Source organism: Cryptosporangium japonicum, assembly GCF_039524755.1.
GTDB lineage: Bacteria > Actinomycetota > Actinomycetes > Mycobacteriales > Cryptosporangiaceae > Cryptosporangium > Cryptosporangium japonicum.
In genome coordinates, this window is sequence record NZ_BAAAGX010000016.1 from 249,672 (window position 1) to 303,819 (window position 54,148).

60 protein-coding genes, 1 pseudogene and 2 riboswitches (2 of these 63 only partly in view) are annotated in these 54,148 nt (G+C 74.5%); of the genes and pseudogenes, 33 read left to right on the forward strand and 28 right to left on the reverse strand.

The genetic code is table 11. The annotated features are described in order from the left end of the window. Positions 1-87, forward strand: partial view of an SDR family NAD(P)-dependent oxidoreductase gene (locus ABD437_RS20780; RefSeq protein WP_344650547.1) — the 3' end only. 675 nt of this gene lie to the left of the window's left edge; only the last 87 of its 762 coding nucleotides appear in the window; its start codon lies off the left edge, out of view; it ends in the stop codon at positions 85-87. 33 nt (positions 88-120) lie between these two features. Beyond that, positions 121-1,068 (forward strand): SDR family NAD(P)-dependent oxidoreductase, encoded by a 948-nt coding sequence (locus tag ABD437_RS20785; RefSeq protein WP_344650548.1) that lies wholly within the window; start codon positions 121-123, stop codon positions 1,066-1,068. A gap of 18 nt (positions 1,069-1,086) precedes the next feature. Here the strand turns inward: ABD437_RS20785 and ABD437_RS20790 are convergent, their stop codons facing one another. Further along, a complete protein-coding gene (locus ABD437_RS20790) occupies positions 1,087-3,549 on the reverse strand; it encodes an AAA family ATPase (RefSeq protein WP_344650549.1) in 2,463 nt (820 codons plus the stop codon). Beyond that, a complete protein-coding gene (locus ABD437_RS20795) occupies positions 3,546-4,211 on the reverse strand; it encodes a hypothetical protein (RefSeq protein ID WP_344650550.1) in 666 nt (221 codons plus the stop codon). Before ABD437_RS20795 ends, ABD437_RS20790 begins: the two co-directional genes overlap by 4 nt. A gap of 152 nt (positions 4,212-4,363) precedes the next feature. On the opposite strand from ABD437_RS20795, the gene ABD437_RS20800 reads away from it, so the two are divergent. Together ABD437_RS20800 and ABD437_RS20805 are read left to right on the forward strand one after the other, a co-directional pair. Continuing rightward, positions 4,364-5,680 (forward strand): serine hydrolase domain-containing protein, encoded by a 1,317-nt coding sequence (locus tag ABD437_RS20800; protein WP_344650551.1) that lies wholly within the window; start codon positions 4,364-4,366, stop codon positions 5,678-5,680. 12 nt (positions 5,681-5,692) lie between these two features. Continuing rightward, positions 5,693-6,406 carry a MerR family transcriptional regulator gene (locus tag ABD437_RS20805; RefSeq protein ID WP_344650552.1) on the forward strand — a complete coding sequence of 238 codons (714 nt, stop codon included), beginning with the start codon at positions 5,693-5,695 and terminating at the stop codon, positions 6,404-6,406. 37 nt (positions 6,407-6,443) lie between these two features. Here the strand turns inward: ABD437_RS20805 and ABD437_RS20810 are convergent, their stop codons facing one another. Genes ABD437_RS20810 through ABD437_RS20820 form a run of 3 tightly spaced genes read right to left on the reverse strand, consistent with a single transcriptional unit; the run spans position 6,444 to position 8,568 of the window. Next, on the reverse strand, positions 6,444-7,007 hold the full coding sequence (locus ABD437_RS20810) for a TetR/AcrR family transcriptional regulator (protein WP_344650553.1): 564 nt from the start codon (positions 7,005-7,007) through the stop codon (positions 6,444-6,446). Then, positions 7,004-7,573 (reverse strand): sugar O-acetyltransferase, encoded by a 570-nt coding sequence (locus ABD437_RS20815; RefSeq protein ID WP_344650554.1) that lies wholly within the window; start codon positions 7,571-7,573, stop codon positions 7,004-7,006. Before ABD437_RS20815 ends, ABD437_RS20810 begins: the two co-directional genes overlap by 4 nt. A 20-nt stretch (positions 7,574-7,593) precedes the next feature. Continuing rightward, positions 7,594-8,568 (reverse strand): hypothetical protein, encoded by a 975-nt coding sequence (locus ABD437_RS20820; RefSeq protein ID WP_344650555.1) that lies wholly within the window; start codon positions 8,566-8,568, stop codon positions 7,594-7,596. Positions 8,569-8,619: 51 nt separating this feature from the next. Here ABD437_RS20820 and ABD437_RS20825 point away from each other — a divergent pair, with 51 nt between their 5' ends. From ABD437_RS20825 to ABD437_RS20850, 6 genes are all read left to right on the forward strand, one after another. Next, complete coding sequence (locus tag ABD437_RS20825; protein ID WP_344650556.1) at positions 8,620-9,186, forward strand: hypothetical protein; 567 nt, start codon at positions 8,620-8,622, stop codon at positions 9,184-9,186. A 98-nt stretch (positions 9,187-9,284) separates the two neighbouring features. Then, positions 9,285-9,839, forward strand: a complete 555-nt coding sequence (locus ABD437_RS20830) for a copper chaperone PCu(A)C (RefSeq protein WP_344650557.1) — start codon at positions 9,285-9,287, stop codon at positions 9,837-9,839. Continuing rightward, on the forward strand, positions 9,836-11,002 hold the full coding sequence (locus ABD437_RS20835) for a Dyp-type peroxidase (protein ID WP_344650558.1): 1,167 nt from the start codon (positions 9,836-9,838) through the stop codon (positions 11,000-11,002). Before ABD437_RS20830 ends, ABD437_RS20835 begins: the two co-directional genes overlap by 4 nt. Then, positions 10,999-11,583, forward strand: a complete 585-nt coding sequence (locus tag ABD437_RS20840) for a copper resistance CopC family protein (RefSeq protein WP_344650559.1) — start codon at positions 10,999-11,001, stop codon at positions 11,581-11,583. The genes ABD437_RS20835 and ABD437_RS20840 overlap by 4 nt, the downstream gene beginning before the upstream one ends. 55 nt (positions 11,584-11,638) lie before the next feature. After that, positions 11,639-12,961, forward strand: coding sequence for a PP2C family protein-serine/threonine phosphatase (locus tag ABD437_RS20845; protein WP_344650560.1), 1,323 nt, complete (start codon positions 11,639-11,641; stop codon positions 12,959-12,961). Then, a complete protein-coding gene (locus ABD437_RS20850; RefSeq protein ID WP_344650561.1) occupies positions 12,951-13,352 on the forward strand; it encodes a response regulator in 402 nt (133 codons plus the stop codon). Before ABD437_RS20845 ends, ABD437_RS20850 begins: the two co-directional genes overlap by 11 nt. Here ABD437_RS20850 and ABD437_RS20855 read toward each other — a convergent pair. The 4 genes from ABD437_RS20855 to ABD437_RS20870 all read right to left on the reverse strand — a co-directional run bounded on the left by ABD437_RS20855 (position 13,321) and on the right by ABD437_RS20870 (position 17,575). Then, on the reverse strand, positions 13,321-15,561 hold the full coding sequence (locus tag ABD437_RS20855; protein WP_344650562.1) for an ATP-binding protein: 2,241 nt from the start codon (positions 15,559-15,561) through the stop codon (positions 13,321-13,323). The genes ABD437_RS20850 and ABD437_RS20855 overlap by 32 nt on opposite strands. Positions 15,562-15,586: 25 nt before the next feature. Continuing rightward, a complete protein-coding gene (locus tag ABD437_RS20860; protein ID WP_344650563.1) occupies positions 15,587-15,715 on the reverse strand; it encodes a hypothetical protein in 129 nt (42 codons plus the stop codon). Beyond that, on the reverse strand, positions 15,715-16,620 hold the full coding sequence (gene kdgD / locus ABD437_RS20865) for a 5-dehydro-4-deoxyglucarate dehydratase (protein ID WP_344650767.1): 906 nt from the start codon (positions 16,618-16,620) through the stop codon (positions 15,715-15,717). The genes ABD437_RS20860 and kdgD overlap by 1 nt, the downstream gene beginning before the upstream one ends. Positions 16,621-16,690: 70 nt before the next feature. Next, a complete protein-coding gene (locus ABD437_RS20870; RefSeq protein ID WP_344650564.1) occupies positions 16,691-17,575 on the reverse strand; it encodes a LysR substrate-binding domain-containing protein in 885 nt (294 codons plus the stop codon). A gap of 224 nt (positions 17,576-17,799) precedes the next feature. Between ABD437_RS20870 and ABD437_RS20875 the strand changes: the two genes are divergently transcribed. From ABD437_RS20875 to ABD437_RS20890, 4 genes and pseudogenes are all read left to right on the forward strand, one after another. Continuing rightward, the gene (locus ABD437_RS20875; protein ID WP_344650768.1) at positions 17,800-18,960 is read left to right on the forward strand and encodes an MFS transporter; all 1,161 of its coding nucleotides are present in this window, start codon (positions 17,800-17,802) and stop codon (positions 18,958-18,960) included. Next, the gene (locus tag ABD437_RS20880) at positions 18,953-19,255 is read left to right on the forward strand and encodes a hypothetical protein (RefSeq protein WP_344650565.1); all 303 of its coding nucleotides are present in this window, start codon (positions 18,953-18,955) and stop codon (positions 19,253-19,255) included. Before ABD437_RS20875 ends, ABD437_RS20880 begins: the two co-directional genes overlap by 8 nt. Before the next feature lie 768 nt (positions 19,256-20,023). Then, positions 20,024-20,185: pseudogene (locus tag ABD437_RS43055) on the forward strand (cytochrome c oxidase assembly protein); the annotation flags it as partial. A gap of 48 nt (positions 20,186-20,233) precedes the next feature. After that, positions 20,234-20,383, forward strand: a complete 150-nt coding sequence (locus ABD437_RS20890; protein ID WP_344650769.1) for a cytochrome c oxidase assembly protein — start codon at positions 20,234-20,236, stop codon at positions 20,381-20,383. Positions 20,384-20,482: 99 nt separating this feature from the next. On the opposite strand, the gene ABD437_RS20895 is transcribed toward ABD437_RS20890, so the two are convergent. Further along, complete coding sequence (locus tag ABD437_RS20895) at positions 20,483-20,743, reverse strand: superoxide dismutase (protein ID WP_344650567.1); 261 nt, start codon at positions 20,741-20,743, stop codon at positions 20,483-20,485. Then, complete coding sequence (locus ABD437_RS20900; protein WP_344650568.1) at positions 20,740-21,354, reverse strand: superoxide dismutase; 615 nt, start codon at positions 21,352-21,354, stop codon at positions 20,740-20,742. Before ABD437_RS20900 ends, ABD437_RS20895 begins: the two co-directional genes overlap by 4 nt. A gap of 63 nt (positions 21,355-21,417) precedes the next feature. Between ABD437_RS20900 and ABD437_RS20905 the strand changes: the two genes are divergently transcribed. The 5 genes from ABD437_RS20905 to ABD437_RS20925 are packed head-to-tail and all read left to right on the forward strand — an operon-like array spanning position 21,418 to position 25,670. After that, complete coding sequence (locus ABD437_RS20905; RefSeq protein WP_425558193.1) at positions 21,418-22,524, forward strand: FecCD family ABC transporter permease; 1,107 nt, start codon at positions 21,418-21,420, stop codon at positions 22,522-22,524. A gap of 8 nt (positions 22,525-22,532) precedes the next feature. Next, positions 22,533-23,483, forward strand: a complete 951-nt coding sequence (locus tag ABD437_RS20910) for an ABC transporter substrate-binding protein (protein ID WP_344650570.1) — start codon at positions 22,533-22,535, stop codon at positions 23,481-23,483. After that, on the forward strand, positions 23,480-24,247 hold the full coding sequence (locus ABD437_RS20915; RefSeq protein ID WP_344650571.1) for an ABC transporter ATP-binding protein: 768 nt from the start codon (positions 23,480-23,482) through the stop codon (positions 24,245-24,247). The genes ABD437_RS20910 and ABD437_RS20915 overlap by 4 nt, the downstream gene beginning before the upstream one ends. Continuing rightward, complete coding sequence (locus ABD437_RS20920; RefSeq protein ID WP_344650572.1) at positions 24,244-24,930, forward strand: class I SAM-dependent methyltransferase; 687 nt, start codon at positions 24,244-24,246, stop codon at positions 24,928-24,930. Before ABD437_RS20915 ends, ABD437_RS20920 begins: the two co-directional genes overlap by 4 nt. Next, entirely contained in the window at positions 24,927-25,670 is a 744-nt protein-coding gene (locus ABD437_RS20925; RefSeq protein ID WP_344650573.1) for a class I SAM-dependent methyltransferase, read from the forward strand. Before ABD437_RS20920 ends, ABD437_RS20925 begins: the two co-directional genes overlap by 4 nt. Here the strand turns inward: ABD437_RS20925 and ABD437_RS20930 are convergent. The 5 genes from ABD437_RS20930 to ABD437_RS20950 form a co-directional block, all read right to left on the reverse strand. Further along, entirely contained in the window at positions 25,659-26,360 is a 702-nt protein-coding gene (locus ABD437_RS20930) for a (2Fe-2S)-binding protein (protein WP_344650574.1), read from the reverse strand. The genes ABD437_RS20925 and ABD437_RS20930 overlap by 12 nt on opposite strands. Positions 26,361-26,362: 2 nt before the next feature. After that, positions 26,363-27,175 carry a CbtA family protein gene (locus tag ABD437_RS20935; protein ID WP_344650575.1) on the reverse strand — a complete coding sequence of 271 codons (813 nt, stop codon included), beginning with the start codon at positions 27,173-27,175 and terminating at the stop codon, positions 26,363-26,365. After that, on the reverse strand, positions 27,175-27,381 hold the full coding sequence (locus ABD437_RS20940; protein ID WP_344650576.1) for a CbtB domain-containing protein: 207 nt from the start codon (positions 27,379-27,381) through the stop codon (positions 27,175-27,177). The genes ABD437_RS20935 and ABD437_RS20940 overlap by 1 nt, the downstream gene beginning before the upstream one ends. 46 nt (positions 27,382-27,427) lie before the next feature. Further along, positions 27,428-27,522, reverse strand: a riboswitch (adenosylcobalamin (AdoCbl) riboswitch). Between the two features lie 45 nt (positions 27,523-27,567). After that, complete coding sequence (cobF, locus tag ABD437_RS20945) at positions 27,568-28,329, reverse strand: precorrin-6A synthase (deacetylating) (protein WP_344650577.1); 762 nt, start codon at positions 28,327-28,329, stop codon at positions 27,568-27,570. Positions 28,330-28,339: 10 nt separating this feature from the next. Continuing rightward, entirely contained in the window at positions 28,340-28,651 is a 312-nt protein-coding gene (locus ABD437_RS20950; RefSeq protein ID WP_344650578.1) for a DUF6223 family protein, read from the reverse strand. 155 nt (positions 28,652-28,806) lie between these two features. Between ABD437_RS20950 and ABD437_RS20955 the strand changes: the two genes are divergently transcribed. The 3 genes from ABD437_RS20955 to ABD437_RS20965 are packed head-to-tail and all read left to right on the forward strand — an operon-like array spanning position 28,807 to position 33,760. Beyond that, positions 28,807-29,877: a sensor histidine kinase gene (locus tag ABD437_RS20955; protein WP_344650579.1), complete on the forward strand. Its 1,071-nt coding sequence runs from the start codon at positions 28,807-28,809 to the stop codon at positions 29,875-29,877. Beyond that, a complete protein-coding gene (locus tag ABD437_RS20960) occupies positions 29,874-30,524 on the forward strand; it encodes a response regulator (protein ID WP_344650580.1) in 651 nt (216 codons plus the stop codon). The genes ABD437_RS20955 and ABD437_RS20960 overlap by 4 nt, the downstream gene beginning before the upstream one ends. A gap of 44 nt (positions 30,525-30,568) precedes the next feature. Continuing rightward, on the forward strand, positions 30,569-33,760 hold the full coding sequence (locus tag ABD437_RS20965) for a chemotaxis protein CheB (RefSeq protein WP_344650581.1): 3,192 nt from the start codon (positions 30,569-30,571) through the stop codon (positions 33,758-33,760). Here ABD437_RS20965 and ABD437_RS20970 read toward each other — a convergent pair. Further along, positions 33,746-34,459, reverse strand: a complete 714-nt coding sequence (locus tag ABD437_RS20970; protein WP_344650582.1) for a GAF and ANTAR domain-containing protein — start codon at positions 34,457-34,459, stop codon at positions 33,746-33,748. The two genes, ABD437_RS20965 and ABD437_RS20970, sit on opposite strands and share 15 nt — an antisense overlap. Before the next feature lie 18 nt (positions 34,460-34,477). Then, a complete protein-coding gene (locus ABD437_RS20975; RefSeq protein WP_344650583.1) occupies positions 34,478-34,846 on the reverse strand; it encodes an ATP-binding protein in 369 nt (122 codons plus the stop codon). A 145-nt stretch (positions 34,847-34,991) separates the two neighbouring features. Here ABD437_RS20975 and ABD437_RS20980 point away from each other — a divergent pair, with 145 nt between their 5' ends. Then, positions 34,992-35,351: an STAS domain-containing protein gene (locus ABD437_RS20980; RefSeq protein ID WP_344650584.1), complete on the forward strand. Its 360-nt coding sequence runs from the start codon at positions 34,992-34,994 to the stop codon at positions 35,349-35,351. Here ABD437_RS20980 and ABD437_RS20985 read toward each other — a convergent pair. Further along, positions 35,348-36,205, reverse strand: a complete 858-nt coding sequence (locus ABD437_RS20985) for a bifunctional 5,10-methylenetetrahydrofolate dehydrogenase/5,10-methenyltetrahydrofolate cyclohydrolase (protein ID WP_344650585.1) — start codon at positions 36,203-36,205, stop codon at positions 35,348-35,350. The two genes, ABD437_RS20980 and ABD437_RS20985, sit on opposite strands and share 4 nt — an antisense overlap. Positions 36,206-36,221: 16 nt before the next feature. Continuing rightward, positions 36,222-36,305: riboswitch (ZMP/ZTP riboswitch) on the reverse strand. Further along, entirely contained in the window at positions 36,305-36,844 is a 540-nt protein-coding gene (locus ABD437_RS20990; protein ID WP_344650586.1) for a hypothetical protein, read from the reverse strand. (Overlaps the previous riboswitch by 1 nt.) Positions 36,845-36,977: 133 nt before the next feature. On the opposite strand from ABD437_RS20990, the gene ABD437_RS20995 reads away from it, so the two are divergent. From ABD437_RS20995 to ABD437_RS21010, 4 genes are all read left to right on the forward strand, one after another. After that, a complete protein-coding gene (locus ABD437_RS20995; RefSeq protein WP_344650587.1) occupies positions 36,978-38,882 on the forward strand; it encodes a sensor histidine kinase in 1,905 nt (634 codons plus the stop codon). Continuing rightward, positions 38,882-39,517 carry a response regulator transcription factor gene (locus ABD437_RS21000; RefSeq protein ID WP_344650770.1) on the forward strand — a complete coding sequence of 212 codons (636 nt, stop codon included), beginning with the start codon at positions 38,882-38,884 and terminating at the stop codon, positions 39,515-39,517. Before ABD437_RS20995 ends, ABD437_RS21000 begins: the two co-directional genes overlap by 1 nt. A gap of 177 nt (positions 39,518-39,694) precedes the next feature. Beyond that, positions 39,695-40,168, forward strand: coding sequence for a hypothetical protein (locus ABD437_RS21005; RefSeq protein WP_344650588.1), 474 nt, complete (start codon positions 39,695-39,697; stop codon positions 40,166-40,168). 55 nt (positions 40,169-40,223) lie between these two features. Beyond that, on the forward strand, positions 40,224-41,087 hold the full coding sequence (locus ABD437_RS21010; RefSeq protein ID WP_344650589.1) for a DUF4352 domain-containing protein: 864 nt from the start codon (positions 40,224-40,226) through the stop codon (positions 41,085-41,087). Between the two features lie 45 nt (positions 41,088-41,132). Here the strand turns inward: ABD437_RS21010 and ABD437_RS21015 are convergent, their stop codons facing one another. Continuing rightward, positions 41,133-41,348 carry a hypothetical protein gene (locus ABD437_RS21015; RefSeq protein ID WP_344650590.1) on the reverse strand — a complete coding sequence of 72 codons (216 nt, stop codon included), beginning with the start codon at positions 41,346-41,348 and terminating at the stop codon, positions 41,133-41,135. Positions 41,349-41,362: 14 nt separating this feature from the next. Further along, positions 41,363-42,577, reverse strand: coding sequence for an alpha-amylase family protein (locus ABD437_RS21020; protein WP_344650591.1), 1,215 nt, complete (start codon positions 42,575-42,577; stop codon positions 41,363-41,365). A 46-nt stretch (positions 42,578-42,623) separates the two neighbouring features. Here ABD437_RS21020 and ABD437_RS21025 point away from each other — a divergent pair, with 46 nt between their 5' ends. Beyond that, positions 42,624-43,235 (forward strand): TetR/AcrR family transcriptional regulator, encoded by a 612-nt coding sequence (locus tag ABD437_RS21025; RefSeq protein WP_344650592.1) that lies wholly within the window; start codon positions 42,624-42,626, stop codon positions 43,233-43,235. A gap of 41 nt (positions 43,236-43,276) precedes the next feature. On the opposite strand, the gene ABD437_RS21030 is transcribed toward ABD437_RS21025, so the two are convergent. Beyond that, complete coding sequence (locus tag ABD437_RS21030) at positions 43,277-43,945, reverse strand: NADPH-dependent F420 reductase (RefSeq protein ID WP_344650593.1); 669 nt, start codon at positions 43,943-43,945, stop codon at positions 43,277-43,279. Beyond that, positions 43,942-44,973 carry an LLM class flavin-dependent oxidoreductase gene (locus ABD437_RS21035; RefSeq protein ID WP_344650594.1) on the reverse strand — a complete coding sequence of 344 codons (1,032 nt, stop codon included), beginning with the start codon at positions 44,971-44,973 and terminating at the stop codon, positions 43,942-43,944. Before ABD437_RS21035 ends, ABD437_RS21030 begins: the two co-directional genes overlap by 4 nt. A gap of 42 nt (positions 44,974-45,015) precedes the next feature. Here ABD437_RS21035 and ABD437_RS21040 point away from each other — a divergent pair, with 42 nt between their 5' ends. Together ABD437_RS21040 and ABD437_RS21045 are read left to right on the forward strand one after the other, a co-directional pair. Then, entirely contained in the window at positions 45,016-45,498 is a 483-nt protein-coding gene (locus ABD437_RS21040; RefSeq protein ID WP_344650595.1) for a MarR family winged helix-turn-helix transcriptional regulator, read from the forward strand. Between the two features lie 9 nt (positions 45,499-45,507). Then, positions 45,508-46,032 carry a PadR family transcriptional regulator gene (locus ABD437_RS21045; RefSeq protein ID WP_344650596.1) on the forward strand — a complete coding sequence of 175 codons (525 nt, stop codon included), beginning with the start codon at positions 45,508-45,510 and terminating at the stop codon, positions 46,030-46,032. On the opposite strand, the gene ABD437_RS21050 is transcribed toward ABD437_RS21045, so the two are convergent. Beyond that, a complete protein-coding gene (locus ABD437_RS21050) occupies positions 45,989-47,152 on the reverse strand; it encodes an NAD(P)/FAD-dependent oxidoreductase (protein WP_344650597.1) in 1,164 nt (387 codons plus the stop codon). The genes ABD437_RS21045 and ABD437_RS21050 overlap by 44 nt on opposite strands. Before the next feature lie 51 nt (positions 47,153-47,203). Further along, positions 47,204-47,758, reverse strand: coding sequence for an OsmC family protein (locus ABD437_RS21055; protein WP_344650598.1), 555 nt, complete (start codon positions 47,756-47,758; stop codon positions 47,204-47,206). Positions 47,759-47,847: 89 nt separating this feature from the next. On the opposite strand from ABD437_RS21055, the gene ABD437_RS21060 reads away from it, so the two are divergent. Together ABD437_RS21060 and ABD437_RS21065 are read left to right on the forward strand one after the other, a co-directional pair. Continuing rightward, the gene (locus ABD437_RS21060; protein ID WP_344650599.1) at positions 47,848-50,535 is read left to right on the forward strand and encodes an ATP-binding protein; all 2,688 of its coding nucleotides are present in this window, start codon (positions 47,848-47,850) and stop codon (positions 50,533-50,535) included. Next, positions 50,532-51,317, forward strand: coding sequence for a class I SAM-dependent methyltransferase (locus tag ABD437_RS21065; protein WP_344650600.1), 786 nt, complete (start codon positions 50,532-50,534; stop codon positions 51,315-51,317). Before ABD437_RS21060 ends, ABD437_RS21065 begins: the two co-directional genes overlap by 4 nt. 312 nt (positions 51,318-51,629) lie before the next feature. Here the strand turns inward: ABD437_RS21065 and ABD437_RS21070 are convergent, their stop codons facing one another. Next, a complete protein-coding gene (locus ABD437_RS21070) occupies positions 51,630-52,001 on the reverse strand; it encodes a VOC family protein (protein WP_344650601.1) in 372 nt (123 codons plus the stop codon). A gap of 161 nt (positions 52,002-52,162) precedes the next feature. Beyond that, the gene (locus tag ABD437_RS21075; protein WP_344650602.1) at positions 52,163-52,987 is read right to left on the reverse strand and encodes an alpha/beta fold hydrolase; all 825 of its coding nucleotides are present in this window, start codon (positions 52,985-52,987) and stop codon (positions 52,163-52,165) included. 113 nt (positions 52,988-53,100) lie between these two features. Between ABD437_RS21075 and ABD437_RS21080 the strand changes: the two genes are divergently transcribed. Further along, positions 53,101-54,148: the 5' portion of a hypothetical protein gene (locus tag ABD437_RS21080; RefSeq protein WP_344650603.1), read on the forward strand. It continues 50 nt past the right edge of the window; the window shows 1,048 of its 1,098 coding nt (coding positions 1-1,048); it begins with the start codon at positions 53,101-53,103; its stop codon lies off the right edge, out of view.

Consider the following 54,148-nt stretch of genomic DNA (forward strand, 5'->3'; position numbering starts at 1 on the left):
TACGTCAACGGCGCCGAGATCGCCGTCGACGGCGGCCTGACCGCCCACGTCTCCCACAAGGGCATCGCCGACGCCACCCGCGCTTGACTTCGAGCGCGCTCGAAGGTCGACGATCGGGGCATGACCGAACGCATCACCACACCCTTCGGCGCGGCCTCGACCGCCGCGGACGTCGTCGCCGGCCTCGACCTGGGCGGGAAGCGGGCGATCGTCACCGGCGGCGCGTCCGGGATCGGGGTCGAGACCGCCCGGGCCCTCGCGCTCGCCGGCGCGGAGGTCACGCTGGCGGTGCGCCGCCCCGGCCCGGCGGACGAGGTCGCCGGCGACCTCCGGCGGTCCACCGGCAACCCCGCGGTGCACGTCGCACCGCTCGACCTCGCCGACCCGGCGAGCATCACCGCGTTCGCCGACGCCTGGACCGGGCCGGTGCACATCCTGGTGAACAACGCCGGGGTGATGGCGATCCAGGAGCTCACCCGCACCGCGGGCGGACGCGAGACGCAGTTCGGCACCAACCACCTGGGGCACTTCGCGCTCGCCAACGCGCTGCACCGCGCGCTCGCGGCCGCGGACGGCGCGCGGATCGTGTCGGTGAGCTCGAGCGGTCACCTGCGCTCGCCGGTCGTGTTCGACGACCTGGACTACCGGTTCCGCGACTACGACCCGTTCGGCGCCTACGGCCAGGCCAAGACCGCGAACGTGCTGTTCGCGGTGGAGGCGACCCGGCGCTGGGCCGACGACGGGATCGTCGCGAACGCGCTGATGCCCGGTGGGATCCACACCGCGTTGCAGCGCCACGTCGGGGGCAGCGAGTACATCGCGCTGGCGCGGGAACGGTTCGCCGCGGCCGGCGTCCACTTCAAGACGCCCGAGCAGGGTGCGGCCACGTCCGTGCTGCTCGCGGCCTCGCCGCTGCTCGACGGGGTCGGGGGACGGTACTTCGAGGACTGCGCCGAGGCGGTGGAGATCACCGAGCGCACGCCGGTGACGGTCGCCGGTGTGGCCGCCTACGCGCTGGACCCGGCCAACGCCGAGCGGCTCTGGGAGGTGTCGTTGGCCCTCACCTGAGCCGCCCGGCCCGGTGGATCAGGTGTCCAGCCGGTCGGACCCCCCGAGGTCAGGGGTGCCGTTCGGGGTGGAGCCGTTGGGGGCGGAGCCGTTCGGAGTGGCGCCGTTGGGGCGGCGCCAGACGCTCGTGTCGCCGGGGAACGTGGCCGCCTCGACGAGGACGACCGGCTCGTTCCGCGCGTCCCGCGGCAGCGACGCGGTGAGCTTGCCGTGGCTGCGGTGGGCGTCCAGCGCGGCCCGGTGGTACTCCTCGAGCATCGAGGTGAACCCGTCGTCGGCGTAGATCGAGCCGTCGACGAGCGGGCCCGGCCGCCCCTCCAGCACCGCGACGACGTCCTCACCGGTGAGCGTCTTGTGCGTCTCCAGCGCGTGCGCCAGCGCCAGCACCTGCGCCCGGTTCTCGGCGAGGATCTCCGCGGTGCGGGCGAGCATCGTGGCGAGGCTGTCCTCGATGCGGTCGGCGAGCGCCTTGCGGGCGTTGAGCTCCTCACCCTTGCCGGGCCCACCGGGCGCGCCGGTGCCCAGCTGCATCGAGTACGCGTACGACGACACGGTGGAGCCCATGCCCCAGACGCCCTCCATGTTCGTCGCCACCGCGGTGGCCGACTCCAGGTCACCGGAGACCCCCGACGAGCTGTCGCCGTCGAAGAACATCCGCTCACCGGCCAGCGACGCGAGCGACACGTAGATGTCGGACTCGTAGTGGCTGCGCCACGTCGTGAACTGGTCCTCGGGCGGGATCGACGCGACCATGCCCAGGTACCCCGAGCCCTTCTCGATCGTCGCGATGTCGATCTCCATGTGGTGGCGCGTGCGGTACGCGACCACCGCGTGGCAGGCCTCGTGCACCGCCACCGCGTGCCGTTCGCGTTCGATGTACTCGACGTTCTCGGCCGGGCCGAGTTCCTTGAGCTGCTTGGCGCGGATGATGTCGCGCCAGGTGATCGTGTCGCGCTCGTCGCGGATCGCGGTGATCAGCGCCTCGTTGACCATGTCCTTGATCGTGGCGCCGGTGGCGTACGGCGTGATCGTGGCGAGCTTGTCGATCTGCTCGGCGTCCAGCTCGTGCTTCACCTTGTCGAGGTAACCCTGGTAGGTGCGCACCCGCCCGGCCTTGGTGGGGTAGCCGACCTTGTAGATGCGGTCGATGCGGCCCGGGCGCAGCAGCGCCTCGTCGAGCGCTTCGGGCAGGTTCGTCGCCATCATCACGAGGATGCGGTACTTCGGCGGCGGCTTCGGCCGCATGCCCAGTGCGCGGCGCACGTACCGGTTGACGAATCCGCGGGGCTTCTTGAGGCCGGACAGCTCGGTGAGCAGCGCCTCCAGCGTGCCCATGCCGGCGCCGCCCCCGCCCATGCCCCCCATGATGATCTTGTCCTTCGTCGGCGCCACGTCGTTGCGCATGGCCTGCCGGGTCAGCAGCAGCCGGGAGTCGTCGGACAGGTACGAGAAGCCGTGACACCCGTCGGCGAACGGTGCCGGTGACATCCCGCCGCGCGGGAACGCGCCGCCGCCCTGGGCCAGCGCGCCGCGGTTGCCGAGCGAGTCGGCCTCGTCCAGGAAGACGATGACCCCGCCGTAACGCAGCGCGAGTTTGCGCAGCTTGCGGAAGAGCGCCTTGACCTTGAGGATGCCGACGCCCATGAACATGTTGGTGAACGCGCCCGGGTCGACGAACACGTACGGCTTGCCGGTCTCGCCGGCCACCGCCTCGGCCATCAGCGTCTTCCCGGTGCCGGGCGGGCCCCAGAGCAGGATGCCGCCGGGCACGTACCCGCCCTTGGACTCGATCGCCTCCGGGTTCTCCAGGTAGACGATGTTCTCCTTGACGCGGTCGAGCACGTGGTCCTGGCCCCACACGTCGGTGAAGCGGGTCTTCACGTCGTCGGGGTAGTAGACCTCGACGCCGCCGCGGGAGAGGAACCAGAAGATCGCGACGAACTGCCCGACGGCGATGAACAGGATGAACACGACCTGCAGGAACATCGGCGCGGCCTGCCACAGCAACGCCGGGACCTGGAACAGCGCCAGCAGCGGCGTGGTGTCGAGCACCGCGGCGAGCACGACCGCCAGCAGCGTCAGGACCAGCAGCCACTTGAAGACACGGATCAGGCGGAAGCGCGTCCAGTCGGAGAAGAGCCGGTGCGACGTGCGCTCGAAGCCACCGAAGATGCCGTGCGTCCACAGCCGGTGGTACCCGGACGCGTGCTCACTGACCAGGTAGTGCAGCTGGCGCAGCACCTCGACGCCGGCCAGCACCAGGATCGTGATGCCGGTGCCGCTCTGCAGCTGCAGCCGGTTGGCGTCGGCGAACGGCAGCAGCGGGTTGTCGGCCATCGCCGCCCACACCAGCGCGAACCACACCAGCGTGAACAGCAGCAGGAACTTGACGCGGTCCCAGAAGGGCAGCTTCTTGCGGGTGGTGCGCACCTGCTCGCGCGGCCCGGTCTCCGGCGGCCGTAAGCCCTCCACTGTGGTCATGTGTCGCTCCTCACCGTGAAGGACGTCGCGATCGTGTCGAGCTCGTCGATCCGGTCGCGGTAACAGCTGGTCGAGCATCGGATGATCAGCAGGTAGAGCATGGTGCCGCCGTTGTCGACGAGCGCGGTCTGGTCGAACGTGTGCAGCACACCGTTGGCCAGCTCGTAGTCGAAGATCACCCGGACGCCGTGCAACCCGTCGCTGGGCGTCAGCACCTCGCTGTGCACCAGCTCGAAGCCGGTGAGCGGGAGCGAACCGGCCGCGGCCTCGCGCGCGGCCGGGGTGACCGGCAGGAACGCGTCACGCAACAGGTCGAGCGAGACCTTGCTCTGCTGTTGCTCGGTGAGCGGCGAGACGCGCGCGTAGACGATCGGGTCGTCGGTGAGCCCGACGGTGACCAGGTGGTCGGCGGCCGGGGTGTCGGCGGCGTCGTACGCGACCGACCACCACGACTGCTCACGCATCTCGGCGGCGACCGAGTCGGTGTTCGTGCCGCTCAGCGCGTCGTCGAGCGACTTCGTGGCGGTCTCGTGCCAGCCGTGCGGCACCTTGAAGTACGTCTTGTGGCCCGAGTTCTTCACGTACGTGAAGTCGGGAGCGCCGCAGCCGGCGACGAGAGCGAGGACGATGATTCCGACGATGTGGATCCTGCGTATGTGCATGGCGACTCCACCACCCGCTCGGCCCGGCGCAGCGCTGTCAGTATCTACCCAGACTGTTACACCGTCGTGACCTTCTGAAATTTTCGGTGCATGCGTAAACAAAAGAGTCGGGGGTTGACCTTGACCCAGGGGCAACCCCGGAGGCTCTGGCCATGCGCGAAACCATCTCGGCGTTCTGCGACGCCGATCAGGTCCCCGGTTACGTCCTCGGTGTCTACCAGGGAGGCACGACGACCACGCTCACCCACGGCGTCGCCAACGTGACGACCGGCGCCCCGATGACCGGCGACACCGGCTTCCTGTTCGGCTCGGTCACCAAGATCATGACCACGACGCTCGTGCTCCAGCAGGTCGAACGGGGCACCCTGCGGCTCGACGAGCCGGTCGCGGACCACCTGCCGGGACTCCCGCCCGGCATCCTGGTCCGGCACCTGCTCAACCACACCAGCGGCATCGACGCCGACCTGTTCTTCCCCGACGCCACCGGCCCGGGCGCCCTCGCGGAGTACGTCCGGAGGCTTCCCCGCGAATGCGGGACGCTCTTCGCGCCCGGCGAGCTCGTCAGCTACTCCAACGGCGGCATGATCGTCGCCGGGCGCCTGCTCGAAGTGGCGACCGGGCGCACCTACCCCGACCTGCTGGCCGACGCGATCTACCGACCGGCGGGCATGGCGACGGCGAGCACGTCGGCGGCGGAGGCGATCCTGCGCCCGACCGCGGTCGGGCACTTCCCCGGCGAGGACGGCATCCCGCGGCGTACCGGGATGTTCATGCTGCCCGACACCTGGGGGCCGGCCGGCGGCACCCCGATCGGCACCGTCGCCGACCTGCTGGCGTTCGGCCGGGCCCACCTCGACGACGGCGGGCCGCTGCTCTCGGCCGGATCCGCCGCGGCCATGCGCACGGTCTCGGCCGACCTCGGCACCCCGAACACGTCACCGATCGGCCTCGGCTGGCTGCTGGCGCGGCACGGCGACACGACCGTGCTCTCGATGACCGGCGCCTCCCCCGGCGGCGTCGCGGTGCTCGCCGTCGCCCCGTCCCTGGACCTCGTGTTCGTCGCGTACGGCAACGCCCCGCAGGCCCTCGCGCTCCACGAGGACCTGCTCCTCGGCCTGCTCCCGGAGACCGACCGGCTCACCGTGTCCGAACACCCGCACGACCTCACCCCGTACGCCGGCACCTACCGCTCGAACCAGCTGCGTGTCGACGTCCGCGTCGTCGGCGGCGCACTGGAGGAGACCGTCACCTACGAGCCCGCGGACGCGTCGCAGGAGCGCATCTTCACCGGCTTCGCCGGCGGCCGGTTCCCGTTCCCGCCGATGCGGTACGTGCCGGTGGGGCCCGGGCTGTTCGCCCCCGAAGGGCTGCCGCTGGACCGCCCGCTCGGCTACACGCGCCAACTGCTGGTGTCCTACCACGGCGAGCACCGCAACGCGGGCGGCCGGCTGAGCCGCCGGGTGCACTGAGAGGCTTCCCCCATGGACCTGCTGACGATCGGCCAGCTCGCGGACTACGCGGGGGTCACGATCAAGGCCGTGCGTCACTACCACGCGCGCGGCCTGCTGCCGGAGCCCGGACGCGACGCGTCCGGCTACCGCCGGTACGGCGCCGCCCACGCGATCGCGCTGGTCAAGATCAAGACCCTTGCCGACGCCGGCGTGCCGCTCGCCCGGGTCGAGGAACTGCTCGCGGCCGACGCCGGGCAGCTGCGTGCCGCGGTGGCCGAGATCGACCGGTCGCTCGAGGCACGCATCGCCCAGCTCCAGCGGGCCCGGACGCAGATCGCGCGGCTGGAGAGCGGCGACCGGCTGTTCGTGCCGGCCCGGTGCGACGAGTACCTGCGGCGCCTGCGCGCGCTCGGGATCAGCGAGCGGTCGGTGACCTCCGAGCGGGACGTGTGGATCCTGCTGCGCGCGGTGTCGCCGGAGACCGCCGACCGGTGGGTGGACGAGAAGACCGCGCTGCTCGACGACCCCGGGTTCAGCGCGCTCTACCGGGAGTACGACGCGGCGTTCGGCTGGGACGCCGACGACCCGCGGTTGCCGGGCCTGGCCGCGCGGACCCGGGCCTGGCTGGCGGAACGACCGGCCGAGGACCCGGGCGACGCGGACCTCTCGATCGCGGCGCTGGCCGCGAACTCGGTGGCCGAGGAGTCCCCGGCCTGGCGGCGGCTCGCGTCGTTGCTGGAGTGAGCGGGTGCGTCTGGGCTTGTTATTTTGGGCCGGGTGGTCAGCGGGCGTAGCGCTCGACGGCGTGGCGGATCTGCGCCGGGGTCATCGGGTCGGTGGAGAGCGCGCTGTGCAGCACCAGTCCCTCGATGAGGGCGTCGAGCTCGCGCGCCGTGGTGGGGTCGAAGTGCCGTTCGAGCGCGTCGCGGCTGCGCTGCATCCAGGCCTGGGTGACCGCGCGCAGGGCCGGGTTGCGTGCGGCGGCGACGTAGAGCTCGACGGTGAGCACGAGGTCCGTTGAGGAGCCGAGCAGGTCGTCGCGGACCAGCGTGATCACGGCCTCGATCGCGGAGGCCCGGTCGGTGGCGGCCGAGAGGCGCTCGTCGAACACGGCCGCGACGGTGCCGGCGTGCCGGGTGAACGCCTCGGTGAGCACCTCGTCGAGCGAGGTGAAGTGGTAGGTCATCGATCCGAGCGGCACGTCGGCGACGCGCGCGATCTCCCGGTGCGTGGTGGCGGCGACGCCTTTCTCGGCCAGCACCACCAGGGCGGCGTCGATCAGCCGGTCGCGCCGCCCCGGGTCGTGCCGGCGCACCCGCCGCGGGGTGGGGACGCGTTCGGTCATCCGAGGGTCCGCACCACGCGGGCCGGGTTGCCGACCGCGACTACGTCCGCGGGCAGGTCGCGGGTGACGACCGCGCCGGCGCCGACGACCGTGTTGGCGCCGATCGTGACGCCGGGCAGCACGATCACCCCTCCCCCGAGCCACACGTTGTCGCCGATCGTGATCGGTTTCGCGGCCTCCCACTTGTCCCGGCGCGGTCCGGGCTCGACCGGGTGGGTCGGGGTCAGCAGTTGCACGTTCGGACCGATCTGCACGTCGTCGCCGATCGTGATCGGTGCGACGTCGAGGGCGACCAGGCCGAAGTTCGCGAACGTGCGCGCGCCGACACGCAGGTGGCGACCGTAGTCGACGCGCAGCGGCGGCCGGATCTCGGTGCCCTCCCCGACCGCGCCCAGCAGCGACGTAAGCAGCCGGCGCCGCTCGTCGGGCCGGCGCGCCGAGGTGGCGTTGTAGGCGTCCATCAGCTCCAGCGCGCGCAGGCTCTCCTCGGCCAGCTCCGGGTCGTCGGCGAGGTAGAGGTCACCGGCCAGCATGCGCTCGCGCATCGAGCGACCATCGTTCTCCATGTGTACGATCGTACATACCGTCACGGGGCCACCAGGCGCAACAGCGCCGGCGAGCGCTCCGGCCCGTACTTGTCGGCGAACAGCGCGGCCGCGCGGTCACGCGTGTCCGGCCCGGCGTCGGCGAGCACGTACGGCACCGCTCCGTCGGCGACGATCGACAGCTCGTGCCCGATGCGCAGCGCCCCGGCGTCGACCCACGTCTCGCCGTCGAGCACCACGTACTCGAGCTCGAGGGGCGCGGTCGGCCCCGGCGTCCGCACCGCGAGCCGGTAGTGCTCGTCGATCCCGCGGAGCCCGGCGCCGTTCCAGCGGTTGTCGAACGCCTCCAGCGCGAGCGCGCCGAGGTCCCCGTGCACCCGCACCTCACGCTGGTAGTTCTCGCTCACCCGGCGGTTGCGGAACAGCCCGTAGGAGAGCCAGTCGTCGACCCGGTACACCGCGTGCGCCGGGCCCACCGAGCTGATCCGCACCTCGAACAGCGCGGCGTGCCGCGGCGGCAGGTCACGCCGGATCTCGTCGAGCCGCTCGATGTTCTCGCGCATCAGCGCGACCGCGTCGGTCGGCGCGACCTGGTTCGCCCGCCGGGCGGCGTCCGGGCACGACGGGTCGGTGAGCATGATCCGGAACCGCACGCCCCGGTCGAGCGCGACGCGCACCGCGTCGGCGAACGAGGCCGCGTGCGCCGGCTCGAGCAACCCGGTCCAGTACTTCCAGATCTCGACGTGGTCGCGCGCCCGGCCCACGCTGCGGACGACCTCGCGGTAGTCGAGCCGGTTGCGCCACCGCACCGCGTTGCGGTTGAGCGTGAGCACCAGCGGCTGCAGCACGAGCACGGCGAGCACCAGGTCGATGAGGTTCGAGCCGAGGTTGATCCGCAGCTCGGTCGCGAAACCGTCCACGTGTCTGACCGGGTACAGCACGGCGGACCCGGCCAGGAGCAGCGCCGCTCCGATGGCCACGTACAGAGTGGACAGCCGCCGCCCCGGTAACCGCATCGCCCCATGGTGCATCAACCCGGCCAGGCCCGGTCTGGCACAATGCGCGGCATGACGGTGCCGGGGATCCTGCGCGAAGCGCGCGCCCTGGTCTTCGTGCTCGTCTGCCTGAGCCTGTCCGCCACGCTGCACACCTGGGCCCACGGGGATCTTCCCCCGCTGATCGCCCTGGTCGCCGGGGCCGGGCTGGTCGTGCCGCTCGCGATCGTGCTCACCGGCCGGCAGCGCGGCCTGCCGCTCATCGCCGGCGCGCTCGCGGTCACGCAGGCCGCGCTGCACGCGCTGTTCACGCTGGTCCCGGCCGGTGCCGGGCACACGATGGCGATGCCGGCCCCCGGTGCGATGCTCACCGCACACGTCGTCGCCGGTGGGCTCACCGCGCTCTGGCTGCACGCCGGCGAGGTCGCGCTCTGGCGGCTGGTGCGCCGGCTCGCCCACCGTCTGCCCCGGCTGGGGCTGCTGTTCGCGCTGGCGGCCCGGCGGCTGTCGGCACCGGCTCCGCGTCGCTGCACCCGGGCGCGCCTGGCCGACCTCGCACCCGCGCTGCCCGAGCCCACGTGGCTACGCAGCGTCGTCCGGCGAGGGCCTCCCCCGGCCCTCGCCGTGACCGCCCGCTGACCTGATCCCGCCGGCCCGTGCCGGCGGTCGGGGCTCGTCCGGGTGGATCACGGCTGTGCGCCCGTGTTCCGTTCCACCCGCCCAGAGAGGGCACACCCATGTCTTTGCGCACCCGTCGTGCGTCCGTCCTGCCCGCGCTCGGCCTGACGCTGGCCCTGCTGGCCACCGGCTGCAGCGGCGATTCCACCGCCACCACGGCGTCGGCCGGGAAGCCCGCGGCCCCGGCGTCGTCGGCGGCGCCCGCGGCCGCGATCACGATCACCGACCCGTGGATCAAGGCCGCCGACCAGGGCATGACCGCCGCGTTCGGCACCCTGGTCAACACCACCGACGAGCCGCTCACGATCGTCGGCGCGTCCTCGGACGTCTCGGCGATGGAGCTGCACGAGATGACGATGAAGGACGGCGCGATGATCATGCGGCCCAAGGAGGGCGGCTTCGTGCTGCCGGCCAAGGGCACGCACGAGCTCTCGCCGGGCGGCGACCACCTGATGTTCATGGACCTGACGTCGCCGGTGCGTGCCGGTGACGAGGTCGCGTTCACGCTGACGCTCGCCGACGGCAGCACGGTGCCGTTCACCGCGGTCGCGAAGCCGTACTCGGGGGCCGAGGAGAGCTACGCCCCCGACGGCGGCATGGACATGCACGAATGAGTCCTCGCCGCCCCACGGTGAGCAGGCGGGGCCTGCTCACCGGCGGTGCGGCGGGGGNCCCCCCCTCCGCCACCGCCGTCACTGCGTCCTCCCCCGCCGACCGGCCCGCCGCGCGCCCCGAACCGGCCGACTTCGGCCGCCAGACCGTGCCGTTCCACGGCCCGCGGCAGGCCGGCATCGACACACCCCCGCAGGCGTTCGCGTCGTTCCTCGGGTTCACGCTCGCGCCCGGCACCGACCGGGACGCGCTCGGCCGGCTGCTGCGGCTGCTCACCGACGACGCGGCCCGGCTGACCCAGGGCCGGCCGGCGCTCGGCGACACCGAGGCCGACCTGGCGGCGATCCCGGCGCGGCTCACGGTCACGGTCGGGTTCGGGCCCGGTCTCTACGCGGCCGCCGGTCTCGCGCCCGCGGTCACCGCGCTGCCGGCGTTCCCGATCGACCGGCTCGAACCACGCTGGACCGGCGGTGACCTGCTCCTGCAGGTCTGCGCCGACGACCCGACGACGGTCGCCCACGCCCAGCGCATGCTCATCAAGGACACCCGGCCGTTCGCCGCCGTCCGCTGGGTGCAGCGCGGCTTCCGGCGCGGCCGCGGCGTCGAGGCCGACGGCGCGACCCACCGCAACCTGATGGGTCAGCTCGACGGCACGGTCAACCCGAAGCCCGACGACCCGGCGGTCTGGAGCGGCGACACCACGACGATGGTGCTCCGCCGGATCCGGATGGAGATCGAGACCTGGGACAAGCTGTCGCGCACCGACAAGGAGCTGGTCACCGGGCGCCGGCTCGACTCGGGTGCGCCGCTGACCGGCACCGAGGAGCACGACGAACCCGACTTCAGCGCGGTCGGGGAGTCCGGGCTGCCGGTGATGCCGGACTTCTCGCACGTCACCCGCGCGCACGTCAGCGATGAACGGATGCGCATCCTGCGACGTCCCTACAGTTACGACGGCGAGCCGGACGCCGCCGGAGTTCCGGACAGCGGGTTGATCTTCGCGTCGTTCCAAGCCGACGTCGCGACGCAGTTCCTCCCGATCCAGCAGCGCCTCGCCGAACAGGACCTGATGAACCAATGGATCACTCCGATCGGATCGGCCGTCTTCGCGATTCCGCCCGGCTGCGCGGACGGGGGGTGGATCGGCGAGCGTCTGCTCGCGTGAACCCTCGCCGCCGGCCGCCGGTGCGTGCGGCGCTGGTGCTCCTCGTGGGGGTGCTGGCGCTGCTGGTCGCGCCGCCGGCCCGGGCCCACTCGGACCTGGAGGGCAGCTCCCCGAAGGCCGGCAGCACGGTGACGAGCGCGCCGGAGGCCGTCACGCTGACGTTCGGCGAGGTGATCCGCGGGAACTTCAGCACGGTCGTGGTCACCGGGCCGGACGGCGTCGCGTACAGCGACGGGAAGCCCGACGCGGTCGACACGACGCTGACCCAACCGGTGAAACCGCTGGTCACGGGCGAGTACACGGTGGCGTGGCGGATCGTCTCGGCCGACGGGCACCCCAAGCAGGGCGTGTTCCGCTTCACCGCGGACGTGCCCGCGGCGCCGTCGCCGAGCGCGCCCCCCAGCGCGGCGCCCACCAGTGGGCCCGCCGTCGCGCAGGTGCCGTCGGCGAGCCCGGCCGCGGCCGAGCGGAGCACCGACGGGGGCGGGACGTCCTGGCTGCCGTGGGCGGTCTCCGGCGTCGTCGCGGTGCTCGCGCTGGCCGGTGCGGCCGTGCTGGCCCGGAGCCGCCGCGCGTCGTGATCCGGGCGCGCGCCCGGTCGGTGGGCGGTCGCGGACCGGGCGTTACGCTCTCCGGGTGTCCGAGGATCTGCGCGCCCGCCTGCGGCGGGCGGAGGACGAGCTCCGGTCACAGGTCGACGCCCAGGCCCGGCTGGCGTTCCTCGCCGCGATCTCGCTCGAGCTGGATTCCAGCCACGAGGTCGACGAGACGTTCCTGCGCGTCTCACGCATGATGGTGCCCGCGGTGGCCGACGCCTGCCTGGTCTACCTGCGCGACGACGGCGGACCGCGGCTGGTGGCCGCCGCCCACCTCGACGTGGCCCAGGAGCGGGCGTTGCGCGCGCACGTGCCGGGCTGCCCGACGCTCGTCGAGCGGGTCGACGAGGTGCTGCGCTCGGGCACGCCGATCGAGTCCGGCGTCGAGTGCGTGTGCGCCGACGGGCTGCCCGCGCGCTACGCGGACGGCGTGCTCGTGCCGCTGCGGGCGCGTGGCCGGGTCTTCGGCGGGCTGTGGCTGGCCCGTGACCGCCTCGGCGCCGACAGCCGCATGCTCGACGTCGGGTTCGTGGACGACCTGGGGCGCCGGGTCGCGCTCGCGGTGGACAACGCGCTGCTGCACCGCCAGCGCCGCGACAACGTCATCGCGCTGCAGCGGCGGCTGCTGCCCCCCACCCTCCCCCGCACGCCGCAGTTCGAGTTCGCCGCCGCGTACGAGGTCGCCGACGTCTCGCTCGACGTCGGCGGCGACTTCTACGACGTGGTCCGGCAGCCGGGCGGGGCGTTCGCGCTCGTCGTCGGCGACGTGTGCGGGCGGGGCGCGAGCGCGGCCGGTCTCAACGGCCTCTCCCGGCACACGCTGCGGCTGCTGCTGGAAGAGGGCTGGTCGCCCGCGGACGCGCTGGCCCGCCTCAACCGCTCGATCCGCGACGAGGGCAACCTGGCCCAGTTCTGCACCGTGCTGGTGGTCTCGCTGACCCCGGTGGACGGCGGCGCCACCGGCACCGTGACCAGCGCCGGGCATCCGCTGCCGTACCGGATCGAGGCCGGCGGCACCGTGACCGAGTGCGGCCGCAACGGCCAGCTGCTCGGCGTGTTCCCGCAGCTGCGGACCGAGGACGTGCCGATCCGGCTCGGCGTCGGCGACACGCTGTTCCTGTACACCGACGGGGTGACCGAGGCCAGGGGCCCGGCGGGGCTGTTCGAGGACCGGCTGGCCGCCGAGCTGGCCGCCGCCCCGGGGTCGAGCGCCGCCGAGACGGTGGAGCGGGTGCGTGCCGCGGTCACCGCGTACCGACGCTCGGCGGCCGACGACGTCGCCATCCTCGCGGCCCGGTTGCGGGCCCCGGACGCCGAGGGCATGCTGACGCGGGACGAGGGGGTCGGGGCTCGTGGTGAATGACGTCGTGCTCCTGGTCGAGGACTCCGACGAGGACGTCGAAGCGGTCCGCCGGGCGCTGCGGGTCACGCACCCGGCCGTGCGGGTCGAGCACGTGTCCAGCGGCGGGGAGCTGGTGCCGTGGCTGAGCGCCTCCGGGCGCCCGGCGCTGGTGCTGCTCGACCTGAACATGCCGGGCCTGGACGGGCAGGCCGCGCTGCAGGCGGCGCGCGAGCGCGCGGAGTTCGCCGAGATCCCGATCGTCGTGTTCACCTCGTCGACGCGCTCGGGTGACGTCGACCGGGCGTTCGAGGCCGGGGCCAGCGGTTATCTCGTCAAGCCGCTGAGTTTCCAGCTGCTCCAGCAGAGCCTCGCGCGGACCGTCACGTACTGGCTGACGAAGGCGGAAGCGTGAACCAGAACGTGCTGCCACGGCCCGGCCGCGAGTCGACGCGGATCTGACCGCCGTGCCGCTCGACGATGCGGCGCGCGACCGCGAGGCCCACACCGGCACCCTCGTAGGGGCCGCCGCGGGCGTGCAGGCGGCGGAAGATCTTGAAGATCTCGCCGTGGAAGAGCGGGTCGATGCCGATGCCGTTGTCGCGGACGTAGTAGGCGCCGTTCTCGGCCCCGATCTCGATCCGGTCGCCGCCGTACTTGATCGCGTTGGACAGCAGGTTCACCAGCACGTCGAGGACGAGGACGGGGTCGCCACCGGCCGGCGGCAGCGGCCGGGGGCGCACGATCCGGACCGGCGTCCCGGCCAGGCGGGCGGCGAGCGTCTCGAGCGCGTCGTCGACGACGCGCTCCATGTCGACGCGCTGGGCGGTGACCGCGGCCGAACCGAGCTGGGCGAAGTCGAGCAGGCCGTTGAGCAGGTCGTTCATCCGCCCGGCGAGGCGCTGGATGGTGGTCAGGCGTCGGCGTGACTCGTCGTCGAGGCGCTCGTCGGCGTCCTCGAGCACGAACGTCGCGTAGTTGGCGATGCCGCGCAGCGGTTCCTTGAGGTCGTGCGAGACCGCGTGGCTGAACGCGTCCAGGTCGGCGTTGCGGGCCGAGAGCTCGGCGTTGAGCTCGGCCAGGTGCGCGGCGTGACGCAGCTGGACGGCGGCGATCGAACGCCAGAGCTCGGCGGCGAGGTCACGGTCGCCGGTCGTCCAGGCCAGGCTGGTGCCGCGGACGGTCTCCCGCCAGACCGCGGACGACCCGCGCGGGCTCAGCCGCCGGCCACCGCGCCCGGTGACGACCGGGCGCTGCGGGTCGACCGCCCAGCGCCGGTCCACCGGCTGTTCCCGCCGGAACCAGGCGAGGTAGTCCCCGGCGTCGGTCAGCGGGACGACCAGCGCGCCGGCGACGGCGTCGTCCCCGGCGGCGTCCCCGGCGGCGGGCACGGCGGCGGGCACGGCCTCGCGCAGGCAGTCGGTGGACCAGACCCGCCCGGTGTCGCGGCCCGCGGCGGACAGGACCGCGTCGAGCGCGGCGGGCACCAGACCCGCGGACTCGGTCCGGTCGCCCACCCGGATCAGGCAGCCGTCGGCGTCGATCAGGTCGGCCATCGACACCGGGCCGTGCACGACCGCGCCGGGGAACGCCTCGACGTCGGTGTTGACCAGCGTGTTCAGTTCGCCCCGGCGGCCGGCCAGCGCGGTCGCCGCCTCCCGTTCGTCGACGACCGCGAGCTGCAGCGACAGCGCCGCGCCGAGCAGCTCGCAGGCCGCGCGGACCTCCGGATCGAGCCAGCGGGGCCGGCTGTCGTGACAGGCCAGCAGGCCCCACAGGCGTCCGTCGACGATCAGCGAGACCGACATCGACGCGGCGACCTCGATGTTGCGCAGGTAGTCGAGGTGGTAGCCGGACACCGTGCGCAGCACCGAGCCGGACAGGTCGAGCGGCCGGTCGGTGCCCGGGAGCAGCGGCGGGTCGAGCGTCACGCTCTCGTCGTCGACGTCGCCGATCAGCCGGATCCAGTTCCGGACGTAGAGGCGGCGGGCCTGCGGCGGGACGTCGCTCGCCGGGAACCACAGCCCGAGCCAGGGTGTCCGATCGGCGCGGACGTCCTCGGCGATCACCTGGCCGGGGCCCTCACCGGCGAACCGGTACGCGACCACCCGCTCGTAACCGGTGAGCGCGCGGACCTCACGCACCGCCGCCGCGCACAGCTCGGTGGCGGTGCGGGCGCCGCGCAGCCGGGCCAGCGCGTCGCGCACCCCCGGGTACAGCGGGCCCGGGGGTGCCGCGGGCTCGAACTCCACCACGGCGAGGCCGTCGGAGCGGTGCAGGGTGGCGTCGAAGGTCGCGCCGGTCGTCGTCCGCACCCGCACCACGGCCGACGAATCGGCGGCCAGGCGCGCCAGCGCGTCGCGCAGCGGCCCCGCGTCGGCCAGCAGCGTCCCGAGCCGGTCACCGCGCCGCGCGCCGAGCACCTCGGCGGCGTTCCGGCTGGCCAGCTCGATCGTCAGGTCCGGTTCGCGGACGGCGAGCAGCGCGCCGTAGGGCTGGATGCCGCCGAGCAGGTGGATCGGCTCGGTGAGGCACTGCGCGAGGTCGAAGGGAGTGCCCGCCGCGTACTCCGCGGCGAGTTCCCGGGCCGAGAGCCCCGCCGGCTCCGGTTGTCCTGGCACCACCGGTTGTCCTGGCACCACCGGCACACTACGCGGTCAGGTGACGACGACCCGGCCGGTGGTCCGGGCGCGGCCGGGCGGTCAGCACCTTGGCGTCGCTGATCGCGGTCGGAAGCGTCACCGCGGAGAGCGTGACCTCGGCGATCCGGTCGCCCATCACACGACCGTGGCGACGAGGGCGGCGAGCGCGGCCTGCTCGTCCGGGGTCAGGTCGGTCAGGGGCGGGCGCACCCGCCCGCCGTTGCGGCCGACGACGTTCAGGCCGGCCTTGACGATCGACACCGCGTACCCGCGGTTGCGGTCGCGGATGTCGAGGTAGGGAATGACGAAGTCGTTGAGCATCCGGTACACCGCGGGGCGGTCCTGGGCGCGCACGGCGGCGAAGAACCGCAGCGCGAACCGCGGCGCGAAGTTGTACAGCGCCGAGGAGTAGGTGGTGACGCCGAGCTGCAGCAGCGGCAGCGCGAACGTCTCCGCGGTGGGCAGCCCGCCGATGTAGAGCAGCCGGTCGCCGACCCGGGCGTAGGTCCGGGTGAGCCGTTCGATGTCGCCGACGCCGTCCTTGAGCCCGATCAGGTTCGGGTTCTTCCCGGCCAGCTCGGCCACCGTCACGTCGTCGAAGACCGCGTTGCTGCGGCTGTAGACGATGACGCCGACCTCGACCGCCGCACAAACCGCGGTGACGTGCGCGGCGAGCCCGGCCTGCGTGCCCTCGGTGAGGTACGGGGGCAGCAACAGCAGGCCGGCCGCGCCCGCGTCCTGCGCGGCCCGGGCCTGCGCGACGGCCTGCGCCGTCCCACCGGTCGCCGGCGCGACGACCGGCACGCGTGCGCCGACCTCGTCCACCGCGGCGCGCACCACCGCGTCGATCTCGGCCGTGGTGAGCGAGAAGCCCTCACCGGTGCCGCCGCCGGCGAACAGGCCCGCGACCCCGAACTCCGCCTGCCAGGCCAGGTGCTCCCGGTAGCGCGGCTCGTCGAACGCGAGCCGGTCGTCGAAGTGGGTCACCGGGAACGAGAGCAGACCGGCGCCCAGGCGGGCGGCGAGCTCGGCGGGAGGCATCGTCACCCGATCACGGTAGGAAGCCGCGACGATTCGCGTCCAAGAGCGTTTCCGTATGGCGCGATGCTCGTCAGGCATCACCGCGCAGCACCGCGACGGCCCGGCGCAGCGCCGGGTTGCGCGACTCCCGCGGCCACAGCAGGTGCAGCTCGACCGGACGCGCGACCGGCGTGCTCAGCGGCACGAACTTCACCCCGGGGACGCCGAGCAGGGTGGCCGACTCCGGCACGAACGCGACGCCCCGCCCGGCCGCGACCAGCCACAGCATGGTCAGGATCTGGCTGACGCTGTGCACGACCCGTTCGTGGGCCAGCGGCACCATGCTCACGACCAGGTCGTAGAAGTAGCGTGCCTTCTGCGGCGAGTGGAGGACGAGCGGCTCGGCGCCCAGGTCGGCGGGGGTCGCGGCCCGGCCGAGCGTGGTCAGGCGGTGCCCGGACGGCACCGCGACCAGCAGCGCCTCCCGGTGCACTTCGCGCGAGGCGAACAGCTCGGAGTCGAACGGCGGCCGCGCCAGCCCCAGGTCGATGTCCCCGGCGGCGAGCGCGGCGAGCTGCTCGCGCGTCACCATCTCGAACAGGTCGACCCGTACCTCGGGCAGCCGCCGCTCCAGGTCGTCGAGCAGCCGGCCGAGGATCCCGAACGTGGACGCGGCGGTGAACCCGAGCCGCACCACGCCCCGGCTGCCCGAGGACACCCGCTGCGCCAGGTCGGGCGCCGACTCGACGAGCGCGAGGATGCGCCGGGCCTCGGCGAGGAACACCTCGCCGGCCGGCGTGAGCAGTACCCGCCGGTTGTCCCGGTCGAGCAGGCGGGCCCCGACCGCCACCTCCAGCTTCTGGATCTGGCGGCTCAGCGGCGGCTGGGTCATCCGGAGCCGGGCCGCGGCCCGTCCGAAGTGGAGCTCCTCGGCCACCGCCACGAAGCCACGCAGCTGCTCCAGGGTGTAGGTCATGCCGGACATCTCTACCATGCCGGGAGAGCATCACTCGACGCAGCAAGAGGTTTGGACGAGCATCACTGCGATGGTCGTGTTCGTCGCGGTGACCCGACCGGCTTCCTGACCCGCCCCGTCTCCGGGACGCCGCTCACCGTGTTCGTGCTCGTCGCGCCGGCCCCGGTGGCCCGCGCCCGGCTCCGGCGGCGTGATCGAATAGCGGGGTGAGCACCCCCCGGCAGATGTGGCCGCTGTACGCCGCCGGCTTCACGACGGCGTTCGGTGCGCACGGCATCGCGGCGAACCTCGGCGGGTTCTCCGACGACGCGGTCACGTCGCTGCTGATGCTCGGCGGGTTGCTGGCGCTCTACGACGGCGCCGAGGTGGTGCTCAAACCGGTGTTCGGCACGCTCGCCGACCGGATCGGCGCGCGGCCGGTGCTGCTGGGCGGGCTGGTCGCGTTCGCGCTCGCGTCCGCGGTGTACGTGGTGGCCGACAGCCAGGCCTGGCTGTGGGCGGCGCGGCTGGGTCAGGGCGCGGCGGCCTCGGCGTTCTCCCCCGCGGCGTCGGCGCTGGTGGCGCGGCTGAACCCGGCCGCGAAGCGCGGGCGGGCGTTCGGGTCGTACGGGTTCTACAAGTCGATCGGGTACACGCTCGGGCCGCTGCTCGGCGGCGTGCTGGTCTGGGCCGGTGGGCTGCGGCTGCTGTTCACCGTGCTCGCGGTGCTCGGCGCGGCCGTGGCGGGGTGGGCGCTGCTCGCGGTGCCGGTCGTACCGCCGCTGCCCAAGGCCCGGCAGACGCTCGTCGACCTGGGCCGACGACTGGCCGACCCGGGCTTCCTGCTCCCCACCGGCGCGCTGGCCGGAGCCACCGCGGCGCTCTCGGCCGGCGTCGGATTCCTGCCGGTGAGCGGACGGGCCGCCGGGCTGGGCACGATCGCCACCGGAGCGGCGGTGTCGCTGCTGGCCGCCTGCGCGGCGGTCGTGCAGCCGCGAACCGGGCGCCTGCTGGACGACGGGCGGGTGTCGGCCCGGTCGGGGCTGACCGCCGGGTTGGTGGTGACGGCGGCCGGCCTGGCCTGCGCGACGGTCCCCGGCCTGGCCGGAGTGCTGGCCGCCGCCGCGCTGATCGGGGCCGGCACCGGCGTCATCACGCCGCTCGCGTTCGCCGCGCTGGCCGCGAGCACGCCGGAGGAACGGCTGGGGCAGACGATGGGCAGCGCGGAGCTGGGCCGGGAACTCGGCGACGCCGGCGGCCCGCTGCTGGTGGCGGGCATCGCCGCGGCGCTGACCCTGACGTACGGGTTCGCCGCGCTCGCCCTCGTGCTCGCGCTGATCGCCGTGATCGTGCGACGCGGCCGCCCGTCCCATGGGTCCCCTGGGGAACCCGGGGCTGTTGCGTGAAGCGCCCGCCCTGATCGTCGTCCCCGTCGGCGTGGCCCTCTCGGTGGCGTTGCACGGCCGGGCCCACGGCCATCCGCCGACGCCGCTGGCGCTGCTGGCCGGCACCGGCCTGCTGGTCGGGCCGGCGTTGCCGCTGACCGGCGCGCAGCGCGGTGCGCCGGTGATCGTGGGTGCGCTCACGGCGGCCCGGGCCGGGCTGCACGTGGTGTTCTCGCTGGGTGTCCGGCGCACACCATGGCGGGCTCGCCCCGGCCGGGAACGATGCTCGCGGCGCACGTCGTCGCCGGTGCGCTGACCGCGCTGTGACTCGTCGCCGGTGAGGCCGCGGTCCGGCGTCTCGCCCGCTGGTTCGCGCGGCGCCTGGTGCGGTTCGCGCTGACTGCCCGGCGGCTGCCGGGGCCGGCACCGCGTCCGGTGCGGGTGGGTCGGGCCGCTCGCGGAGGCGCGGTGGACACGCAGCGTGGTGCGGAGGGGTCCGCCGCTCGCGCCGGTCGGCCGACCCGGCGCTCGGTGAGCGCGTTCCCTTTCCCCGGAACGCGCCGGAGGCGGTGGGACGTCCTGGTCCCGCGACCGCGATCGGGGCCGCCGAGACGGTCAGCTCCGCCACCGACGTCTCCCCGGGCCGCGCCCTCACCGTCCAGGCCGGGCTGGCCCTCGCGGTGGCGGTCGGAGGGCGGCTCGTGCTCTCCCGCACCGGCACCGCCTGGATCGCGGTGGCCGCGCTGGCCGGTCTCGTGCCGCCCGCGTTCACCGGCCACGCCGCCGGGGCGGGGAACCACGCGGTCGCGGTCGTCGGCGCGGCCCTCTGGACCGGCGGGCTCGTCGCGCTGCTGCTGATCCGGCGCACCGACGTGCTGGCCGACGCGGCCCGCGCCTGCTCCCGGATCGCGCTGTGGTGTTTCGTCGCGGTCGGACTGTCCGGCGTGCTCAACGCCGGGGCGCGCCGGGGCAGCCCCGACGCGCTGCTGCACTCGCGCTACGGCCTGCTCGTCGTCGGGGCGGTGCACCGGGCCCGCACGCTCCCCCGGCTCCCGGGGGGGGCGTTCCGGTGCCGATCCCGCTCGTGCTCGGCGCACCGGCGACGCTCGCGCTGCGTGCGCTGCGCCCGGGCGGCGGCCCCCGGCAGTGGCGGCTGGCGGTGCTGCGCTCGCGGGCGCTGCGGGTGCTCGGTCATCCCGTCGTCGCGACCGGGAGGTTCGTCGGCCGCCTCTACGGTCTGTCTTTCTCCGACCTGTTCGAGGCGGCCATGCGCTCCCACCAGGGACACCTGGTGATGCTCACGCACGCCGGGCTGCACCGTCCGCGGCTTCCGGATCTGCTGGCCGACCAGAACCTGGCCGCGGGCATCACCTGGGCGTCCGGTGAGCTGCCGTCGGCGGCGGTGCTCGCGGCGCCGTTCCGGCAGTGGGTCCGCGCCGACTAACGCGAACAGCACCGCGTCGACCGGGGCCGGCGGACCGGGAGCTCGCCGGGTACAACGCGGCGCTGCGGGCCCCGCACCGGGCCGACCGGCGGTGACGGTTCAGCGCGGGCCGGCGGCCAGCAGGATCGTGAGGTCCCGGACCACGTCGTCGCAGGACTGGTTCGAGGCGGTCGCGAGCAGCGCGACGGCCAGGTCGGCGAGGACGAAGAACCCACCGGCCTTGGCCGCGTCGTCGGGGAACGACGCCAGCAGCGTTTCCGCGCCGGCGTGGTCACCGCGCCGGTGGGCGGCGATCACCCCGGCGGCGCGCTGAGCCGCGTCGGTCGCCGCATCCACCGCGGCACCGGGGTCGGCGCTCACGCCGCCGACCCGGTCGCGGCCGCGTAGCGCGCCGCCACGTCGGCCCAGTTGATCAGCGACCAGAGTTTCTGCACGTAGTCCGGGCGCACGTTGCGGTACTGCAGGTAGTACGCATGCTCCCAGGCGTCGAACACCAGCAGTGGCGTGGTGTTGACGCCGACGTTGCCGTGGTGGTCGTAGACCTGGTGGATCAGCAGTTTGCCGCTGACCGGCTCGTGCGCGAGCACACCCCAGCCCGAGCCCTGCACGCTGGTGGTGGCGACGGTGAGCTGCTTCTGGAACGCGTCGAACGAGCCGAAGTGCTCGGCGATCGCGTCACCGAGCGCACCGTCGGGACGGTCGCCGCCGTCCGGGGTGAGGTTCGACCAGAACTGGGTGTGCAGCACGTGCCCGGAGAGGTTGAACGCGAGCGTCTTCTCCAGCCCGACCAGCCCGGTGGGGGTGAAGCCGTCCTTCTCGCGTACCTCCGCCAGCTGCTCCAGGGTGTCGTTGGCGCCCTTGACGTAGGCGGCGTGGTGCTTGGCGTGGTGCAGCTCGAGGATCTCGCCGGTGATCGCGGGCTCGAGCACCGCGTAGTCGTAGGGCAGGTCCGGCAGCGAGTACGTGGCCATGGGAGCGGGCCTCCGGGGAGCGGGGTGGTGGACGTCGCCGAGGGTCCTCGGTCTAGAGTCTTAATGCAAGTGGCTTGCAAGAGCAGACTGATCGCACCAAGGAGGGGCGTGGAGGCCGTCGACGCGCTCGGATTAGCCGCCCGGCGGCGTCGCACGGTCGGGTGGCTCGCCGTCCTGACGCTCGGGCTCGTCGCCTCGGTGGTCGCCGGGGTCGGCTCCGGAGCGGTCGGGATCAGCCCGGCCACGGTCGCCGCGGTCATCGGTCACCACCTGGCCGGCTGGCCCGGCGAGGCCACCTGGGACCTCGCCGACGACGCGATCGTCTGGGACGTCCGGCTCCCCCGGGTGGTGCTCGGCGCGCTGGTCGGCGCGGGCCTCGCGGTCTGCGGGGTCGCGCTGCAGGCGATGGTGCGCAACGTGCTCGCCGACCCGTACCTGCTCGGCATCAACTCCGGCGCGTCCAGCGGCGCGGCCGCGGCGATCCTGTTCGGTGTCGGCGCCGGGTTCGGCGAGCACGCGCTGCCGGTGAGCGCGTTCCTCGGCGCGCTCGCCGCGTCGTTCGGCGTGTTCCTGCTGGCCCGCGGCGGCGGGCGCATCACGTCGCTGCGGTTGCTGCTCGCGGGCGTCGCGGTCGGCTACGCGCTCTACGCCGCCACCAGCTTCCTGATCTTCGCGTCCGGCTCCGCCGAGGGCGCCCGCTCGGTGATGTTCTGGCTGCTCGGTTCGCTCGGCCTCGCCCAGTGGGACGCGCCGCTGGCGGTGGTGGCCGTCGTCGTTCCGCTCACGACGACGCTGCTGACGATCTGGGGGCGGCGCACGGACTCGCTGGCCATCGGCGACGAGACCGCGCACACGCTCGGCGCCTCCCCCGAGCGGTTCCGGATCCGGCTCCTGGTCCTCGTCGCGCTGTGCATCGGGGTGCTGGTGTCCGCGTCGGGCTCGATCGGGTTCGTCGGCCTGGTGGTGCCGCACCTGGCGCGGCGGCTGGTGGGCGCCACCCACGTCCGGGTCGTCCCGGTCGCCGCGCTCCTCGGCGCGATCCTGCTGATCTGGGCCGACGTGATCGCCCGGACGCTGCTCCAGCCCCAGGAGATCCCGATCGGCATCATCACGTCCCTGCTGGGCGCCCCGTTCCTGCTCGTGCTGATCCGTCGCTTCCACGCCTCGTGAGGAAACCCGTGCGCAGACTCGCCCTCGCCACCGCTCTGCTGCTGACCGTCGCCGCCTGCGGTGACGACGGCCGCACCGGGTCCGCGCCCGGCGGCGGCCACTACCCGGTCACGATCGACAACTGCGGCACCGACGTCACGTTCGACGCCGAGCCCGAACGCGTCGTGCTGCTCAAGAGCGCCGCCGTGCCGTTCCTGCACGAGCTCGGCGTCCTCGACCGGGTCACCGCGCGCGCCGGGCAGTACCCGACGGCCTACTACGACGCCGCGACGCTCGCCGAGCTCGACCGGATCCCGCTGCTCACCGATCGGACCGACACCAGCGGCCACCTGCAGATCTCGAAGGAGGTCGTGATCGCGCAGAAGCCGGACCTGGTGCTCGGCCAGGTCGACAACCTCTCCCGCGAGACGCTCTCGGCGGTCGGCATCCCGCTGATCGAGGAGCCGGCGCTCTGCGAGACGACCACGACCGCGCCGACGTTCGACTCCGTCTACCAGCAGCTGGAGACCTACGGACAGGTCTTCGGCAAGCGGTCCGAGGCCGCGGCCGCCGTGGCCGGGCTGAAGAAGCGCGTGACGAGGACACCCCCGACCGGACGCACCGCCGCGGTGCTCTACCCCACCGTCGGCGGCGGCACCACGTACGCCTACGGCACGCGAAGCATGGCCGACCCGCAGCTCGAGGCGGCCGGGTTCACCAACGTCTTCGGCGACGTCGACGAGCGGGTCTTCGAGGTCACCCGCGAGGAGCTGCTGGGTCGTGACCCCGACGTGCTGATCCTGCTCCACAGCGACGGCGACCCCGCCGCGGTGGAGAAGGCCGTCACCGGGCTGCCGGGCGCCGACCGGCTCACCGCCGTGAAGAACGGCGCCGTCCTGACCCAGCTGTTCAACTTCACCGAACCGCCGTCGCCGCTGTCGATCACCGGCCTGGAGATGATCCGGAGGCACTTCGGATGATCACCGCCACCGGCGTGTCCTGGACCTACGGGTCGACGCTCGTCCTCGACGGCGTCCACGTGCACGCCGCCGGGAACCGGGTGCTGGGGCTGATCGGCCCGAACGGGAGCGGCAAGACGACGTTGCTGCGCCTGCTCTACGGCGCGCTGCGCAGCCCCACCGGGCAGGTGGGCGTCGACGGCGACGCGCTGGACCGCCTGCCGGGCCGGGAGACCGCGCGACGGCTCGCGGTCGTCGTCCAGGAGACCGGCGGCGAGACGTCGCTGACCGTCGGCGAGATGGTGCTGCTGGGCCGCGGCCCGCACCTCTCGACGTTCCAGCGCACGAGCGCGCGGGACCACACGATCGCCGCCCGCGCGCTCGAGCGCGTCGGCGCCGCCCACCTGGGGGCGCGGCCGTTCGCCGCGCTCTCCGGCGGTGAACGCCAGCGGGTGCTGATCGCCCGGGCACTCGCCCAGCAGGCCACCCACCTGCTGCTCGACGAGCCGACCAACCACCTCGACATCCGCTACCAGCACGAGGTGCTGCGGCTGGTGCGCACGCTGGAGACCTGCTCGGTCGTCGTGCTGCACGACCTGAACCTGGCCGCGCGCTACTGCGACGACCTCGTGCTGCTCGGCGACGGCGGCGTCGTGGCCGCCGGTCCGGCCGGCGACGTCCTCGACCCGGCCGTGCTGGAACCGGTCTACGGCATCGGCATCCACCGGGTCGAGCTCGACGGCCACCTCCACCTGCTGTTCCGACCCGAAGGAGCGACCGCGTGAGCGTGCAGGAGCGCATCAACAGCTACTGGACGGAGCGGGCCCCGTCCTACGACGACTACCAGCAGCGCCCCGACCGGCTCGACGCCGACCGCGAAGCCTGGGGCGCGATCTGGGCCGCCGCGCTCCCGGCCGCGCCCGCCGACGTGCTCGACGTCGGCACCGGCAGCGGGCAGGTCGCGCGCACCCTCGCCCGGCTCGGCCACCGCGTCACCGGCATCGACCTGGCCGAGGGCATGCTGGCCCGCGCCCGCGCGTACGGCGACGACGTCCTGTTCGCGACCGGCGACGCGGTCGAGCCACCGTTCCCACCCGGCCGCTTCGACGCCGTCGTCAGCCGCTACGTCATGTGGACGCTGCGCGAACCGGCGCTCGCGGTGGCGAACTGGATCCGGCTGCTGCGCCCCGGCGGCACGATCGCCGTCGTCGACAGCACGTGGTTCCCCGAGGGGCTCGACGCGCCGGGCGGGACGTTCGGGCACTGGTACGACGCGTCCGTGCGGAACGCCCTGCCGCTGGCCGCCGCGGCCTCGATCCAGCGCACCGCCGACGTGTTCACCGCCGCCGGGCTCACCGACGTCCTGGTCACGCCGCTTCCCACGATCCTCGCGCTCGACCGGGAGTTCGGGGTGGCACCGGGCCACGCGGTGCGGACGCAGTACCTGATCCGAGGAGCCGCCCGATGACCGACCTCTCCGCCCTCGTCCGCCGCTGGGACGACCAGCAGGCCGCCTACGTCGCCGGGCGCGAGCAGCGCTTCACCGCGATGCTCGACGTCCTCGAGCTCACCGTCGGGGGCGGCGGCACGATCGTCGACCTGGGCTGCGGCCCCGGCTCGCTGGCCCGACGCGTCCTCGAGCGCTTCCCGGACGCCCGTGTCGTGGCGATCGACCACGACCCGGTGCTGCTCACGCTGGCCGCCGGGACGCTCGGCGAGCGGGCGACCGTGCTCGACGCCGACCTCACCGACCCCGGCTGGGCGTCGTTCGACGGCGCGGTGTCGGCGATGGTCTCCACCACCGCGCTGCACTGGCTCCGGCCCGACCAGCTGATCCGGCTCTACACCCAGGTGCACGACCGCCTCGCCCCCGGTGGGGTGCTGCTCGACGGTGACCACTTCCGCTTCGACGCCCGCGACGCCGCGCTGCGCTCGATCGCCGCCGACCACGACGACGCCACGCAGCGGGCGGCGTTCGCGGCCGGCGCCGAGGACTGGACGGCCTGGTGGACCGCCGCGAGCACCCATCCCACGCTGGCCCCCCACGTCCCCGACCGCGAGCGGCGCTACGCCCAGCGGGTCAGCGCGCCGGAGACCACTGTCGAGTTCCGCCTCGCCGCCCTGCGCCAGGCCGGTTTCCGGTCCGTCGGCACGGTCTGGCAGTTCCTCGACGACTACGTGGTGTTCGCGCGGAGGTCACCGGCGTAAGACGCAGTCGCCGCACACCGGGCCGGGCGGGCCGGGGCTGAGCCGGTAGATCAGGCAGCAGCTGTTCCGGCGGAACCCGGCCCCGACCCGCGGTGCGGCCCGGGTCCAGGGTGGACGGCGGAGCAGCGCGTCCGCCAGGTCCGCCGCGCGCCCGGCCAGGGCGGGCCGGGCCGCGGCGAGCATCGTCACCGAGCTGTTCAGCGCCGACGCGCTGTTGTCCAGGAGGATCGCGGGCGCGATCGGGCAGGTCGGGGCGGCCGCCGCGGTGAGGTCGACGACGAGCGGCACGACCGAGCCGGCGACGGCGTCCACCAGGGAGCCGGGCGCGGCCGGCTCCGGCGGCGCGAACGAGACCGGCACCATCCCACCGGGCGCCGGCTGCCACCAGACGTCCGGCGGCACGACCGCCGAGGACACCACGGCCAGCGCGAACGCCGGCGCGAGGATCCGCGCGACGACGCCGAGGTGGGCGGTCGCGAACGCCACCCGCTCCTCGACCGGACCGCCGGCCATCCGCTCCAACGCCGCCCGGACGTCCGCGGTCCGCGTCCGCCACGCGTCCCCCGACGCGTCGAGCAGCGCGGACACCGGCTGCCACGGCGGCGACGGCGTGGCGTCGGCCGGGTGCGTGTGCGCCGCGAACGCGGGCCCGAGCTCGTCGAGCACGGACCCGCTCCCGCGGTCGGTCACCGTCAGGCGGGCACCGTGTCACCGGCCGGGGCCGGCGTGGGCCTCCCGAGCAGGGCCCGCTCGGCCAGCGGCCCGAAGACCAGGCCGAACGCGCCCCAGAGGAGAGCCTGCGCCGCCACCGAGTAGAGGCGGAAGGACGCCAGCACGTCGGCCGGGAAGGCCGGGTAGACGATCCGCCCGCCCGGGTCACGCAGCGGTTCGGGCATCTCGGAGATCGTCGGGAGCAACAGCATCACCGCGGCCACCGCCACCACGTAGACCCCATTGGCGAGCAGCGTCGCGTTCCAGTTGCCGAACCGCACGGCCAGCCGCTGGCCGAGCCAGACCGACGCGCCCAGGATCACCAGCGACGCCAGCACCATCGCGAGGTAGAGCCCACCGCGCGTGCCGATCGTGTCGTCGTCGCCGACCGCGGGCGGGTTGGCCGGGTACTTCAGCCACGGCACCAGGAACAGCCCGAGGAACGCGCCCCCGGCGACCAGCACCGCGAGCACCCGCGGCCGGAGGTTGCCGACCCGGCCCAGGCAGATCAGGTAGATCACGGTGGCGAGCACGCCCATCGCGACGCCGAACACGATGATGCCGGTGCCGATGCCGACGTTCGCCTGGATCGCGCGGCTGAACACCTCGGGCTCGGCGGCCGGGACCGGGAGGCCCGCCGCCCGGTCGAGGGCGTCCTGAGCGGCGCCCCGGCCCTCCTCGTAGTCGATCGCCTTCTGGATCTGCGGTTCGGCGAAGACGCGCGCGAACAGGAACGCCAGCAGGCCACCGACTCCGCCGGCGAGTGCGCCGCGCAGCAGGAGCTTGAGTTCCATCAGTGGCAGGGGAAACCGAGGAAGTGACGCGCGTCGTGAATGTACTCGTGGACGTGCACGTCGTTGCCGAAGACCGACGTGGCGCCCTGGTCGACGCCGATGAAGTAGTAGGCGAGCAGCGCCAGCAGCACGGCGGCGCCGAGGTACACGGCGGCTCGCGAGCCGGAGATCACGACGGGGGTAGCGACAGCGGTAGGGCTGGTCACCTGGAGCCTCCTCCGGGGATCGTGCGTCCCCTGTTGCGACGGGCTTCGTGACGGCACCAGTATCTGACTCACCGACGGTGGCCGCCGGCTCACAGTGGCGCGACCGTGCTGGATTCGCACCAGCTTCCTCGCGCCGTCACGTGTCGGGAGAACCGTAGGACCGCGCGGCCCTGCGGTCAACGTGAGTTAGCGCTCCCTGCGGCGGATGAGGTAGGTGTCCATGATCCACCCCTTTTGTGCACGCAGTTCCGCCCGGGTGGACGCCACCCGGTCGGCGATCTCGTCGAGCGGCCCGGCGATCAGCACCTCGTCGGGCGCACCGAGGTAGGCACCCCAGTAGAGCTCGGCGTCCTCTCCGGTGAACCGGCGGAACGCCAGGCTCGCGTCGAGCATCACGACCAGGTCGGTGTCGTGGTCGTGGTGGCCGTTCGCCACCCGGCGACCGGTGGTGACGACCACCGCACCGGCCGTGCGGGTCAGCGTGACGCGGTGCCGCGCGGCCAGCACCTGCACGCTGCTGATGCCCGGCAGCACGTCGTAGGCGCAGGCGACCTGCCCGCGCCCGACGATCGTGTCGAGCATCCGGATCGTGCCGTCGTAGAGCGCCGGGTCGCCCCAGACCAGGATCCCGGCGGTGCCGCCCGCGGCCACCTCCGCGCGCAGCGCGTGCTCCACCGCCGCCGACCGCGCGTCGCGCCAGGCCTCGACCGCGCCGGCGTAGTCGTCGGCGGTGCGGTCCCGGGGCGGGTCGGCGATCGTAACGACCCGGTAACCGTCCGTGCCCAGGAACCGCTCCAGGATCGCCTGCCGGGCCGCGGTCAGCTCCGCGGTCGTCTCCCCCTTGTCCAGGACGAGGAACACGTCGACGCTGCGCAGCGCGTCGACCGCTTCGACGGTGAGCAGGCCGGGATCGCCGGCTCCGATCCCGATGACCCGAATGTGTCGCACCCGCAGAAGCCTAGGTGGCGGCCGATCGGGCGCGGCGTCGGGCCAGGCCGCCGAGCAGGGCCGCGGTGAGCCCGAGCACCAGCGCCACGACGCCGCCGACGATCCCGCTGCCGCTGCCGGGACCCCCGTCCGCGGTCGCGACGACGAACCCTCCGGCCAGCACGCCGGTGCCGCCGGCCGCCAGCGCGGAGGCCGCCGTCAGCCGGCCGGACCGGCGCAGCGCGACCGCGCCGAGGACGACGCCGGTCAGCGCGATCACGGCCGCGGTGCTCGACACGAGCCGGCCGGTGGTGAGGCCGTACACCGTGGACTCCAGAACCATCGGAACTCCTTCCGTCGTGGGTGACCCGATCGTCGCGCGGCCGGGGCCGGTCGCGCGTCGTGCGGACGCGGGCGCCGCGCGCTGCTGCGAACGCGGTAGCCGGGTCCTCCTCGCGCAGGAGTCGCCCGGCCGGGACGCCGGTCTAAGGTGCCCGCATGGGCCGGGTCCGGGACAGCGCGATCGCCCTCGGCCTCACCGTCGTCCTGGTGGTCGCCGGGCTGTCGGAGAGCGGCGGGGCACCGTTCGGGTACGTGTTCCTGGCCGGGGGCGGGCTGGTGCTGGCCGTCCGCGGCCGGGCACCGGTCGTCGTGCTCGTCGTCGCCGGTGCGTGCGCGATCGGTCACCGGGCGGCCGGGTTCGACGTGTTCGCGGTCGGCTACCTGGTCGCGGTGTACGGGGCCGTCCGTGCCGGGCACCGCACGCTCACCGTCGCGGTGAGCGTGCTGGTGCTCGCCGCGCTGCCGGTGGCCACCTGGGTGTCCGGAGTGCACACCGCCGGCGCGGCGCTGACCCAGGCCCGCGGGGTGCTCGAGCTGGCCTGGCTGATCGCGGCCGGCGCGGCCGGGGAGGCGCTGCGCCAGGCCGAGCGGCGGGCCGACGAGGCCGAGCGCACCCGCGAGGAGATCGCCCGGCGCCGCGCCGACGAGGAGCGGCTGCACATCGCGCGCGAGCTGCACGACTCGCTGACCCACCAGATCTCGGTGATCACCGTGCAGTCCGACGCCGCCGTCCACCTGGCGACCAAGCGCGGTGAGGAGGTGCCGGCGGCGATGCTGGCGATCCGGGACGCCGGCCGGGAGGCCTCCCGCGAGCTGCGGGCGACGCTGGAGGCGCTGCGCGACGACACGCGCACGCCGCCGCGCGGAATCGACGACATCCCGGCCCTGGTGCGCCAGGTCGGGGTGGAGACGTCGCTGACCGTGGAGGGCGACCGCGGCGACGTCCCCGCCGCGGTGGACCGCACCGCGTTCCGGATCGTGCAGGAGTCGCTGACGAACGTCGCCCGGCACGCCGGGGCCGCGTCGGCGTCGGTCCGGATCGCCTACCGTCCCGAGGTGGTCACCATCCAGGTCGACGACGACGGCCCGGCCGGTCCGGCGGTGACCGCGGTGCCCGGCGTCGGGCTGGTCGGCATGCGTGAGCGGGTGACCGCGCTGGGCGGGACGTTGTGTGCCGGGGCGCGCGACTCCGGTGGGTTCAGCGTCCACGCCGAGCTGCCGCGGTGATCCGGGTGCTGCTGGTCGATGACCAGCCGCTGATCCGCAGCGGGTTCCGGGCGCTGCTCGAGGCCGAGGACGACGTCGAGGTGGTGGGCGAGGCCGGCGACGGGCGCGAGGGCGTCGCGCTGGCCCGGCGGCACCGGCCCGACGTGGCGCTCGTCGACGTGCGGATGCCGGTCGTCGACGGCATCGAGGCCACCCGGCGGATCGCGGACGACCCCGCGCTGGCCGGGGTGCACGTCGTCATCCTCACCAACTACGGCCTCGACGAGTACGTGTTCGACGCGCTGCGCGCCGGGGCGGCCGGTTTCCTGGTGAAGGACATCCAGCCGGAGGACTTCCTGCACGCGGTCCGCGTCGCCGCGCGGGGTGACGCGCTGCTCGCCCCGTCGATCACGCGCCGGCTGATCGAGGCGTACGTGACCCGGCCCGTCCGGGTGGACACGGCCGCGCTGGCCGAGCTGACGCAGCGCGAACGGGACGCGGTCGCGCTGGTCGCGCAGGGGTACTCGAACGAGCAGATCGCGCAGCGGTGGGTGATCAGCCCGGTGACCGCGAAGACGCACGTCAACCGGGCGATGGTCAAGCTGGGCGTCCGGGACCGGGCCCAGCTGGTCGTCCTCGCCTACGAGTCCGGCCTGGTGCGGCCCTAGCGCGCCGGGCGGTGGAGGCGGGACCGGTGAGCGACACTGATCCAATGCCCGACGAGACGCGGTCCCCGGTGGACGTCGTCGCGCTGGTGTCCTCCGCCGGTGGCCTCGACGCGGTGACGACGATCCTGCGTGAGCTGCCGGCCGACCTGCCGGTGGCGATCGTCGTCCAGCAGCACCTCGGCCGGCAGGGCAGCTCGCTGCTGCGCATCCTGCGCCGCCGGGTCGGCCAGCAGCTGCACTGGGCGACGCACGGCGGCGTGCTCCGGCTCGGGCAGGTGACGGTCTGCCCGCCGATGCAGCGGATGGAGATCTACCCCGACCACGGCTACGGCCTGTTCCCCACCCCGGACGGGGCCCGCGACCACCCCCACGACGCCCTGCTGATGTCGCTGGCGGACTCGCTGCGCAGCCGCGCGCTGGCCGTCGTCCTCACCGGCATGCTCCGTGACGGCGCCGCCGGCACCGCGGCGCTGCTGGCGGCGGGCGGCGTCGTCATCGCGCAGAGCGAGGAGACCGCCGAGCAGCCGTCGATGCCGCGCGCCGCCGCCGAGGCCGGCGCCGACCTGGTCCTGCCGCTGCACGGGATCAGCCCGGTCGTCGCCGACGTGGTGCGCGGCCGGCCGCTCCCCCGCCGCCCCGACGAGACCGGCGCCATCAGCGCGACGTTCGGCGACGACGGGACGGTCGCGCAGCTGGCGCGGCACGTCGACTGGGCCGGCACCGCGCTCGGGGCGGTACGCACCTGGCCGGACGCCCGGCGGGTGGCCGTCCGGCTCGCCGTCGACTCCCCGCACGCGGTCGCGCTCTACTTCGGCGACGCCCACCTCCAGCTGTTCAACGAGGCGACGGTGCCGTCGCTGGGCGGACGCCACGCCGAGGTGTTCGCGCAGCCGTACGCGGCCTCGTATCCGCAGCTCGTGGACTACATGCTGCCGGTGCTGGCCGCCGTGTACCGCGGCGAGCGGATCTACCACCCGGCCCAGCTGGTCGTGCTGGAGCGGCACGGGCGGCTCGAAGACGTCTGGTTCGACATGTCGTACACCCCGATCCGCGACACCAGCGGCGCGGTGATCGGGGTGTACGAGTCGTTCCACGAACGCACCGACGAGGTCCTGACCGCCCGGCGGCTCCGGACCGTCAACCGGCTCGCCGGCGCTCCGGTCGGCCCGAGCCGGACCGCGGCGATCCGGACCCTGGTGGCCTCGCTCGCCGCGTCCGACGACGTCCCGTTCGCGGCGGCGTACGCGGTGGACGCGGGCGGGCAGCGGGCCGGGCTGGTCGGCGTGGTGGGCGCCGACGAGGGCGGCGCGCTGGCCCCGTGGGACGTCCGGCTGGTCCCCGGCACCGCGTGGCCCGTGCACGAGGCGGTCCGGTCCGGGGGCCCGGTCGACCTCGACGACGTCGCAGCGCGTTTCCGGGGCGCGCGGGACGGCTCCGGGCCGCCGGCGCTGGAGCGCGCGGTGCTGTTCCCGCTGCGTGACGAGGCCGAGGACCGCGTCGTCGCCGTGCTGGTGCTCGGCGTCCACCCGCGCCTGCCGCTGCACGAGCACTACCGGGAGTTCCTGGAGCTGGTCGCCGACACGGTCGCCGCCAAGGTCGCGGAGTCGCACGCCCGGCAGCGCGAGCGGCAGCGGCTGGCCCGCCTGGCCGAGCTGGACCGGGCCAAGACGGAGTTCTTCTCCTCCGTGAGCCACGAGTTCCGCACGCCGCTGACGTTGATGCTCGGACCGCTGGAGGACCTGCGCACCCGTCCCGACGACCGGATCTCCGACCGCGCCGCCGACCTGGATCTCCTCGTGCGCAACACCCAGCGGCTGCTGCGGCTGGTCGGACACCTGCTCGACTTCTCCCGCGCCGAGGCCGGCCGGCTGCGGGCCGGCTTCACGCCGGTGGACCTGTCCGCGCTGACCGGCGACGTCGTGGCGCTGTTCCGCGGCGCCGCCGACGTCGCCGGCCTGACGTTGACGCTCGACACCCCGCCCCTGGCCGAGCCGGTCTGGGTCGACCCGGACATGTGGGAGACGATCGTCGCGAACCTGCTGTCCAACGCGCTCAAATACACCTGGAACGGCTCGGTCACGGTGACGCTGCGCGGGTTGCCGCAGCACGCCGAGCTCGTCGTCGCGGACACCGGCGTCGGTATCCCGTCTGCGGAACTCCCCCGGCTCTTCCAGCGCTTCCACCGGGTCCGGGGCGCCCACGGCCGCACGTCCGACGGCGCCGGGATCGGCCTCGCGCTGGTGCACGAGCTGGTCCGTGCGCACGGCGGCCGGGTGCGGGCCACGAGCGAACCGGACGCCGGCACCACGGTCACCGTCTGGGTGCCCCGCGGCACCCGGGCCCGGGCCGGTGACCCCGAGCGGGCTCCGTCCGGTCAGCGGCGGGTGGCCGCGACGATGGCGGCCGAGGCCGAGGGCTGGGACGGCGGGTCCGCGCTCGATCCGGGGGACGACTTCCCGGCCGGTCCCGGTGATCCACCGGCCCGCCGGGCGCCCGGGGCACGCATCCTGGTCGTCGACGACGACCCGGACATGCGCGGGTACCTGCGCCGGCTGCTGGGCGAGGCCTGGACGGTGGTGGCCGCACGCAACGGGGACGAGGCGCTGCGCGCGGCCGAGAAGGAGCCGCCCGACCTGGTGATCACCGACGTCACGACGTCCGGCGCCGACGGGTTCGCGCTGCTGCGCGCGGTCCGCGGCCACCCGGCGCTGGAGTCGCTCCCGGTCGTGCTGGTGACGGCCAGGGCCGGTGAGCGGGCCGCGATCGACGGGCTGCTCGCGGGCGCCGACGACTACGTCGTCAAGCCGTTCTCGGCGCGGGAGCTGGTGGCGCGGGTGAGCGCGCAGCTCGACCTGTCCCGGGTGCGCCGGGCCGCCGACGAGCGGCTGCGTCAGGTGCTGGAGGCCGGGGTGATCGGCTCCGCGTGCTACGACGTGTCCACCGGCACGCTGCTCGACGCGAACGACGAGTTCCTGCGGATGACCGGCTACACCCGCGCGGACGTCGAGGAGCGGGCGCTGTCCTGGGAGCGGCTGGCCCCACCGGGGTGCGCCGGGAGCGGCGACCGGCCCTGGGCCCGGCCGTCGGCCACCGGCCGGATCGGACCGTCCGAGAGGGAGTACCTGGACGCGGACGGGGCGCGGCGCCGGATGCTGGTGGCCGGCCGCGACCTCGGGGACGGGACCGTGTCCCAGTTCTGCGTCGAGATCACCGGGAACCGGTCAGTGGCCCCGTGACGCCGAGCGCACGAGGGCGGCCGCCACGTCGCGCAGCTTCAGGTTGCTGTTCTGCGAGGCGCGGCGCAGCAACGCGAACGCCTCTTCGGGGCTGATCCGCTGACGGGCGATCAGGATGCCGATCGCCTGGTCGATCGTGGCGCGCGAGGTCAGCGCCTCGCGGAGCTGGCCGATGAGCTCGACCTGCTCGACGTGGCGCAGCGCGACCCGGAGAACCTTCCCGACCTCGGCGGTGTACGCGCCCGCGTAGGCCCGCTCGGTCGCGCCGAACCGCGCGGGCCGGTCACCGTAGAAGTTCGCCGCACCGACCGACCGGTCGTCGACGACCAACGGCAGCGAGTACGAGCTGCGGACGCCGGCGGCCAGCGCCCGCGACCGGAACCGCGGCCAGCGGCCCTCCTCCTCGAACACCGGCACGTCGACCGGTTCGTGGTGACGCGCGGCGTCGAGGCACGGTCCCTCGTCCATCTCGTACTGCTGCTCGTCGACGGCCGGACCGAGCTCGTCGCTCGCCGCCGCCGTGACCGGGGGGCCGTCGCGCAGGATCGTGATGCCGCAGGAGACGCCCGGCGCCAACGCGCTCGCCGCCCGCACGGCCGCGTCCCGCAGCAGCACCTCGACGTCGGGCATCGCGACGAGGAGGTCGGTGAGCTCGGCGGAGGGCACGACCCGGCCACCGGCCGCGATCGGCTCGATCATCGGGCACCTCCACATCGGTCAGTGCGTGGCGAGCGTCGCCCACACGGATTTCCCGTCCGGCACCGGCAAAACGCCCCAGCCGCTGGCGAAAATGTCGACCAGCCGCAGGCCGCTTGCTCCGCGGCCGACCGGGATCGTCGACGGGGCGGCCGACCCGTCGGTCACCGAGAGGTGCAGGTAGGCACCCCGGTAGGTCATCGTCACGATCAGGTCCGTGCCCGCGTGCCGCACGGCGTTGTCGACCAGCTCGGTGACCACCACGGCCGCCGCCGCGCCCACGTCCTCGATCGACCAGGCCGCGCAGGCCGCCGCCAGCATCCGGCGCGCCTCCGGGGCCGCGGCCGGAGTGGGACGCAGGTACAGCCGCAGATGGGCGGTGTCCGGCATGTGAGACTCCTCGGGCCTCGGGAAGAAAAGCGGTACCCGCGCCCACCGGGCGGAACCCTCGAACCGGGGTTAGACTCCAGACTGGGTTCGGCCCAGAGCCCGGTCATGCACGCGCGCCGCCACGGCACCCTGACCGGAGGTCTCCGTGACCGATTCGTACTTTGCCGACCCCGACACCCCACTCACCGTCACCGTGCACCGGTACCAGACCGGCGTCCGCGTGGAGTTGTCCGGCGAACTCGACCTCCAGACCGGGCCGCTGCTGCTCGGAGCGATCGACTCGCTGCTGCCGCGGCCCGGCGGCCCGGTCGTGCTCGACTGCACCGCGTTGCGGTTCATCGACGCGCGGGGCCTGGCGACGCTGCTGCGCGCGCAGGCCACGCTCACCGACGCCGGATACGGCCTCGCGGTGACCAACCCCTCCGGTCCGCTGCGCCGCATCCTGTCCGCGACCGGCCTGACCAGCTCGCTGCCGGACGCCTCCCGCTCGGCGCTGGAGCGCTAGCGGGTGGCCCGTTCGGCCGCCGCCACCGCGTTGCGGAACAGCATCGCGACGGTCGTCGGTCCGACGCCGCCGACCCGCGGCGTGATGGCCGACGCCACCTGCTCGCACGCCTCGTCGACGTCGGGCAGGAGCCGCCGGCCGGCGTAGCGCACCCCGGCGCCGATCACGACCGCACCCGGGCGGACGTGCTCGGGCCGGACGATGCCCGGCACGCCCGCCGCGGCGATCAGGATCTCCGCGCGCCGGGTGTAGCGCTCCCAGTCCCCGACACCGGTGTGCACGACGGTGACCGCGGCGTTCGCGGTCGGCCGCTTCTGCGCGAGCAGCATGGCCAGCGGCCGGCCGAGCGTCGCGCCCCGCCCGAGGATGACGACCTCGCGCCCGGCGACCGGGATCTCGTAGTGCGCGAGCAGCGCCTCGATGCCGGCCGGGGTGCACGGCAACGGCCCGGGCAGGCCCACCGCGAGCCGCCCCATGTTCACCGGGTGCATGCCGTCGACGTCCTTGTCGGGGTCGAGGGCCTGCAGGGCGGCGTCGTAGTCGAGGTGGCCGGGGATCGGGTACTGCACGAGCACGCCGTGCACGCTCTCGTCGGCGTTGAAGCCGGTGATGACCTCGAGCAGGTCGTCCTGGCCGGCGTCAGCGGGCAGGTGCCGGTGCGGCGAGTCGAAGCCCAGGTCGGCGGCCTGCTTCTGCTTGATGCGGATGTAACCGGCGCTGGCCTCGTCGTCACCGACCAGGACCGTCGCCAGGCCGGGCCGCACGCCCCGGGCGCGCAGCGCGTCGGCCCGCCGGGCGACATCGGCGAGAACGGAGGCGGCCACCGGGCCGCCGGGCAGGAGTCGGGCGGACATCGACGCTCCTCTTCAGAGCGGAAGCCCAGGCGGTCGACTCCCGCGCCGAGGCTCCCCGATGGTTCCGACCATCCCAGTGCCGCCAGTCGCGTCTACCGGTCAGGATACCGGGGCCGGGGTGAGCGCGGCGCGGGCCGTGGCCAGCGCCCCGAACGACGCGACCAGCACCACGTTCACCACGACGGCGAGCCAGCCGACGTTCGCGATGTGCGCGACCGGCCAGCCGACCGCGGCGACGGCCAGGCCGGCCGCGACCCACGCGCGCTCGCGGCGCAGGCCCACCGCGATCAGCAGGAGGCTGAGCGGGAAGCAGAGACCCAGCACCTTGATCAGCGTCGCGGCGCCACCGGCGTCGTTGAGGTCGGTGTCACCCAGCGCGACGTGCAGCGTGTTGAACCCGTACCCGATGTTCCCGGCCGCGCCGAGCACCCCGACCACGAGCAACGCGACTGCGAACGCGCCCCGCCGGGTGGCGGCGGCCCGGAACAGCACCAGGACGTACCCGGTGGCGCCGAGCACGTGCAGCACCCCGGCGGCCGGGTCGTCCCAACCGCGGAGCGCGTAGAGCAGGTCGGCGGCGAGGTAGACCGGCGGGGCCACGAGCAGGGACCCGGTCAGCAGGCGGTCGGTGGATGTCACGGGGCGCTCCCTCGGTAGGCGGACTGCGCTCCACGATCGGGGCCGCGGCGGCCCGGGACATCGGGGCCGGCCCCTGCGGGTCCTAGGGCCAGCCCTGATCCGCACGGGCCCGGAGTTCTGCGACGATGCGGCCATGACCAGCACCGTTCGCGCGGCGATCGTCGGCGTGGGCGTCACCGCGCTCGTCGTCGCCGGGTTCGTGCTGGGCCCGCACCTGGGCAACCTGCACAACGGTCTGATCGGGGCGTCGTTCGGCGCGGTCGGTCTCTACGTCGTGCGACGCCGGCCGGCGGTCCGCGAGGGGTGGCTGTTCGTCGCCACCGGGGCCGCGCACGCCTGGATGTTCGCCGCGCGGGAGTACGGGCTGCACCCCGGCCCGCTGCCGGGCGCGTCGTGGATCGGCTGGCTCGGGGTGTGGCCGCTGCCGCTGGTGCTGGTGCTGGTCGGCGTCACGATCATGGCGTTCCCGGACGGGCGGCTGCCCTCGCCGGGCTGGCGGCCGGTGGTCGGCGTGCTGGCCGCGGTCGGCCTGGTCCTGTCGGTCGTGTCGGCGTTGTGGCCGGTGGAGTACGCCCGCACCGGGCTGGTGGCCCCGCACCCGCTGCACCTGCCGGGACGGGCGGACGCGTTCTACCAGGTCGCCCGGGGCGTCGGTTATCTGCTGTTCCAGCTGGTCTGGGTGGTGTGCGTCGTCGTCCGGCTGCGCCGGGCCCGCGGCGACGAGGCGCGTCAGCTGCGCGTGTTCGTCGTCGCGGCGGTCGGGTCCGGCGTGGTCATGGTGGCCGGCCTGCTCGTCTGGGGCAGCCCGCTGGCCGGGGTGCTGGCCGTGCCCCTGGTGGCGGTCGCGGCCGGCGCGGCGATCCTCAAGTACCGGCTGTACGACATCGACCCGGTGCTCAACAAGGCGTTCGTGTTCGCGGTGATGGCCGGCCTCGTCACGCTGGGTTACGCGGTGCTGGTGACGAGCATCGGGCAGCTGGTCTCCGGCTACGCCTCACTGGTGGCCACCGGGGTGGTCGCGGTGGCGTTCGAACCGCTGCGCCGCCGGGTGCAGCGGCTGGCCGACCGGCTGGTGTACGGGCACCGCGCGACCGCCTACGAGGCGCTGGCCCGGCTGTCCACGCACCTGGCGACGCCGGCCGGGCGCCCGCTCGACGGCGTCTGCGCCACGGTCGCCGACGGGGTCGGGGCCCGCGAGGTCGTGCTCTGGGCCGGAACCGCCGACGAGCTGCGTGCGGTGTCGGCGTGGCCGGAGAGCGCCCGCCCGGCCGGGGTGTGCGCGCTGAGCGACGTGTCGGGGGTGCCGATCGTCCACGACGGGCGGTTCCGGGGTGCGCTCACGGTCGTCAAGGCCGACCCGCTGTCGGCCGCCGAACGTCGCCTGGTGGGTGAGGTCGCGGCCCAGGCCGGGCTGATCCTCGAGCTGCAGGGCACCGCGCAGCGCCTGGTGGCCGCCGGCGACGCCGCCCGCCGCCGGTTGGAACGCGACCTGCACGACGGCGCCCAGCAGCACCTGGTGACCGCGGCGTTCGAGCTGGGCAGCCTGGTGCGGCTGGCCGAGGCCTCCGGCGACGGTGCGCTGGCCGCCCGGGCCGAGTCGGCGCGGACCCGGGTGCTGGCCGCGACCGCGCAGCTGCGTGAGCTGGCCCGGGGACTGCACCCGGCGGTGCTGACCGAGGACGGGCTGGGAGCGGCCGTGGAACAACTCGCCGACCGGTCGGCGATACCGGTGCGGGTCGCGTTCGACGTGGCGTCCCGGCTGCCCGCCGAGGTCGAGGCGACCGCGTACTTCTTCGTCGGCGAGGGCCTGACGAACGCGGCGAAACACTCGGGGGCGTCGGTGGTGCGGGTCGGGCTGACCCGGCGCGGGGACCGGCTCGCGATCGACGTCACCGACGACGGCGGTGGCGGCGCCGCGTTCCGCACCGGCAGCGGGCTGGAGGGGCTGGCCGACCGGCTGGCGACGCTCGGCGCGCGGCTGGAGGTCGACAGTGGCCCGTCGGGAACCCGGATCGCGACGGTGATCCCGTGCGCGTGATGCTCGCCGACGACTCCGTCCTGCTGCGTGAGGGCGTCGCCCGGATCCTCGCCGAGACCGGGTTCGTGGTGACCGGCCAGGCCTCCGACGGGGCGGGGCTGCTGGCCATGGTGCGCCGCGATCCCCCGGACGTGGCGGTGGTCGACCTGCGGATGCCGCCGGGCTTCTCCGCCGAGGGCATCGACGCCGCGGCCGCGATCCGGGCCACCGCGCCCGAGGTGGGGCTGCTGATCCTGTCGCAGTACGTCGAGGTGCACCACGCGCTGCGGCTGATGACGCAGTTCGACGGCGGGGTGGGGTACCTGTTGAAGGACCGGGTGTCCGACCTGACGGCGTTCGCCGGTGACGTCCGCCGGATCGGGGGCGGCCAGACCGTGATGGACCCCGAACTCGTGGCCCAGCTGGTGCGCCGTCGACGCGAACAGGATCCGCTCGAGGAACTCACCGCGCGGGAGCGGTCCGTGCTCGGGCTGATGGCGCAGGGCCTGTCGAACGCGGCGGTCGCGGCCGAGCTGCACCTGTCGGTGAAGACGGTGGAGGCGCACATCGGGGCGATCTTCGCCAAGCTCGGCCTGGCTCCGGACGACCGCGAACACCGCCGCGTGCGTGCCGTGCTCACGTTCCTGCGGGCCTGAGCGCGTCGTGGTACGACGGGGGGTTCGCGTCGCACGGAGCCGGGTGCGACACCGGCGAACCGGTGGTGCGTGAACATGCTCGGGGTCACGTCGGCGGCCCGGTCCACGGCGGCGAGGGCGGCGAGAACGAAACGGTGCCGTGGTAAGAAACCGTCCACACGGGGTAACCGCTTCGGCATGACCGACCTCGGGATCCTGCTGCTGCCGATCGTCGTCGCCGTCGCGCTCGTGCTGTTCCTGCGGGGACGCAGCCCGGGCCTGCCGGAAGGCACCGACGGCCTCGACCGGGCGTCGAGCACGCAGGTGCGCCGCGCGGTGCGCCACGGTGACGCGGTCACCCGCCCCGAGCTGGCCGGCGCCGCCGCGTCGCACGCGCTGTACGTGCTCGCCGCGAACGAGCACGGCGTACGCCGGATGCGGTCGATGCGCTGGGTGTTCTGCCTGCTCGGCGCCGGGCTGATCGTCGCCGGCCTGGCGGCGTTCCTGGACGAGCCGACCGCACGCACCGCGCTGACGCCGGCGGTGGGGGTGCTCGCGTGCGCGCTGCCGTTCGTCAACCCGGTGACGAACCGGCGGCGGATCGCCCGGGCCGAGGCCGCCCTGGCCGCGAACCGCGCGCTCGCCGCCCCGTTCCACCAGGCCGTGAGCTGACCGGTGTCCACCGCGCTCCGCGCGGGGCTGGCGGGCCGGGGTACCTTCCGTACTCATGACGTACCCTAACGACCCGCAGCAGCCGTACGGGAGCGGCCCGCAGCCGCCGCACGGCTCGGGGCCGCCGTACAACCCCGGCCCGCAGCAACCGTACGGCGACCTTCCGCAGCCGCCCTCGTACGGCGATCCCGCCGCAGGTCAGCCCTATGGTCAGCCGCCGTACGGGCAGCCCGCCTACGGGCAGCAGCCGTACGGTCAGCCGGCGTACGGGCAGCCGGGCCCGCCGCCGTACGGCCAGGTCCCGCCGCCGAAGAAGTCGAACGGCGGCAAGATCGCCGCGATCATCGGTGGCGTCTTCGTCGCGTTATGTCTGGTCTGTGGTGTCGTGGGCTTCTTCCTGTACAACGGCGCCAAGGACGCGGCCAACGAGGCCGCCGACCGCTACAGCTTCTCCCCGCCCGCGATCACCAGCGGCGCCCCCGACAGCGGCGCGAGCGACGCCCCGGCCGGCGGCCCGGAGGGCGCGCTGAACACGCCGGCCCGCGACGGCGACGCCGAGTTCACGGTCACGTCGGTCAAGTGCGGCATCAACGAGATCGGCCAGTACGCCAAGTACACGCCCAAGGGCCAGTACTGCCAGATGAAGGCCACCGTGAAGAACGTCGGCAGCGGCGAGGTCTCGCTGGTCGCGGCGTCGAAGTACCAGGCGACGACCGACGGCGGCGACACCGTCGACGCCGACATCACGGCCACTGTCGCGTCGAACCCCGACGACACCAGCAAGTTCCTCGGCGACGTCGCGGCCGGCGGCAGCGAGGACATGATCGTCGCGTGGGACATCCCGAAGGGCCAGAAGATCACGAAGCTCACGCTCTACGGCTCGTTCGGGAGCTCCGGCGTCGTCGTCAACGTCTCCTGACCGCGCGGTGACGGGCCGGCGCACCGGCCGGCCCGCCGCGCGGCGTCACACGTAGTCGCCCGCGTACAGCTCCAGGTGCCCGCACTGGCGGCACCGGAACGCGCGGACCTCGCGCCGCGGTTTGCCCATCGTCCTGGCCCCGCCGAAGATGCCCCGCTGGAGCGGCCCCTCGATCCAGCGGGTGTAGCCCCGCGAGGACTCGCCACCGTCCTCGAGGAAGCCCTCGTCGAACTCCTGCGCACCACACCCCGTGCACGTCATGGGGCGAGTATGGCTCAGCTGTGCCAGAGAACGCCGCCATCGGCGTCGAGGATGCGCACGTCGGTGCCGGCCAGGGCGACGTCGAGGTGCTCGCCGCCGCCGCTGACCCGGTAGGTGTACTCGGTGTTGGTGAGCGTGAGCGCCTCGGTCGTCGCGGAGTGCAGCCAGGGGTGGCGCCGCCGGAGCCCGATCAGGTCCTGGTGGGCGCGGTGCAGGCGCTCGCCCCACGGCGCGAGCTGCGCGGGCTCGTCGGGGAAGGCCGGCCGGACCGCGTCGTCGCCGCCGAGCCGTTCCTCCTTGACGCCGGTGAAGCCCTGCTCGTCGCCGTAGTAGATCGACGGCACCCCGCCGACCGTGAGCAGCACCGCGAGCGCGGCGAGGGCGCCGTCCGGGCCGACCGTGGTCGCGATGCGGGTCACGTCGTGGTTGCCCACGAACGTGTTCAGCCCGACGTCGCCCACGTACCGGTCGTGGCGTCGCAGTGACCAGTCGAGCTCGTAGAAGTTCCGGTCGGCGAGGCTGGACCAGATCGCTTTCCAGAGCTCGTACTGGGTCACCGCGTCCACACCGGACGCCTTGGCGAACGCCCCGTAGTCACCGTGGATCACCTCGGCCAGGAACCAGGCGCCGGGGTGGCGTTCCCGGGTGCGCCCGAGCGCCTCGCGCCAGAACGCCGGGTCCACCGAGTAGGCCGCGTCCAGCCGCCAGCCGTCGATGCCGCGGTCCAGCCAGTGCGTCAGCACCGCGGTGGTGTAGTCGAGCGCCTCCTCGCTCCGGTGGTCCAGGCGCGCCAGCCCGTCGTGGCCCTCGAAGACCCGCGGTTCACGCCGCTCCCAGTCGATGTCGAAGCGGCCGGCGCCCGGCGCGCCCCGGCCCTCGCGCAGTGCGCGGACCAGGTCGGGGTGGGAGCGCCCGACGTGGCTGAACACGCCGTCGAGGACGACGCGTAAGCCGCGGGCGCGGCAGGCGGCGATCAGCTCGTCGAAGTCGTCGGCGTTCCCGAGCCGCGGATCGATCGCGAAGTGGTCGAGGGTGTCGTACCCGTGCGTGCCCGCGGTGAACACCGGCCCCAGGAGCAGGCCGTTCGTGCCGAGCTCGATTGCGTAGTCGAGCCAGTGGAGCAGGCGGCGCAGCCGGGGCGCCGGCGCCGGATCCTCCTCCCGGATCGGGGCGCCGCAGAACCCCAGGGGATACACGTGCCACCAGACGGCGTGCTCGATCCAGCCCATGCCACTCCCTTACTGAGTCGAACTCACTAACGGCTAGAGTAGCAACGTGAACCGACCGGACCGCCGCCCACGCCGACGGCTCGATCCCGGGCAGCGCCAGGAGACGATCCTCACCGCGGCCGCCGAGGCCTTCCGTGAACACGGGTACGCCGGCACGGCCGTGAGCGTGATCGCGGCGCGGGCCGGCGCCTCCGAGGCCCTCGTGTACCGGTACTTCGCCGGCAAGGACCAGCTCTACGCCGCGCTCGTCCGGCGGGCGATCGACGCGCTGCTCGCCCAGCAGGCCGAGGCGCTCCGGGCCCTGCCCGACGGCGTTCCGGCGCGCGACCGGCTCCGCGCCACCACGCTCGTCTACCTCGATCACATCGCCGGGCACCCGGAGGCGTGGGCCGTCCCGTTCCGCCACCCCGGCGGCGAACCGGCCGCCGCGGCCGCCGTGCGCGCCGACGCCCGCCGGGATTACGTCGAGCGTCTCCGCGCGCTGCTCTCCCCGCGCACCGGGCTGCGCCGGGAGTTCGCGCTGTGGGGCTATTTCGGGTTCCTGGACGCGGCGTGTCTGCGCTGGGTCGACGCGGGGTGCCCCGCGGACGCACGGTGGTCACTCATCGACGCCGCGCTGGGGGCGCTCGAGGGAGCGTTGGGCGATTGGGACGCGTGATCGGTTCGGCCGCGGGTGTGCGGGTGGTGGAGCCGACCGCGCTAGCCGGCGGCTCGGGCCGCGGCCACGGAGCGGCCCTGGTCCGTGTCGGGATAGCGGGCCAGCATCTCGCGGACACCGGCCGCGTCCACGTTCGCGCCGAACAGCTCCGCGCCCGGTTGCAGGCGCACCCCCTCCGCGAGCGGACCGGCCACCACCGGGTCGAAGCCCAGCGCGTCGACGAGCCCGGCGACCGTGGCCATGGCCGCGTCGTCGTCGCCGGCGATCGCGATCGCCTTGCGCTCGGCGGCGCCGGCCTCACCCTCGAGGTCGTGGTAGCCCATGTGGTTGAACGCCTTCACGACGCGTGACTCCGGCAGGTAGGCCTGCACGATCTCGCTCGACGACGTGCGCGGGTCGGTCAGGTCGTCGCGCACACCGTCGATCTCCCACCAGTAGTTCATCGCGTCGACGACGACCTTGCCGCGCAGCTGCTCCACCGGCACCGCGCGGTACTTGCCGAGCGGCAACGCCAGGACGACGACGTCGGCGCCGGCCGCGGCGTCGGCGGCCGGCACCGCCCGGGCGCCGGGCGCCAGCACGTCGACGATCAGCGCGATCTTCGCCGGGTCGCCGGAGCCGGCGATCAGCACGTCGTAGCCGGCCGCCACCGCGAGCCGGGCCAGCACCGTGCCGACCTTGCCGGCTCCGAGAATTCCGAGGGTCGTCACCCGGCCACCATCTCACGGACCAGCGGCGCGACCTTCGCCCCGTACAGCTCGACGGCACGGGTGCGTGCGCCGACCGACTGCGCGCCGACGGTGTAGATCAGGTCGAACCGTCCCACGCCCAGCGTCTTCACCGCCGCGGCGACGCGCCGGGCGACGGTCTCCGGCGCGCCGACGTAGAGCGAGCCGCCCGACACCTCGGCGTCGAACTCCTCGCGACGCAGGGGCGGCCAGCCGCGCAGCGCGCCGATGCGGTCGCGCTGCACCTTGTACGCCGGGTAGAACAGCTCCCTGGCCTCCTCGTCGGTGTCGGCGACAAAACCGGGCGAGTGCATGCCGACCGGGTGCGCCTCGGTGCCGAGCTGCTCGGCGGCCCGCCGGTACAGGTCGACGTAGGGCGCGAACCGCCCGGCCGGCCCGCCGATGATCGCGAGCATCAGCGGCAGCCCGTAGCGCGCGGTGCGCACGACCGACTGCGGGGACCCACCGACGCCGACCCAGGTGTCCAGGTGACCCGACTCGGTCTTCGGGAACACGTCCGCGTCGACCAGGGCGGCGCGGGTCGTGCCATCCCAGGTCACCGGCCGTTCCTCGAGGAGCTCGGCGAACAGGTCGAGCTTCTCCTCGAAGAGCACGTCGTAGTCGCTCAGGTCGTACCCGAACAGCGGGAACGACTCGGTGAACGAACCGCGCCCCAGGATCACCTGGGCCCGGCCGTTCGAGATCGCGTCCACGGTGGCGAAGCGCTGGAACACCCGCACCGGGTCGTCCGAGCTGAGCACGGTGACGCCGGACGCGAGCTTGATCCGCCGGGTGCGTGACGCGATGCCGGCCAGCACGGTCTCCGGCGTGGAGATCGAGTACTCCGGGCGGTGGTGCTCGCCCAGTGCGATCACGTCGACGCCGAGCTCGTCGGCGAGCACGGCCTCGTCGATCACCTGGCGGATCGCGGCGGCGTGCGAGACGGGCGCGCCGGCGTCGTCCACCGGTACGTCACCGAACGTGTCGAGGCCCAGTTCCAGGTCGGTCATGACGGCTCCCTCCAGTATCATTGACACGTCAATCACTTGGAGGTGGCCGCTATTCCCCGGACCCGGAGGCTGCCGACGCGCGACGAGCTCACCGTCTGGCGGGACTTCCTCGAGACCACCGACCGGCTCAAGGCGACGCTGGCCGCGCGACTGGCCGCCGACACCAGGCTCTCCCCCGGCGACTACGCGGTCCTGCTGGCGCTGAGCGAGGCCGAGGGGCACCGGCTGCGCTCGTCCGCGCTGGCCGACGCGGTGGGCTGGGAGCGCAGCCGCCTGTCGCACCACCTCGGGCGGATGGAGCGGCGGGGGCTGATCCGGCGGGAGAACCGCACCGGGGACAACCGCGGCCAGGAGGCGGTGCTCACCGCGGAGGGCGCGGGCGCGTTCCGGGCCGCGACCGTGCCGCACCTCACCGCGGTGCGCGAGCTGTTCGTCGACGCGCTGACCCCCGAGCAGCTCGCCGCGGCCGGTGAGATCGCCGCCGCGCTGGACGCGCACCGGCCGGGCCCGGGGGCACCGCACTAGGGTGGGCGGATGCCCGCGCTGCCCGCGCTGTCCCTGCCGGAGTGGATCGTGCTCACGCTCGTCGACGAGCACCCCACCCACGGCTTCGCGATCGCGACGCTGACCGCGGCGCAGAACGACGTCGGGCGGGCCTGGCACGTGCCCCGGCCGATCGTCTACCGGTGCGTCGACCGCCTCGTCGACCTCGGGCTGGTCCGGCGCGACGCGACCGAGGCGGGCGACCGGGGCCCGCGTCGATCGATGCTGAGCAGCACCGCCGAGGGCACGTCCGCGGTGCGCACGTGGCTGCGTCAGCCGGTCGCGCACGTGCGTGACCTGCGCTCGGAGCTCCTGGTCAAGCTCGCGCTGCGGCTGCGCCGCGACCTGCCGCCGGACGAGCTGGTCGCCGCGCAGCAGCGGGCACTGGCGCCGGTGCGCGACGCGCTGGAGAACCAGCGTCAGCACGCCGAGGGCTTCGGCGCGGTCCTGGCCGGCTGGCGCGTCGAGAACGTCAACGCCGCCCTGCGTTTTCTGGACTCGCTGCTCGTCCGCTGACGTCCTCCCTCATCGCGTCGCTCATCGCCCGGACCAGCCCGCGGATCTCGGTGGCGTCCCAGCGGTAGCCCGCGACCCGGTCGGCGAGGTCGAGGAGCGGCCGGGTGAGCCGGTCACGCTCGGCCTCGTAGTCGCCGAACGCGTCCGCGACGACCGCGTCGGCCAGCAGCTCGGCGTCGCGCAGCGCGTCGGAGAGGCCGGAGGTGCCGATCGGGTCCTTCCACGAGCCGGCGTCGCCGACCAGGGCCCAGCCCGGCCCCCAGGCCCGGCGCAGGTAGCCCGGCCGCCCCGGGAACGTCCGCACGATCCCGTGCGGGGTGCCGGCCGCGACCCGGGCGGCCAGCCCCGGTGACGCCTCGGCGAGCAGGGCGTCGAACACCGCGCGTCCGCCGCGTCCCACCCGGGCCGGGCTCGCGCCGGTGAAGACGCACACCCGCCCGTCGTTCGTCGGGATGAACCCGGCGGCGACGGACGGACGGTAGGCCCACTCGTAGCCCGCCGGCTCCACCCCCGACCAGTAGCCGTAGACGTAGGCCCCGGCGTCGCGGGCCTGGTGGACCACCACCGCGCCGGCCAGCCGCGCCACCGCCGAGCGCACCCCGTCGGCCCCGACCACCAGCCCGGCGCGCACCGCGACCTCCGGCCCCCGCCGGGACCGCGCACGCACGCCGGTGACGCGCCCCTCGACGTCGACGTCGAGCGCGGTCACCTCGAAGCCGTAGCGCACCTCGGCGCCGGCGCGCACGGCCGCGTCGACCAGGGCGGGGTCGAGCACGGTGCGCCGCGGGGCGCAGAGCGCGTCGACCCCGCCGCCCGGGCGCACCGGGACGCTCACGGCGTCGTCACCGTAGTGGAACGTCACCGACGGGACCGGGGGTGTGCCCGCGGCCCACAGCGCGGGCAGCACGCCCCAGCGGGCGAGCCGGCCGACGCCGCCGCGCATCAGCGCGTGCGTCGAGAGCGTGTCGAGGCCGTACTGGCCGCGGTCGAGGACCAGCACCGACAATCCGGCGCGGGCCAGCAGCAGCGCGGCCGACGCGCCGGCCACCCGGGCGCCGACCACGACCACGTCGTACGCCGAGTAGAGGGGACGCGAGTACAGCGGCACGTTCAGGGACACGGTGCTCCGTTCGGGTCGGGCGGATGCGGGGTCGGCCGGGACCGCGGCAACTCAGCCGCCGTCGACGTCGATCCGCACCGCGACCCCGCTGGTGAGCACGTCCAGCACGGCCGAACGGGCCGCGGAGCGTTCGACCACGTCGCGCAGCTTCGCCGGGTCGTCGCCGCGCAGATGGAAGCTGATCCGGATCTGTGAGAAGCCGTTCCGGACGCCCTCGTCGAGGCCGAGGATGCCGCGCAGGTCGATGTCACCCTCCACCGTGGACGACACCTCGGTCAGCGTGACGCCGCGGGCGGCGGCGATGTTCGCGATGCCGCCGGTCAGGCAGGCCGCGAGCGCGTGCAGCAGGAACTCCGGTCCGGTCGGGCCGTGGTCGGCGCCGACCAGCACGGCCGGGTGGTCGGCGTCGTAGCTGCGCGGCTCGGCGTGGTTCATCTCCTGGGTCGCGCCGTAGAACCCGTCGATAGTCGACCGGTTGTGGGTGCCGCTGACCCAGGTGTTCGTCGCGCGGAACCGGAACTCGGCGATCCGCGGGTCGGCCTTGACCGCGTCGATGGTGGCGAACAGGGCCCCGGTGTCCACGCCGTTGGCGAGTGCAGTTGTCATGGTTCCCACTCTGGGGCGGCCCGCGTGCGGGGACATCCGTGCGCGCCACGGAGGTTGTCCGTCCGTGGCCACCACGCAAGACTGGGTCCGTGGCCGAGACGCTGACCGCCCGTGAGGCCGAGGTACTGGCTCTGCTCGCCGATCGGCTCACGAACGTCGAGATCGCGACGCGGCTGGTGGTGTCGGTGCGCACCGTGGAGAGCCACGTGTCCGCCCTGCTGCGCAAGCTCGGGGTCGCCGACCGGCGGGAGCTGGCCCGGCTGGCGCCGACCGCGGGCACCCGGCCGTCGCTGCCGTCCCCGCTCACGTCGTTCGTCGGACGCGTCCGTGAACTCGACGCGCTCGTCGGCGCGGTCACCCGGGAACGCCTGGTCACCGCGACCGGGCCCGGCGGCGTGGGGAAGACCCGGCTGGCGGTGGCGGCCGCGCACCGGCTGACCGGCGACTACCCCGACGGCGCGACGTTCGTCGACCTGGTGCGCATCGTGGACCCGGCGATGGTGGTGGCGGCGGTCGCCGACGCGGTGGGGGTGCCGGAGCGGGCCGGGACGAACCGGGAACAGGCGCTGCTGGCCGCGCTGGCCGGGCGCGACGGGGTGCTGGTGCTCGACAACTGCGAACACGTCGTCGACGGGGTGCGTAGTGCGGTGGAGCGGCTGCTCACCGGGTGCCCGCGGCTGCGGGTGCTGGCCACCAGCCGGATCCGGCTGATGCTGCCGTACGAGAGCGTGTTCGCGGTGCCGGGGCTGTCCACCGCGGACGCCGGGCTGTTGTTCGCGGCCCGGATGGTCGCGGGTGGGGCGCCGGCTCCGTCGGCCGGCGAGGAAGAGGTCATCCGGGGCATCTGCACCGGCCTCGACGGGATGGCGCTGGCGATCGAACTGGCGGCCGCGCGGGTTCCGGCGATCGGGCTGGACGGCCTGCTCGGCGCCGACCTCCCGCTGCTGACCGCGGGGTATCGCGCGGAGGGCCGGCACACCTCGCTGCGCGCGACGATCGACTGGAGCTATGCGCTGCTCGGGCCGGAGGAGCGCGCGGCGCTGCGTGCCGCGGCGGTGTTCGCGGCGCGCTTCGACGCCGAGTCGCTGGCCGCGGTGCTGGGCCGGCCGCGGACGGCGACGCTCGACGTGCTGGGGCGGCTCGTCGACTGGAACCTGGTGGCGCCGCGGCGGGGCGCGGTGACCAGCTACCGGATGCTGGAGACGATCCGCCAGTACGCCGCGGAGCTCTCGCCGGACTACCGGGAGGAGCACCTGCGCTGGTCACGCGACCGCTTGGCCGCGCTGCTCGCCGAGGCCGACCCGGACGCGGACGCCGCCCGGACCGGCCACCGCGCCGCGGACGCGGGCCGGGCGCTGCGTAACTGGTGCGCGGTCGCGGACCCGGTGCTCGACGACGGGCGGGCCGCGCTGCGGTGGGTCGGCGCGCGGCCGGGGCGGGGCGCGGAGGCCGCGGGGCTGGCCGAGCTCGTCGCGGCGGTCTCGTTCCGGCGCGGGCGCCCCGGCGAGGCCCAGCTGCGTTACACGCAGGCCGCCGACTGGGCCGACGAGAGCGCCGACCGCCACCGCCACCTGCGTTACGCCGCCGGCGCGGCCGCGGTGCGCAACCTCGGCTCGGACGCCGTCGACCTGCTCGAACGGGCCGCGGCCGGCGCCGACGACCCCGACGACGCCGCCGAGGACCTCGCGCTGGCCGCGATGTACGAACACCGGTGCCGCGGCATCATGGGCCGCACCGTTCCGGCGGAGCAGACCGAGGAGCGCCTGGCCCGGGCCCGGGCCCGCTCGGCCGGTGGCCCACGGGCGGTGGCCGCGATCGCGATGGCCGAGGGCTGGGCCCCCGGCGCGACCGCACGTTCCCGGGCCCGCACCCGCGCCGCGCTGGAACTGGCCCGCGCGGCCGGCGACCCGCTGCTGGAGAACATCGTGCTCGACCAGCTCATCGTCGTCGAACTCGCCGACCGCGACGTCGCCGCCGCACTGGACGCCGTCCGCGGCCGCCTGCCCGTGCTGTCGGGCGAACCGATCGACGCCCGCACCGGGTTCGAGTTCTTCGACGCCGCCCAGATGGGCAGCAACCTGTTCCTCGCCGCCGGTGACCTGGCCGAGGCCCGGCGGCACGCGGACCTCGTCGCGGCGTTGCCGTTCTACCGCGAGGAGGAACACATCGGGCTGGCCCGCCGCATCGACGTGGACACGCTGGCCGGCGAGTTCGCGTCGGTCGTCGAGGCCGGCGAGCGGATGGAACGGGACTGGGTGCGGGCCGGCCGCCCGGTGGCCAGCAACCTGGCGGTGAGCGCGTACTGCGTCGCCGCGGTGCACGGCCTGCTCGGCGACGACGACGCGAGGGCGCACTGGACCGGGATCACCAAGGCGCTGCTCGGCGCGTACCCGGACGTGATCCGGCAGCGGGCCGGCTGGGTGCCGGTGCTCGACGCGCTCGTCGACCTGCACCGGGGCGACGCGCCGGCGGCGTTCGCCCGGCTGGCGGCCGAACCCGAGGACGCGTCGGACTGGGCGAACGCGAACCTGGTGACGTGGCAGGCGTGGTACGCGGCACTGTGGGCCGAGGCGGCGGTGCTGGCCGGGCACGCCTCGGCGCCCGGCCGGTTACCGGTGGCCCGGACCGTGGCCAGGGCCAACCCGATCGCGCTGACGATCATCGACCGCGGCGACGCGCTGCTGCGCGGTGAACGCGCGGAGCTGCCCGCGCTGGCCGAGCGGTTCGCGGCCGCCGGTTGCCCGTACCAGCGCGACCGGACATATTCGCTGGCATGACGACGACCTGGAACGGATGGGCCGCGGCCGCCGCCGTGCTCGACGAGCTCTACCGCCCGCTCGCCGACGCGCTGCTCGGCACGATCCCGCCCGGCGACGCGCGCCGGATCCTGGACGTCGGGTGCGGAACGGGGGCCACCACGATCGCCGCCGCCCGGCGTGGCCACTGCGTCGGGGTGGACATCTCCGAGCCGATGGTGACCGCCGCCCGCGAACGCGCCGGTTCCACGGTGGAGTTCGTGCTCGCGGACGCCCAGACCCACCCGTTCCCGGCAGGCGCCTTCGACACCGTGATCTCGCGGTTCGGGGTGATGTTCTTCGACAATCCGCGGGCCGCGTTCGGGAACCTGCGCCGGGCGTGCGTCGAGGGCGCGGCGCTGCGGTTCGTGGTGTGGCGCAGCGCGGCGGAGAACCCGTTCCTGCGCGCGGCCGTGCCCGCGGCCCGGGCGGTGCTGCCCGACCTCGGGGAGCGCCCGACGACCGGGCCGGGACCGTACGGCCTGGCCGACCCGGTCTCCGCCCGGCAGCACCTCGACTCCGCCGGGTGGGCGGACGTCGTCGTCCGGCCGCTGGACGTCGAGTGCCGGATGCCGGAGGCGGACCTCGAGGTGTACCTCACCCGCATCGGGCCGCTCGCTCCCGCGCTGGCCGACGCCGACGCGGAGACGTACACGCGCGTGTGGGACGCGGTCCGCCCGGCCTACGACCGCTGGGTGCGCGACGGCGAGGTGCACCTGCCGACGGCGTGCTGGCTGATCGAAGCCGAGGCGCGCCCGGCCTGAGCTGTGCGCGCGGGTTCGAGACGTCGGCCGCTCCGGGCTCGTGGTGATCGGGGAAGTCCGGTCGACGGTGCCGCCGTCGACGGAGCCGGGCCGCCGCACCAGGCGCTGTTGACCGGGCCGCCGCCCCAGGCGCTGTTGACCGGGCCGCCGCCCCAGGCGCTGTTGACCACCGCTGGACGAGCCGGCGCCGTGGCCGTGCCGGTGGTCGGCCACCGGGCTTCGGCACGCGGGCCGGCGAGCAGCGCCGCGCCGGCGAGGGCGGCCTCGAGCGTTACCGAGCGGTCGCGAGCCGGTGCGACACCAGGGGGCGCGTCAGCCGTTCGGGCGGGACTTCAGGCCCTGCAGGGACCAGGAGTTGCCGTCGGGGTCGGTGAGGTGCACGAAGTCGCCCCACGGCTGCGGGTCCACCTCGCTCGCCTCCACGCCGGCCTCGAGGAGCTGGGCGCGGGCGGCCGCGGCGTCGGCGACCACGACCTGGATCTCCTGCGTGCCCGGGGTCTTCTCGGTGATGCCCTCGCCGATGACGATCGAGCACGCCGAGCCGGGCGGGGTCAGCTGCACGAACCGCAGGCCTTCGCGGACCCGGTGGTCGTGGTCGGCGTTGAAGCCGATCTTCTCGTAGAAGGCCTTGGCGCGGTCGACGTCGGTGACCGGCACCGGAATCAGTTCGATCTTCCAGTCCATGCCCGGCACTCTAGGAGACCGGTACGACACTTTCCGCCACCACGAGCGGCGGCCGGCCGGGACGCGATCGGCGACGAGGCGCTGACCCGGCTGCGGCTCTCGGTGCCGGGCCGCGCGGTCGTGGTCGCGCGGGCGATCGTCACCGGGCCGCGCGAGGTGGCCTACGCGCCGAGGAACCGGCGCACGGCGTCGGCGAAGAGGTCCGGCGCGGTGTGGGTGGCGAAGTGCAGGTGGCCGGGGAACACGACCCGCTCGGCGGCCGGGAGCACCGCCGCGAGGGCGTCCATCGTGGACGGGATCGGCTCCCAGCTCTCCCCGCCCTGCAGGAGCAGCACCCGGGCGTCGATCGACCGCCAGCGTTCGACGTCGCCCGGGTCGGCGGCGAGAGCCTCCAGATCGTGCAGCGACCCGACCGCCTCGGCCAGCGCCGCGCCGTCCGGGGCCGCGTCGGCCGGAACCGCGTCGTCCGGAACCGGATCCGCCGGTGCGGCGGCCAGGGCGGCGAGCAGCGGTGCCGGTACACGCGCCACCTCCGCGGCGAACAGGTGGTTCGCGCCCGCGAGGTCACCGGCGGCCACCAACGCCCGGTACTCGTCGACGACCCCCGCCGCCCCGGACGCTCCGGCGGCGAACAACGGCGGCTCGAACAGCACGAGCGACCCGACCCCACCCGCCCGCGCCGCGTGCAGGCCCACGATCGCGCCGTACGACGCGCCCACCACCGCGGCCGATCCCGCGGCCGCCGCCACCGCACGCAGGTCGCTCACGTCGTCGGCGAAGGACTTCGGCCGCGCGCAGCCGCCGCTGGGCGCGTACCCCCGCCGCGCGTACGTCCACAGCTCGAACGAATCCTCGAGGTACGGCGCCACCGGCGCCCACGAGTCGAGGCCACCGGCCGTGCCGTGCACGAGCACGACCGGCGTCCCCCGCCCCCGGCGCCGCGCGGCGAGGCGCGTCCCGTCGTCCGCGTGAAGAGAGATGTCCACGGGCCGGAGCCTCGCACGCCCCGCGTCGGCACCGCACGCGAGATTCGCCGGTTCTGAGAACTCGCTCAGAACTTCTGCCGGGACACCTAAGCCGGCCCGGCAGGGTGCCGGCCATGACACCCATCCTCCGTGGCGCGGCGGCCACGCTCGCCGCTCTGGCCGTGATGACGGGCCTCGCGGCGACGGCCCTGGCGCTCCTCGACGCGCCGATGGCCCTGGTCCCCGCGGTGCTCGCCGCGGCCGCCGGCGCCCCCGCCGGACTGGCCGGCGAGATCGCGACCCCGCTCGTCCCGATCGCTCTGCGTGGCACCGTCGACGTCGTGCCGCTCGGCGTCGCCGCGCCGGGCGTCGTCGTGCTCGCGGTGGTGTTGTGGGGTTCGGCACGGACGCCGCTCCGGACGCTCGCGCTGCGCACGGCCGGGGCCGCCGGAACCGCGGTGGTGGTGCTCGCGGTGCTCGCGCGCGTGGACGGCGCCGCGGTCGACGTCCCGCTGCCGACCGGGCGGATGCCGCTGCCGACGAGCGCCGCGCTCACCGTCGCGCCCGGCTCCGCGGTGTTCACCGGCCTGCTGGTCGTGCTGGGGCTAGGGGCGGCCGGCGCGTTGCTCACCCGTGTGCACCACCGCCGCGTCCTGGTGGTGACGGCGTTCGCCGGTGCGGTCGCGCCGGTCCTGATCGGACTGGTCGCGGCCGTGGTCGTGGCGCCGCGGCAGCCCGCGCTCGCCGGGGCGGCGCTGCTGTTCGGCGCGAACGCCGTGCTCGCCGCCGTCGGGATGTCCGCGCCGACGACGTCGGCCGGGCCGCTGTCGCCGCTCCTGGACACCGCGGCCGGCCGCGGCAGCTGGCTGCTCGTCGTCGTCGCGCTGTCGACCGTCGCGGCCCTGGCTCTCACCGCGCCCCGCCCGGCTCGGCCGCCGGTCCCGGGCGACCGGTGGCGTCGCGTCGGGGCCGAGGCGGTGGCGGCCGGAGCCGTACTCGGCCTCACGCTGGCCCTGACCGCGCTGCTCACGACCGGTGGGCTGGACCTCGCGATCTCCGTCGCGGTGTTCCGCACGCCGCTGCTCGACCTGCGGCTGGAGCCCTCCCCCGGCTGGGCGCTGCTCGCCGGCGCGCTCACCGGCGCACCGGCCGGCGCGGTCGGGAGCTTGACCGCCGACGTAC

What these genes read in the sequence shown, in the direction of transcription:
- ABD437_RS20785 (WP_344650548.1), top strand. Translation starts at nt 121, where the DNA reads ATGACCGAACGCATCACCACACCCTTCGGCGCGGCCTCGACCGCCGCG.
- ABD437_RS20790 (WP_344650549.1), bottom strand. Translation starts at nt 3,549, where the DNA reads ATGACCACAGTGGAGGGCTTACGGCCGCCGGAGACCGGGCCGCGCGAG.
- ABD437_RS20795 (WP_344650550.1), bottom strand. Translation starts at nt 4,211, where the DNA reads ATGCACATACGCAGGATCCACATCGTCGGAATCATCGTCCTCGCTCTC.
- ABD437_RS20800 (WP_344650551.1), top strand. Translation starts at nt 4,364, where the DNA reads ATGCGCGAAACCATCTCGGCGTTCTGCGACGCCGATCAGGTCCCCGGT.
- ABD437_RS20805 (WP_344650552.1), top strand. Translation starts at nt 5,693, where the DNA reads ATGGACCTGCTGACGATCGGCCAGCTCGCGGACTACGCGGGGGTCACG.
- ABD437_RS20810 (WP_344650553.1), bottom strand. Translation starts at nt 7,007, where the DNA reads ATGACCGAACGCGTCCCCACCCCGCGGCGGGTGCGCCGGCACGACCCG.
- ABD437_RS20815 (WP_344650554.1), bottom strand. Translation starts at nt 7,573, where the DNA reads ATGGAGAACGATGGTCGCTCGATGCGCGAGCGCATGCTGGCCGGTGAC.
- ABD437_RS20820 (WP_344650555.1), bottom strand. Translation starts at nt 8,568, where the DNA reads ATGCGGTTACCGGGGCGGCGGCTGTCCACTCTGTACGTGGCCATCGGA.
- ABD437_RS20825 (WP_344650556.1), top strand. Translation starts at nt 8,620, where the DNA reads ATGACGGTGCCGGGGATCCTGCGCGAAGCGCGCGCCCTGGTCTTCGTG.
- ABD437_RS20830 (WP_344650557.1), top strand. Translation starts at nt 9,285, where the DNA reads ATGTCTTTGCGCACCCGTCGTGCGTCCGTCCTGCCCGCGCTCGGCCTG.
- ABD437_RS20860 (WP_344650563.1), bottom strand. Translation starts at nt 15,715, where the DNA reads ATGGGCGACCGGATCGCCGAGGTCACGCTCTCCGCGGTGACGCTTCCG.
- kdgD (WP_344650767.1), bottom strand. Translation starts at nt 16,620, where the DNA reads ATGCCTCCCGCCGAGCTCGCCGCCCGCCTGGGCGCCGGTCTGCTCTCG.
- ABD437_RS20870 (WP_344650564.1), bottom strand. Translation starts at nt 17,575, where the DNA reads ATGACCTACACCCTGGAGCAGCTGCGTGGCTTCGTGGCGGTGGCCGAG.
- ABD437_RS20875 (WP_344650768.1), top strand. Translation starts at nt 17,800, where the DNA reads ATGTGGCCGCTGTACGCCGCCGGCTTCACGACGGCGTTCGGTGCGCAC.
- ABD437_RS20890 (WP_344650769.1), top strand. Translation starts at nt 20,234, where the DNA reads ATGCTCACGCACGCCGGGCTGCACCGTCCGCGGCTTCCGGATCTGCTG.
- ABD437_RS20900 (WP_344650568.1), bottom strand. Translation starts at nt 21,354, where the DNA reads ATGGCCACGTACTCGCTGCCGGACCTGCCCTACGACTACGCGGTGCTC.
- ABD437_RS20905 (WP_425558193.1), top strand. Translation starts at nt 21,418, where the DNA reads ATGCAAGTGGCTTGCAAGAGCAGACTGATCGCACCAAGGAGGGGCGTG.
- ABD437_RS20915 (WP_344650571.1), top strand. Translation starts at nt 23,480, where the DNA reads ATGATCACCGCCACCGGCGTGTCCTGGACCTACGGGTCGACGCTCGTC.
- ABD437_RS20925 (WP_344650573.1), top strand. Translation starts at nt 24,927, where the DNA reads ATGACCGACCTCTCCGCCCTCGTCCGCCGCTGGGACGACCAGCAGGCC.
- ABD437_RS20935 (WP_344650575.1), bottom strand. Translation starts at nt 27,175, where the DNA reads ATGGAACTCAAGCTCCTGCTGCGCGGCGCACTCGCCGGCGGAGTCGGT.
- ABD437_RS20950 (WP_344650578.1), bottom strand. Translation starts at nt 28,651, where the DNA reads ATGGTTCTGGAGTCCACGGTGTACGGCCTCACCACCGGCCGGCTCGTG.
- ABD437_RS20955 (WP_344650579.1), top strand. Translation starts at nt 28,807, where the DNA reads ATGGGCCGGGTCCGGGACAGCGCGATCGCCCTCGGCCTCACCGTCGTC.
- ABD437_RS20965 (WP_344650581.1), top strand. Translation starts at nt 30,569, where the DNA reads ATGCCCGACGAGACGCGGTCCCCGGTGGACGTCGTCGCGCTGGTGTCC.
- ABD437_RS20970 (WP_344650582.1), bottom strand. Translation starts at nt 34,459, where the DNA reads ATGATCGAGCCGATCGCGGCCGGTGGCCGGGTCGTGCCCTCCGCCGAG.
- ABD437_RS20975 (WP_344650583.1), bottom strand. Translation starts at nt 34,846, where the DNA reads ATGCCGGACACCGCCCATCTGCGGCTGTACCTGCGTCCCACTCCGGCC.
- ABD437_RS20985 (WP_344650585.1), bottom strand. Translation starts at nt 36,205, where the DNA reads ATGTCCGCCCGACTCCTGCCCGGCGGCCCGGTGGCCGCCTCCGTTCTC.
- ABD437_RS20995 (WP_344650587.1), top strand. Translation starts at nt 36,978, where the DNA reads ATGACCAGCACCGTTCGCGCGGCGATCGTCGGCGTGGGCGTCACCGCG.
- ABD437_RS21000 (WP_344650770.1), top strand. Translation starts at nt 38,882, where the DNA reads ATGCTCGCCGACGACTCCGTCCTGCTGCGTGAGGGCGTCGCCCGGATC.
- ABD437_RS21005 (WP_344650588.1), top strand. Translation starts at nt 39,695, where the DNA reads ATGACCGACCTCGGGATCCTGCTGCTGCCGATCGTCGTCGCCGTCGCG.
- ABD437_RS21010 (WP_344650589.1), top strand. Translation starts at nt 40,224, where the DNA reads ATGACGTACCCTAACGACCCGCAGCAGCCGTACGGGAGCGGCCCGCAG.
- ABD437_RS21015 (WP_344650590.1), bottom strand. Translation starts at nt 41,348, where the DNA reads ATGACGTGCACGGGGTGTGGTGCGCAGGAGTTCGACGAGGGCTTCCTC.
- ABD437_RS21020 (WP_344650591.1), bottom strand. Translation starts at nt 42,577, where the DNA reads ATGGGCTGGATCGAGCACGCCGTCTGGTGGCACGTGTATCCCCTGGGG.
- ABD437_RS21035 (WP_344650594.1), bottom strand. Translation starts at nt 44,973, where the DNA reads ATGACCGACCTGGAACTGGGCCTCGACACGTTCGGTGACGTACCGGTG.
- ABD437_RS21045 (WP_344650596.1), top strand. Translation starts at nt 45,508, where the DNA reads ATGCCCGCGCTGCCCGCGCTGTCCCTGCCGGAGTGGATCGTGCTCACG.
- ABD437_RS21055 (WP_344650598.1), bottom strand. Translation starts at nt 47,758, where the DNA reads ATGACAACTGCACTCGCCAACGGCGTGGACACCGGGGCCCTGTTCGCC.
- ABD437_RS21065 (WP_344650600.1), top strand. Translation starts at nt 50,532, where the DNA reads ATGACGACGACCTGGAACGGATGGGCCGCGGCCGCCGCCGTGCTCGAC.
- ABD437_RS21070 (WP_344650601.1), bottom strand. Translation starts at nt 52,001, where the DNA reads ATGGACTGGAAGATCGAACTGATTCCGGTGCCGGTCACCGACGTCGAC.